The organism is Mycolicibacterium neworleansense, assembly GCF_001245615.1.
Classification (GTDB): Bacteria; Actinomycetota; Actinomycetes; order Mycobacteriales; family Mycobacteriaceae; genus Mycobacterium; species Mycobacterium neworleansense.
Genome location: NZ_CWKH01000003.1, coordinates 844,051 through 899,931, shown reverse-complemented (window position 1 = coordinate 899,931; position 55,881 = coordinate 844,051). Strand labels below are relative to the sequence as shown.

Annotated in this window: 59 protein-coding genes and 2 pseudogenes (2 of these 61 cut by a window edge); 36 read left to right on the top strand and 25 right to left on the bottom strand. The window is 66.7% G+C overall.

What is annotated here, in order from left to right; genetic code table 11:
- The 3 genes from BN2156_RS29020 to BN2156_RS29010 all read left to right on the top strand — a co-directional run.
- Positions 1-207, top strand: partial view of a glutathione peroxidase gene (locus BN2156_RS29020; protein WP_090518309.1) — the 3' portion only. The gene continues 282 nt to the left of window position 1, outside the view; 207 of the gene's 489 nt are visible here — the last part of the coding sequence; the start codon falls outside the window, past its left edge; its stop codon occupies positions 205-207.
- A gap of 80 nt (positions 208-287) precedes the next feature.
- Positions 288-992: a DUF2334 domain-containing protein gene (locus tag BN2156_RS29015; protein ID WP_090518308.1), complete on the top strand. Its 705-nt coding sequence runs from the start codon at positions 288-290 to the stop codon at positions 990-992.
- 21 nt (positions 993-1,013) lie between these two features.
- Positions 1,014-2,657: an FAD-binding dehydrogenase gene (locus BN2156_RS29010; protein ID WP_090518307.1), complete on the top strand. Its 1,644-nt coding sequence runs from the start codon at positions 1,014-1,016 to the stop codon at positions 2,655-2,657.
- Here the strand turns inward: BN2156_RS29010 and BN2156_RS29005 are convergent, their stop codons facing one another.
- Entirely contained in the window at positions 2,658-3,296 is a 639-nt protein-coding gene (locus BN2156_RS29005; protein ID WP_162490995.1) for an MBL fold metallo-hydrolase, read from the bottom strand.
- A gap of 46 nt (positions 3,297-3,342) precedes the next feature.
- Between BN2156_RS29005 and BN2156_RS29000 the strand changes: the two genes are divergently transcribed.
- Genes BN2156_RS29000 through purQ form a run of 3 tightly spaced genes read left to right on the top strand, consistent with a single transcriptional unit; the run spans position 3,343 to position 4,896 of the window.
- Positions 3,343-3,975 carry an ATPase gene (locus BN2156_RS29000; protein ID WP_090518631.1) on the top strand — a complete coding sequence of 211 codons (633 nt, stop codon included), beginning with the start codon at positions 3,343-3,345 and terminating at the stop codon, positions 3,973-3,975.
- A 10-nt stretch (positions 3,976-3,985) separates the two neighbouring features.
- On the top strand, positions 3,986-4,225 hold the full coding sequence (gene purS, locus BN2156_RS28995) for a phosphoribosylformylglycinamidine synthase subunit PurS (RefSeq protein WP_075919398.1): 240 nt from the start codon (positions 3,986-3,988) through the stop codon (positions 4,223-4,225).
- Positions 4,222-4,896 (top strand): phosphoribosylformylglycinamidine synthase subunit PurQ, encoded by a 675-nt coding sequence (gene purQ / locus BN2156_RS28990; RefSeq protein WP_065457704.1) that lies wholly within the window; start codon positions 4,222-4,224, stop codon positions 4,894-4,896. Before purS ends, purQ begins: the two co-directional genes overlap by 4 nt.
- A gap of 100 nt (positions 4,897-4,996) precedes the next feature.
- Here purQ and BN2156_RS28985 read toward each other — a convergent pair whose 3' ends face one another.
- Both BN2156_RS28985 and BN2156_RS28980 read right to left on the bottom strand, forming a co-directional pair.
- Complete coding sequence (locus tag BN2156_RS28985; protein ID WP_090518306.1) at positions 4,997-5,794, bottom strand: family 1 encapsulin nanocompartment shell protein; 798 nt, start codon at positions 5,792-5,794, stop codon at positions 4,997-4,999.
- Positions 5,791-6,822: a Dyp-type peroxidase gene (locus BN2156_RS28980; protein ID WP_090518305.1), complete on the bottom strand. Its 1,032-nt coding sequence runs from the start codon at positions 6,820-6,822 to the stop codon at positions 5,791-5,793. The genes BN2156_RS28985 and BN2156_RS28980 overlap by 4 nt, the downstream gene beginning before the upstream one ends.
- A gap of 50 nt (positions 6,823-6,872) precedes the next feature.
- Between BN2156_RS28980 and BN2156_RS28975 the strand changes: the two genes are divergently transcribed.
- Together BN2156_RS28975 and BN2156_RS28970 are read left to right on the top strand one after the other, a co-directional pair.
- On the top strand, positions 6,873-8,132 hold the full coding sequence (locus BN2156_RS28975; RefSeq protein ID WP_090518304.1) for a M18 family aminopeptidase: 1,260 nt from the start codon (positions 6,873-6,875) through the stop codon (positions 8,130-8,132).
- 15 nt (positions 8,133-8,147) lie between these two features.
- A complete protein-coding gene (locus tag BN2156_RS28970; protein ID WP_090518303.1) occupies positions 8,148-8,498 on the top strand; it encodes a VOC family protein in 351 nt (116 codons plus the stop codon).
- On the opposite strand, the gene BN2156_RS28965 is transcribed toward BN2156_RS28970, so the two are convergent.
- Both BN2156_RS28965 and BN2156_RS28960 read right to left on the bottom strand, forming a co-directional pair.
- Positions 8,495-8,725: a hypothetical protein gene (locus BN2156_RS28965; protein WP_090518302.1), complete on the bottom strand. Its 231-nt coding sequence runs from the start codon at positions 8,723-8,725 to the stop codon at positions 8,495-8,497. The two genes, BN2156_RS28970 and BN2156_RS28965, sit on opposite strands and share 4 nt — an antisense overlap.
- Positions 8,726-8,766: 41 nt before the next feature.
- Positions 8,767-10,435: pseudogene (locus BN2156_RS28960) on the bottom strand (thiamine pyrophosphate-dependent enzyme).
- Positions 10,436-10,497: 62 nt separating this feature from the next.
- Here BN2156_RS28960 and BN2156_RS28955 point away from each other — a divergent pair.
- From BN2156_RS28955 to BN2156_RS28940, 4 genes are read left to right on the top strand one after another with little or no spacing between them, the layout of a single operon-like run.
- Entirely contained in the window at positions 10,498-11,706 is a 1,209-nt protein-coding gene (locus BN2156_RS28955) for a cation:proton antiporter domain-containing protein (RefSeq protein ID WP_090518301.1), read from the top strand.
- Entirely contained in the window at positions 11,703-14,033 is a 2,331-nt protein-coding gene (purL, locus tag BN2156_RS28950; RefSeq protein WP_090518300.1) for a phosphoribosylformylglycinamidine synthase subunit PurL, read from the top strand. The genes BN2156_RS28955 and purL overlap by 4 nt, the downstream gene beginning before the upstream one ends.
- Positions 14,030-15,757, top strand: a complete 1,728-nt coding sequence (locus BN2156_RS28945; RefSeq protein WP_090518299.1) for an alpha/beta hydrolase — start codon at positions 14,030-14,032, stop codon at positions 15,755-15,757. Before purL ends, BN2156_RS28945 begins: the two co-directional genes overlap by 4 nt.
- A complete protein-coding gene (locus BN2156_RS28940) occupies positions 15,757-16,407 on the top strand; it encodes an Rv0804 family intramembrane glutamic endopeptidase (RefSeq protein WP_090518298.1) in 651 nt (216 codons plus the stop codon). The genes BN2156_RS28945 and BN2156_RS28940 overlap by 1 nt, the downstream gene beginning before the upstream one ends.
- Here the strand turns inward: BN2156_RS28940 and BN2156_RS28935 are convergent.
- Both BN2156_RS28935 and BN2156_RS28930 read right to left on the bottom strand, forming a co-directional pair.
- Complete coding sequence (locus BN2156_RS28935) at positions 16,328-17,593, bottom strand: hypothetical protein (protein WP_090518297.1); 1,266 nt, start codon at positions 17,591-17,593, stop codon at positions 16,328-16,330. The two genes, BN2156_RS28940 and BN2156_RS28935, sit on opposite strands and share 80 nt — an antisense overlap.
- 64 nt (positions 17,594-17,657) lie before the next feature.
- Positions 17,658-18,863 carry an MCE family protein gene (locus BN2156_RS28930; RefSeq protein WP_090518296.1) on the bottom strand — a complete coding sequence of 402 codons (1,206 nt, stop codon included), beginning with the start codon at positions 18,861-18,863 and terminating at the stop codon, positions 17,658-17,660.
- 18 nt (positions 18,864-18,881) lie between these two features.
- Between BN2156_RS28930 and BN2156_RS28925 the strand changes: the two genes are divergently transcribed.
- Complete coding sequence (locus BN2156_RS28925) at positions 18,882-19,268, top strand: sterol carrier family protein (protein ID WP_090518295.1); 387 nt, start codon at positions 18,882-18,884, stop codon at positions 19,266-19,268.
- A gap of 19 nt (positions 19,269-19,287) precedes the next feature.
- Here the strand turns inward: BN2156_RS28925 and BN2156_RS28920 are convergent, their stop codons facing one another.
- Positions 19,288-19,671, bottom strand: coding sequence for a DUF4259 domain-containing protein (locus BN2156_RS28920; RefSeq protein WP_090518294.1), 384 nt, complete (start codon positions 19,669-19,671; stop codon positions 19,288-19,290).
- 59 nt (positions 19,672-19,730) lie between these two features.
- Positions 19,731-21,083: a DoxX family protein gene (locus BN2156_RS28915; protein WP_090518293.1), complete on the bottom strand. Its 1,353-nt coding sequence runs from the start codon at positions 21,081-21,083 to the stop codon at positions 19,731-19,733.
- A 211-nt stretch (positions 21,084-21,294) separates the two neighbouring features.
- Between BN2156_RS28915 and purF the strand changes: the two genes are divergently transcribed.
- Both purF and purM read left to right on the top strand, forming a co-directional pair.
- Entirely contained in the window at positions 21,295-22,830 is a 1,536-nt protein-coding gene (purF, locus tag BN2156_RS28910; RefSeq protein ID WP_090518292.1) for an amidophosphoribosyltransferase, read from the top strand.
- Positions 22,831-22,880: 50 nt separating this feature from the next.
- On the top strand, positions 22,881-23,972 hold the full coding sequence (gene purM, locus BN2156_RS28905) for a phosphoribosylformylglycinamidine cyclo-ligase (RefSeq protein WP_090518291.1): 1,092 nt from the start codon (positions 22,881-22,883) through the stop codon (positions 23,970-23,972).
- Between the two features lie 82 nt (positions 23,973-24,054).
- Here purM and BN2156_RS28900 read toward each other — a convergent pair whose 3' ends face one another.
- Both BN2156_RS28900 and ygfZ read right to left on the bottom strand, forming a co-directional pair.
- Positions 24,055-24,228: a DUF3073 domain-containing protein gene (locus BN2156_RS28900; protein WP_003884645.1), complete on the bottom strand. Its 174-nt coding sequence runs from the start codon at positions 24,226-24,228 to the stop codon at positions 24,055-24,057.
- 267 nt (positions 24,229-24,495) lie between these two features.
- Positions 24,496-25,590 (bottom strand): CAF17-like 4Fe-4S cluster assembly/insertion protein YgfZ, encoded by a 1,095-nt coding sequence (ygfZ, locus tag BN2156_RS28895; protein ID WP_090518290.1) that lies wholly within the window; start codon positions 25,588-25,590, stop codon positions 24,496-24,498.
- Positions 25,591-25,673: 83 nt separating this feature from the next.
- Between ygfZ and BN2156_RS28890 the strand changes: the two genes are divergently transcribed.
- The gene (locus BN2156_RS28890; protein ID WP_090518289.1) at positions 25,674-26,552 is read left to right on the top strand and encodes an aminodeoxychorismate lyase; all 879 of its coding nucleotides are present in this window, start codon (positions 25,674-25,676) and stop codon (positions 26,550-26,552) included.
- Positions 26,553-27,210: 658 nt separating this feature from the next.
- On the opposite strand, the gene BN2156_RS28880 is transcribed toward BN2156_RS28890, so the two are convergent.
- The 8 genes from BN2156_RS28880 to lmeA form a co-directional block, all read right to left on the bottom strand.
- On the bottom strand, positions 27,211-27,459 hold the full coding sequence (locus BN2156_RS28880) for a hypothetical protein (RefSeq protein ID WP_090518288.1): 249 nt from the start codon (positions 27,457-27,459) through the stop codon (positions 27,211-27,213).
- The gene (locus tag BN2156_RS28875) at positions 27,459-28,142 is read right to left on the bottom strand and encodes a heme-binding beta-barrel domain-containing protein (protein WP_162490994.1); all 684 of its coding nucleotides are present in this window, start codon (positions 28,140-28,142) and stop codon (positions 27,459-27,461) included. The genes BN2156_RS28880 and BN2156_RS28875 overlap by 1 nt, the downstream gene beginning before the upstream one ends.
- Positions 28,143-28,369: 227 nt before the next feature.
- Positions 28,370-28,672 (bottom strand): DUF1416 domain-containing protein, encoded by a 303-nt coding sequence (locus BN2156_RS28865; RefSeq protein ID WP_044520476.1) that lies wholly within the window; start codon positions 28,670-28,672, stop codon positions 28,370-28,372.
- Between the two features lies 1 nt (position 28,673).
- A complete protein-coding gene (locus BN2156_RS28860) occupies positions 28,674-29,510 on the bottom strand; it encodes a sulfurtransferase (protein WP_090518286.1) in 837 nt (278 codons plus the stop codon).
- Positions 29,511-29,546: 36 nt separating this feature from the next.
- Positions 29,547-30,041: a DUF4395 domain-containing protein gene (locus tag BN2156_RS28855; protein WP_090518285.1), complete on the bottom strand. Its 495-nt coding sequence runs from the start codon at positions 30,039-30,041 to the stop codon at positions 29,547-29,549.
- Between the two features lie 90 nt (positions 30,042-30,131).
- Complete coding sequence (locus BN2156_RS31570) at positions 30,132-30,221, bottom strand: Ms5788A family Cys-rich leader peptide (RefSeq protein ID WP_350222965.1); 90 nt, start codon at positions 30,219-30,221, stop codon at positions 30,132-30,134.
- A gap of 29 nt (positions 30,222-30,250) precedes the next feature.
- Complete coding sequence (locus BN2156_RS28845; protein WP_090518284.1) at positions 30,251-30,673, bottom strand: thioredoxin family protein; 423 nt, start codon at positions 30,671-30,673, stop codon at positions 30,251-30,253.
- Complete coding sequence (gene lmeA / locus BN2156_RS28840) at positions 30,670-31,485, bottom strand: mannan chain length control protein LmeA (protein ID WP_090518283.1); 816 nt, start codon at positions 31,483-31,485, stop codon at positions 30,670-30,672. The genes BN2156_RS28845 and lmeA overlap by 4 nt, the downstream gene beginning before the upstream one ends.
- Positions 31,486-31,648: 163 nt before the next feature.
- Between lmeA and BN2156_RS28835 the strand changes: the two genes are divergently transcribed.
- The 9 genes and pseudogenes from BN2156_RS28835 (at position 31,649) to BN2156_RS28795 (ending at position 42,260) form a co-directional block, all read left to right on the top strand.
- Complete coding sequence (locus BN2156_RS28835) at positions 31,649-32,443, top strand: winged helix-turn-helix transcriptional regulator (protein ID WP_090518628.1); 795 nt, start codon at positions 31,649-31,651, stop codon at positions 32,441-32,443.
- Complete coding sequence (gene mshD, locus BN2156_RS28830; protein WP_090518282.1) at positions 32,440-33,318, top strand: mycothiol synthase; 879 nt, start codon at positions 32,440-32,442, stop codon at positions 33,316-33,318. The genes BN2156_RS28835 and mshD overlap by 4 nt, the downstream gene beginning before the upstream one ends.
- A gap of 121 nt (positions 33,319-33,439) precedes the next feature.
- Complete coding sequence (gene pstS, locus BN2156_RS28825; RefSeq protein ID WP_090518281.1) at positions 33,440-34,567, top strand: phosphate ABC transporter substrate-binding protein PstS; 1,128 nt, start codon at positions 33,440-33,442, stop codon at positions 34,565-34,567.
- 54 nt (positions 34,568-34,621) lie between these two features.
- Entirely contained in the window at positions 34,622-35,677 is a 1,056-nt protein-coding gene (pstC, locus tag BN2156_RS28820; protein ID WP_090518280.1) for a phosphate ABC transporter permease subunit PstC, read from the top strand.
- Positions 35,674-36,297, top strand: a pseudogene (pstA, locus tag BN2156_RS28815) (phosphate ABC transporter permease PstA); the annotation flags it as partial. The gene pstC and the pseudogene pstA, both read left to right, overlap by 4 nt.
- A 68-nt stretch (positions 36,298-36,365) precedes the next feature.
- Positions 36,366-37,817, top strand: a complete 1,452-nt coding sequence (locus BN2156_RS28810) for a site-specific integrase (RefSeq protein ID WP_227469652.1) — start codon at positions 36,366-36,368, stop codon at positions 37,815-37,817.
- A 128-nt stretch (positions 37,818-37,945) separates the two neighbouring features.
- Entirely contained in the window at positions 37,946-39,673 is a 1,728-nt protein-coding gene (locus tag BN2156_RS28805) for a hypothetical protein (RefSeq protein ID WP_210742397.1), read from the top strand.
- Entirely contained in the window at positions 39,670-41,808 is a 2,139-nt protein-coding gene (locus tag BN2156_RS28800; protein WP_005086320.1) for a hypothetical protein, read from the top strand. The genes BN2156_RS28805 and BN2156_RS28800 overlap by 4 nt, the downstream gene beginning before the upstream one ends.
- Complete coding sequence (locus BN2156_RS28795) at positions 41,805-42,260, top strand: hypothetical protein (RefSeq protein ID WP_005086319.1); 456 nt, start codon at positions 41,805-41,807, stop codon at positions 42,258-42,260. The genes BN2156_RS28800 and BN2156_RS28795 overlap by 4 nt, the downstream gene beginning before the upstream one ends.
- A 46-nt stretch (positions 42,261-42,306) precedes the next feature.
- Here BN2156_RS28795 and BN2156_RS28790 read toward each other — a convergent pair whose 3' ends face one another.
- The gene (locus tag BN2156_RS28790; protein WP_005086318.1) at positions 42,307-43,461 is read right to left on the bottom strand and encodes a hypothetical protein; all 1,155 of its coding nucleotides are present in this window, start codon (positions 43,459-43,461) and stop codon (positions 42,307-42,309) included.
- Positions 43,462-43,466: 5 nt separating this feature from the next.
- Entirely contained in the window at positions 43,467-43,634 is a 168-nt protein-coding gene (locus BN2156_RS31575) for a DUF7160 family protein (RefSeq protein WP_419186657.1), read from the bottom strand.
- Positions 43,635-43,772: 138 nt separating this feature from the next.
- On the opposite strand from BN2156_RS31575, the gene BN2156_RS28785 reads away from it, so the two are divergent.
- From BN2156_RS28785 to BN2156_RS28755, 7 genes are all read left to right on the top strand, one after another.
- Positions 43,773-44,147 carry an ArsR/SmtB family transcription factor gene (locus tag BN2156_RS28785; RefSeq protein WP_005086317.1) on the top strand — a complete coding sequence of 125 codons (375 nt, stop codon included), beginning with the start codon at positions 43,773-43,775 and terminating at the stop codon, positions 44,145-44,147.
- Positions 44,144-45,259, top strand: coding sequence for an ACR3 family arsenite efflux transporter (arsB, locus tag BN2156_RS28780; protein WP_005086316.1), 1,116 nt, complete (start codon positions 44,144-44,146; stop codon positions 45,257-45,259). Before BN2156_RS28785 ends, arsB begins: the two co-directional genes overlap by 4 nt.
- Positions 45,260-45,262: 3 nt before the next feature.
- A complete protein-coding gene (locus tag BN2156_RS28775) occupies positions 45,263-45,691 on the top strand; it encodes an arsenate-mycothiol transferase ArsC (RefSeq protein ID WP_044520463.1) in 429 nt (142 codons plus the stop codon).
- A 111-nt stretch (positions 45,692-45,802) separates the two neighbouring features.
- On the top strand, positions 45,803-47,218 hold the full coding sequence (locus BN2156_RS28770) for an FAD-dependent oxidoreductase (RefSeq protein WP_005086314.1): 1,416 nt from the start codon (positions 45,803-45,805) through the stop codon (positions 47,216-47,218).
- Between the two features lie 80 nt (positions 47,219-47,298).
- Positions 47,299-47,652 (top strand): Rv2640c family ArsR-like transcriptional regulator, encoded by a 354-nt coding sequence (locus BN2156_RS28765; protein ID WP_005086313.1) that lies wholly within the window; start codon positions 47,299-47,301, stop codon positions 47,650-47,652.
- A 49-nt stretch (positions 47,653-47,701) separates the two neighbouring features.
- Entirely contained in the window at positions 47,702-48,118 is a 417-nt protein-coding gene (locus BN2156_RS28760) for an arsenate reductase ArsC (RefSeq protein ID WP_005086311.1), read from the top strand.
- Between the two features lie 5 nt (positions 48,119-48,123).
- The gene (locus tag BN2156_RS28755; RefSeq protein WP_005086310.1) at positions 48,124-49,173 is read left to right on the top strand and encodes an ArsO family NAD(P)H-dependent flavin-containing monooxygenase; all 1,050 of its coding nucleotides are present in this window, start codon (positions 48,124-48,126) and stop codon (positions 49,171-49,173) included.
- Between the two features lie 69 nt (positions 49,174-49,242).
- Here the strand turns inward: BN2156_RS28755 and BN2156_RS28750 are convergent, their stop codons facing one another.
- Positions 49,243-49,923, bottom strand: coding sequence for an arsenate reductase/protein-tyrosine-phosphatase family protein (locus BN2156_RS28750; RefSeq protein ID WP_005086309.1), 681 nt, complete (start codon positions 49,921-49,923; stop codon positions 49,243-49,245).
- A gap of 490 nt (positions 49,924-50,413) precedes the next feature.
- On the opposite strand from BN2156_RS28750, the gene pstS (BN2156_RS28745) reads away from it, so the two are divergent.
- Both pstS (BN2156_RS28745) and BN2156_RS28740 read left to right on the top strand, forming a co-directional pair.
- A complete protein-coding gene (pstS, locus tag BN2156_RS28745) occupies positions 50,414-51,502 on the top strand; it encodes a phosphate ABC transporter substrate-binding protein PstS (RefSeq protein ID WP_005086308.1) in 1,089 nt (362 codons plus the stop codon).
- A 297-nt stretch (positions 51,503-51,799) separates the two neighbouring features.
- Positions 51,800-52,066, top strand: coding sequence for a helix-turn-helix transcriptional regulator (locus BN2156_RS28740; RefSeq protein WP_072278586.1), 267 nt, complete (start codon positions 51,800-51,802; stop codon positions 52,064-52,066).
- Between the two features lie 51 nt (positions 52,067-52,117).
- Here BN2156_RS28740 and BN2156_RS28735 read toward each other — a convergent pair whose 3' ends face one another.
- On the bottom strand, positions 52,118-53,032 hold the full coding sequence (locus tag BN2156_RS28735; protein ID WP_234792319.1) for a hypothetical protein: 915 nt from the start codon (positions 53,030-53,032) through the stop codon (positions 52,118-52,120).
- Between the two features lie 198 nt (positions 53,033-53,230).
- On the opposite strand from BN2156_RS28735, the gene BN2156_RS28730 reads away from it, so the two are divergent.
- The gene (locus BN2156_RS28730; protein ID WP_044520461.1) at positions 53,231-53,584 is read left to right on the top strand and encodes an Rv2640c family ArsR-like transcriptional regulator; all 354 of its coding nucleotides are present in this window, start codon (positions 53,231-53,233) and stop codon (positions 53,582-53,584) included.
- Positions 53,585-53,628: 44 nt separating this feature from the next.
- The gene (locus BN2156_RS28725) at positions 53,629-54,579 is read left to right on the top strand and encodes a TauD/TfdA family dioxygenase (RefSeq protein WP_044520459.1); all 951 of its coding nucleotides are present in this window, start codon (positions 53,629-53,631) and stop codon (positions 54,577-54,579) included.
- Positions 54,580-54,638: 59 nt separating this feature from the next.
- Here the strand turns inward: BN2156_RS28725 and BN2156_RS28720 are convergent, their stop codons facing one another.
- On the bottom strand, positions 54,639-55,394 hold the full coding sequence (locus tag BN2156_RS28720; RefSeq protein WP_235625532.1) for an alpha/beta fold hydrolase: 756 nt from the start codon (positions 55,392-55,394) through the stop codon (positions 54,639-54,641).
- Positions 55,331-55,881, bottom strand: partial view of a flavin-containing monooxygenase gene (locus BN2156_RS28715; protein WP_234792321.1) — the final stretch only. 625 nt of this gene lie beyond the right edge of the window; the window shows 551 of its 1,176 coding nt (coding positions 626-1,176); its start codon lies off the right edge, out of view — the gene reads right to left on this strand; the stop codon is at positions 55,331-55,333. Before BN2156_RS28715 ends, BN2156_RS28720 begins: the two co-directional genes overlap by 64 nt.

Here is a 55,881-nt window from a genome sequence, read left to right as displayed (position 1 = left end):
ACCGACGTCAACGGCGCCGACCGCCACCCGCTCTACACCGAGCTGACGAAGGCCACCGACGCGGCCGGCGAAGCCGGGGACATCCAGTGGAACTTCGAGAAGTTTCTGCTCGCCCCCGGCGGCGCGGTGGCCAACCGGTTCCGTCCCCGCACCGAGCCGGATGCACCCGAGGTGATCGAGGCCATCGAGGCCATTCTGCCGTCCTGAACGCACGCCATGGCCGAATGGACATTCCGCGTCAGAGTGTTCGACACCGTCCCGACATGTGACGTTGCCACACTGGCGGCGTGACCGGACAACTCATCGTCTCGATATCGCAGATCAGCGATCGCACGATGGCTGATGTCGAGTCGTTCTGCGCCGAGCTCGACACCCGTGGCGTACCCGTCTCGATGATGGTGGCGCCGCGGCTCAAGGGTGGCTACCGGTTGGACCGCGATGCCGACACCGTCCAGTGGCTGGCCCGTCGGCGCAGCGGCGGCGACGCCATCGTGCTCCACGGCTACGACGAGGCCGCGACCAAGAAGCGGCGCGGTGAGTTCGCCTCGTTGCCCGCCCACGAGGCCAACCTGAGGCTGATGGGCGCCGACCGGGTGCTCGAGCACCTGGGTCTGCGCACCAGGTTGTTCGCCGCGCCCGGCTGGAACGTCTCACAGGGAACCGTGACGGCGCTGCCACGCAACGGCTTTCGTTTGCTGGCCGACCTGAACGGCATCACCGACCTGGTCCGGCAGACCACGACGCGCGCCCGGGTGGTGGGCATCGGCGAAGGATTTCTGTCCGAACCGTGGTGGTGCCGCACCGTCGTGCTCGCCGCTGAACGCACCGCGCGTCGCGAGGGCACGGTGCGGGTCGCGGTCGCTGCGAGGCACCTGCGACGGCCCGGCCCCCGGCAGGCCATGCTGGATGCGATCGACCTGGCTTTGCTGCATCAGTGCGAGCCGACCGTTTACCGGTGGCGAGGATTTTCGGTACTGACCGAGGCCGCCTGACTAGGGCTAGTCTTGCGTCTCATGGCAGACGCCGATGTCATTGTCGTGGGGGCGGGTCTCGCCGGACTGGTTGCCGCATGCGAGTTGGTCGAGCGCGGGCATCGTGTGCTGGTCGTCGATCAGGAGAACGCCGCCAACCTGGGTGGGCAGGCCTTCTGGTCGTTCGGCGGCCTGTTCTTCGTCGACAGTCCCGAACAGCGCAGGCTCGGAATCCGTGACAGCCAGGAACTGGCCCTGCAGGACTGGCTGGGCTCCGCGGGCTTCGACCGGGCCGAGGATCACTGGCCGCGGGAGTGGGCGCACGCGTACGTCGACTTCGCCGCCGGGGAGAAACGCAGCTGGTTGCGGTCCCGGGGCCTACAGACCTTCCCATTGGTCGGGTGGGCCGAGCGGGGCGGTTACGGCGCGCTGGGACACGGCAATTCGGTGCCGCGTTTCCACATCACCTGGGGGACCGGGCCGGCGATCGTCGACGTGTTCGCCCGCCGGTTGCTGGGCGAGCCCGGGGTGCGGTTCGCGCATCGGCACCGCGTCGATGAGCTCATCGTCTCCGAGGGTGCCGTTGTCGGCGTCCGAGGTGCGGTGCTGGAGCCCTCTGACGCGCCACGCGGGGCACCGTCGTCACGAAACGTCGTCGGCGACTTCGAGTTCCGCGCATCCGCGGTGATCGTGGCCAGCGGCGGGATCGGTGGCAATCACGAGCTGGTGCGCAAGAACTGGCCCGCTCGCATGGGCCGGGTGCCCGAGCAGCTGCTCAGCGGGGTGCCCGCCCACGTCGACGGCCGCATGATCGGCATCTCCGAGTCCGCCGGGGCGCACGTCATCAACAGCGACCGGATGTGGCACTACACCGAAGGCATCACCAACTACGACCCGATCTGGCCCGACCACGGCATCCGCATCCTGCCCGGACCATCGTCATTGTGGTTGGACGCCAACGGAAAACGGCTGCCCGGACCGCTGTATCCGGGCTTCGACACCCTGGGCACGCTGGAACACATCTGCCGCACCGGGCAGGACTACACCTGGTTCATCCTCAACGCGCGGATCATCGCCAAGGAGTTCGCGTTGTCCGGCCAGGAGCAGAACCCCGACCTCACCTCGCGCAGTGTGCGTGACGTGCTGGCACGGGTGCGGCCCGGTGCGCCGGCCCCCGTGCAGGCGTTCGTCGATCGAGGCGTCGACTTCGTCAGCGCGCGCTCGCTGCGCGAACTGGTGGCCGCGATGAACGACGTGCCCGATGTGCTGGAACTCGATTACGCGACGGTCGCGGCCGAGGTGACCGCCCGCGACCGCGAGGTGGTCAACAAATTCACCAAGGACGGGCAGATCACCGCGATCCACGGAGCACGCAGCTATCTGGGTGACCGGTTCACCCGCGTCGTCCCCGCGCACCGGCTCACCGACCCGAAAGCGGGCCCGCTGATCGCCGTCAAGCTGCACATCCTGACCCGAAAGTCCTTGGGCGGGTTGGAAACCGACCTGGACTCCCGGGTGCTCAAGGAAGACGGCACGGCGTTCGCCGGCCTGTACGCAGCAGGCGAAGCGGCCGGATTCGGCGGCGGTGGGGTGCACGGCTACCGGTCGCTGGAGGGCACTTTCCTGGGTGGCTGCATCTTCTCCGGCCGGGCGGCCGGGCGTGGCGCCGCGGCCGACATCGCCTAGTCAGAACTCGGTGCCGTTTTCCTCGGTGAGCACCTGGAAGTCGGTATTCGTCATCTCGGCCAGCCGGCCGTAGTAGATGCCGCGCGCGTTCGGCTCGATGATGCCCTGGTGAATCGGCACCGCCTTCTCTGGAGCCACCGCGCGCAGGAAGTCCACGGCCTCAGAGATTTTCATCCACGGAGCGGCCGCCGGGGTGGCCAGCACGTCGACCGGTTCGCCGGGCACGAACAGCGCGTCGCCGGGATGCATGAGCCGGGCCGGATGCTCGTCGTCGCCCAGCAGATACGAAATGTTGTCGATCACAGGGATTTCCGGGTGGATCACCGCATGCCTGCCGCCGGTCCCACGGACGTTGAGCGAGCCGACGCGGAACTCGTCGCCGGGGTGCACTGCCTGCCACGGGTCACCCAGCTGGGCGGCGGTCTGCGGATCGGCGTACAGCGCCGCCTGCGGGTTGGCGTCGATCAGCGCGGGCAGGCGGGCGGTATCGGCGTGATCGGGGTGCTGGTGGGTGATCAGGATGGCCGACAAGCCGGTGATGCCTTCGAAACCGTGCGAGAAGTTGCCCGGGTCGAACAGCACGGTGGTGTCCGAAATGCTGGCCAGTAGGCACGAATGTCCGAAATGCGTGAGTTGCATACCTATATTGTGGCGCTCGGTGGGGCTATGGCGGGTGATCGTGGCGATGTCATTGGTGCTCTGCGGGCTGGCCGCAGCGCCGCCTTCGGCCTGGCCGGAACCCGGAGCCGACTGCCCACCGCTGTGTGACCGCATCCCGGATTCGGCCTGGGCCGCCACCTCGAAACTGCCGCTGGACCGGGAATACCGCTGGCCCGGGCTGGCCGGTTTGGCCGTGACCGCGGTTTCGCCGCGTTTCCGCTTCGAGGAGGAATGCCAGACACCGCCGGTGCTCGGGGACCCGCGCGGCTATGCCGTGGCGGCACGATCGGAGGCCGGCCGGCCCGACGGCGACTGGCAACTGCGGGTGCAGGTCATCCATTGGCGCGGGGAGACCTGGCTGGGCGGGCAGACGGCGCTGGCGGTGGTGCAGGGGGCCGCCGATGCGCTGCGCAAGTGCCCGGGGAACCCGCCGTCGATCACCACCGACCGGACCGGGCGACTGGCCGCGGTGATCAACTTCGACGACCGGGTCTTGCACCAGTATCTGCTCGCCGATCCCAACAACAGCACCGTGGTCGAGTTGGCCATGTGGTCGACCACCCCGTCCAGGGTTGAATGGTCGGCACCGTCGGATCGCCAGGTGCTCGATGCGCTGGCCGACCCACTGTGCACGGCTTACACCGGGTCGTGCCGGTAGAGTGTGCGCCGTGGCAAAGGTGGTTGTGCACGTCATGCCCAAGGCGGAGATCCTCGACCCGCAGGGTCAGGCGATCGTCGGGGCACTTGGTCGGCTCGGACATGGTGGCATCTCGGACGTCCGTCAAGGGAAGCGTTTCGAGCTCGAAGTCGACGACTCCGTAGCTGACGAAACCCTGGCCGAGATCGCCGAATCTCTGCTGGCCAATACCGTTATCGAGGACTTCTCGGTGAGCCGGGAGGACGCGTGACCACCCGTGTCGGGGTGATCACCTTCCCCGGGACGCTCGACGACGTCGACGCGGCCCGAGCGGTGCGTCTGGCCGGTGCCGAGGCGGTCAGCCTGTGGCACGCCGACGCCGACCTGAAGGGCGTCGACGCGGTCGTCGTACCCGGCGGTTTCTCCTACGGCGACTACCTGCGTTGCGGGGCGATCGCGAAGTTTGCCCCCGTGATGGGCTCGGTCGTGGAGGCTGCCGGCAAGGGCATGCCGGTGCTGGGCATCTGCAACGGCTTCCAGGTGCTGTGTGAGGCCGGCCTGCTGCCCGGTGCGCTCACCCGCAACGCCGGCCTGCATTTCATCTGCCGCGACGTGTGGCTGGAGGTCGCCTCCAACACCACGGCCTGGACGACCCGCTATGACGCCGGCGCCGATCTGCTGATCCCGCTCAAGTCGGGTGAAGGCCGGTACGTCGCGTCCGAAGCTGTGCTCGACGAACTCGAGGGCGAGGACCGCGTGGTCTTCCGGTACCGCGAGAACCTCAACGGCTCGATGCGCGGCATCGCGGGCGTGTGCTCGGAAAACCGTCGCGTCGTGGGCCTGATGCCGCATCCCGAACACGCCACCGAGGCGTTGACCGGTCCGTCCGATGACGGGCTCGGGTTGTTCTACTCCGCGCTGGACGCGGTTCTCTCGGTCTAGTTCTTCGCTGTACCGGCGCGACGAGCGTGCGCACAGTGCTGCCCGCGAGCGGCGTGCCGGGCAGCAGACACGCACGCTCGCGGGGCCAACGCGCTAGGTGCTAGGCGGTGAGGGCGACCGACGCCTCGGCGGTGTAGGCCAGGAACGTCAGCGTCTCCTGCAAATACAACTGCACGCTCTCGGCATCATGGGACAGGTAGCCGATGGACACGTCGGTGCCCAGCTGCAGATCGAAATCACCACCGCGGGTGGACAATACGAACGCCCCGTCGATCGCGGGCGCCCAGATGATCTCACCGTCGACGAGCCGGCTCAGGTGTTCGCGGATCGGGTATCCGTGCGCGGTGGTCTCGCTGACCTTGGTGTAGGTCGCCGCCGAGAGCAGCACCGAGTACGGCCCGTCCACACCGGCCAGCCGCAGCTCCGAGAGCGCCTGGGCGATCACGTCGGGAATCTCACGGGCGTCGTCGGGCAGGGCCAGCGCCGGATTGGAACTCGAGCTGCGGATCCCTTCGATCGAGGCCGCCGGGTAGCCCTCGAAGATCGCGCGATCCTCGACGAAAGCCAGCTTCTTGGCGGCGTCCTTCACCGGATCCCAGTCGGAGTCCTGGGCACCGCGCTCGACATCGTCGATCGCGGTGCGCGACACCGTGAACGGCACCCGCAGCCGCACCAGGGGCTTGGCGTCGCGCAGGTGAGCCACCACGCCGTCACCGGGAGAGCTGACATCGAGCAGATGGCCGGTACTGATCGCCGCGGTGACCGGGCCGCCCGGCTCGCTGACGTCGACCACGCGCCGTCCGGCGATGTGCCGCTTGAAGGTTCGGCTGGCCTCGAGCTCGATCTCGGCCCAGGCGGACTCGGTGATCGGAGCGAGCTCGCGGTACAGGTTGTTCATTGCGGGATTCCTTTCAGACTGCCGATGCCGAGCGAGCCGTCGCGGTGGCCCTGAGCCGGTGGAGCTTCCGCCGTTGCCGACTCCTCGTCCGAGGAGGGCAGTGGCGGTGGATCATCCAGAAAATCGATCGTGGGCGTGAAGAACAGGCCACCGGTGGTGGCGGTGGAGAAATCAAGGATCCGGTCGGTGTTCCCGGGCGGATCGCCGATGAACATGTTGGTCAGCATCCGCTCGGTGACCGCAGGGGTACGCGAATAACCGATGTAGTACGTACCGAACTCGCCCTTGCCGATCTCACCGAACGGCATGTTGTGCCGGATGATCTTGAGCTCGTTGCCCTCGTCGTCTTCGATCACGTTGAGCGCCACATGTGAATTGGCCGGTTTGACCGCATCGTCGAGCTCGATGTCGTCGAGCTTGGTGCGGCCGATCACCCGCTCCTGCTCCTCGGTGGACAGCGAATTCCACGAACTCATGTCGTGGGTGTACTTCTGCACGTGCACGTAGCAACCGCCGGCGAAATCCGGGTCCTCGTCACCGATCTGGCTGGCATTGGTGGCAACTGAACCGTTCGGGTTCTCGGTGCCGTCGACGAAGCCGAGCAGATCCCGGTTGTCGAAGAACTTGAACCCGTGCACCTCGTCGACGATCGTCACCGCGCCGGCCAGGGCGTCGGCGAACTTGGTGGCCAGCTCGAAACACACGTCCATGGACTCGGCGCGCAGATGGAACAGCAGGTCGCCCGGGGTCGCCGGGGCCCGGTGCCGCGGGCCTTCCAGCGGGATGAACGGGTGGAGTTCGGCGGGGCGGGGACCGGAGAACAACCGGTCCCAGGCATCGGAGCCGATCGACACGATCGCCGACAGATGCTTGGTGGGGTCACGGAAGCTGATGGCGCGCACCAGGCCTGAGACATCGGCCAGGGTGTCGTGGACCGTGGACTCACCACCCTCGTCGATCGTGGCAACCATGAACACGGCCGCCGGTGTCAGCGGCGCCAGGACCGGCTGGGGCTGTGGTGCGGGCACAACGACGACCCTAACGCGGCGCGCGGGGAAATCCCGGTCAAGATAGACATATGGCAGCTAGCCCACACAGCTTGTGCGAATTCATCGATGCCTCGCCATCGCCGTTCCACCTGTGCGCCACCGCAGCGCAACGACTGCGCGATGAGGGATTCACCGAGCTGGCCGAAACCGACAGCTGGCCGGGCACGGGAAAGTTCTTCACGGTGCGGGCCGGGTCGCTGGTGGCCTGGAACACCGAAGGAACCGACCCGGCGGCGCCGTTCCGGGTGGTGGGCGGGCACACCGACAGCCCCAATCTCCGGGTCAAACAGCACCCCGACCGCGTGGTCGCCGGCTGGCAGGTCCTGGCCCTGCAGCCCTACGGCGGCGCCTGGCTGAACTCGTGGCTGGACCGCGACCTCGGGATCAGCGGCAGGCTCTCGGTGCGCCGGAACTCCACGGTCGAGCACCTGCTGGTGCGCATCGACGATCCGATCCTGCGGGTGCCACAGCTGGCGATTCACTTGTCCGAGGACCGCAAGGGCGTCAGCCCCGACCCGCAGCGCCACGTCAACGCGGTGTGGGGTCTGGGCGAGCGGCCACGGTCCTTCATCGGATTCGTCGCCGAGCGGGCCGGCGCCGCCGAAGCCGACGTGCTGGGCTTCGACCTGATGACCCACGACCTGACGCCGTCGGCGATCACCGGCGCCGAGGGGGAGTTCGTCAGCGCACCCCGGCTGGACAACCAGGCCACCTGCCATGCCGGGCTGGAGGCGTTCCTGGCGGCCGGCGCCGGCACGCATGTGCCGGTGCTGGCGCTCTTCGACCACGAGGAAGTCGGCTCGACCTCTGATCACGGCGCCCAGTCCGAGCTGCTGCCGACGGTGCTGGAGCGCATCGTGCTCGCCGCGGGCGGTACCAGGGAGGACTTCCTGCGCCGGACGGCCGGATCCATGGTGGCCTCCGGGGACATGGCGCACGCGACGCATCCGAACTACCCGGACCGTCACGAGCCCGGCCACCTGATCGAGGTCAACGCCGGACCGGTGCTCAAGGTGCAGCCCAACCTGCGCTACGCCACCGACGGCCGCACCGCGGCGGCCTTCGCGCTGGCCTGCGATCAGGCCGGGGTGCCGCTGCAGCGGTATGAGCACCGCGCCGACCTGCCGTGCGGGTCGACCATCGGGCCGATGACCTCGGCGCGCACCGGGATCCCGACCGTCGACGTCGGTGCAGCCCAGCTCGCCATGCATTCGGCCAGGGAGTTCATGGGTGCCCACGACGTCGCCGCCTACTCGGCGGCATTGCGGGCGTTCTTGTCACCGGCGTGATCTAGGGTCGGCGCCATGGCACTGTCCGTGGAGATGATCACCGTCGACTGCACCGATCCCGAGGCGCTGGCCCAGTGGTGGGCCCAAGCCCTCGGCGGCGAGGTGAACGCCTTGATGCCAGGCGAATTCGTGGTGCTGGCGCGGCCCGACGGGCCGCGGCTGGGATTTCAGAAAGTGGCGGATCCGACGCCGGGTAAGAACCGCGTCCACCTCGACCTGGCGGCCGAGGACACCGAAGCCGAGGTGGCACGGCTGGTGGGCCTCGGGGCCTCCGAGACGGAACGCCACAGCTTCGGTCCGGACTTCAGCTGGGTGGTCCTGGCTGACCCCGAGGGCAACGCCTTCTGTATCGGCTCCGAGGGCTAGGAGATGCGGTTGGCCAGCAGGTGCTTGGCCATCTCGGCGCCTTTATGGCTGTCGGCCTGAGCCTTGCGGAACAGCTCGACGACCTCTTTGTCGCCGTCGCGCTCGGCGTCGGCGATGTAGGTCTCCATCCGTAGCGCGTTCTCCAGACACTGCTCGGTGTACCAGATCAGGTTGTAGTTCTTGTCCTTGGTGCCGGTGATCTGGCCGGCATCGGTGGTCGCGGTCATCGCGGTTCTCCTTCGTTGTCATTTGTCCTGAGACCGTCCGGCTACCCGTGGTCTCTGCCACGCAAACCCGAACCGGTAAGTACTTCTGCCGCCTTGTTTTTCGCGATCTCGGCCATCAAATGCCAGCCGTTCGGATCGCCCTTGGCGACCGCCTGCGCGGTGGACTTGGCCTGCTCGTAGGTGACGTGGGGCGGTATCGGCGGCACCTCGGGATCGGTTCGCACGTCGAGCACCACCGGACCGTCGGCGTCCAGTGCCGCATCCCAGGCCGGGCCGATCTGATCGGGTTCGTCGACCGTGATCGCCTGCAGACCCATCGCCTTGGCGATGTCGGCGTAGGACACCTCGGGCAGGGTCTGCGAATCCTCGAACTTCGGTGCACCGCCCATGGCGCGCAGCTCCCAGGTCACGTGGGCAAGGTCGTTGTTGTGGAACACGCACACTACGAGTCGTGGATCGGCCCAATCCTCGGCGTAACGGCGGATGGTGAGCAGCTCGGCCAGCCCGTTCATCTGCATCGCGCCGTCGCCGACCAGGGCGATCACCGGCCGGTCCGGTTGGGCGAACTTGGCGCCGATCGCGTACGGCACCGCCGAGCCCATGGTGGCCAGGGTGCCCGACAACGACCCGTTGGTGGTGGCCCGGAAACGTAGGCAGCGGGCATACCAGTTGGTCGAGGAACCGGAATCGCCGGTGACTATCGCGTAGTCGGGCAAGCGGGCCGACAATTCCCACACCACCCGCATCGGATTGATCGGATCGGCCGACAGCATCGATTGCCGCTCGACCGTCTCCCACCACCGGCTCACCCCGGCCTCCACGGCGTCGCGCCAGGACCGGTCCGTCTTGTGGGTCAGCAACGGGACCAGCTCCGCCAGAGCGGCTTTCGCATCGGCGACGATGTTGACCTCGGTGGGATAGCGCATGCCGATGTTCGCGCCGTCGATGTCGATCTCGATGGCTCGGGCCTGCCCGAACCCGGGCAGGAACTGGCTGTAGGGGAAGTTCGAGCCGACGATCAGCAACGTGTCGCACTCACGCATCAACTCGTAGCTGGGCCTGGTGCCGAGCAGACCGATCGCCCCGGTGACGTACGGCAGGTCATCGGGCAGCACATCCTTGCCGAGCAGCGCCTTGGCCACGCCCGCTCCGGTCAGCTCGGGGGCCGCTGGACGGCACCTCCTTGAACGCGTGCTCCGGTGCCGCGTACGGCTGCTCCTGCAGATCCGATGGGATCACCACCGCCGTGGGCGCCCGGCGGGCCCGGGCCGTGCGGAAGGCCCGGTCCAACGCGTTGGGTAGTTGGCTTGCCACGTTGACCTCGACCAGGAAATCACTGGCCACATTCGCGAACAGGGCCTGCAGCTCGACCTCCTGCTGATAGCTGCCGCCCATCGCGCTGCGCGCGGTCTGCCCGACGATCGCCACCACCGGTGTGTGGTCCAGCTTGGCGTCGTAGAGGCCGTTGAGCAGATGGATCGCGCCGGGGCCCGAGGTGGCCATGCATACTCCGACGTGGCCGGAGAACTTCGCATATCCCGTCGCGGCCATCTCCTCGTGGCGGGTCTGCACGAACCGGGGGCCGGCCCGGCGGTCTTTGCCGAACGCGGCCACCAGACCGTTGATGCCGTCACCTGGATAGCCGAAAACCTGCTCGACGTTCCATTGGCGGAGGCGGTCCAGGACGAATTCGGCGACTGTTTGACTCATGTGGCGGTGTTACCCGCGATGCCCGCCCAAAAACCTGCGGTGACGCTGGAAAGATCTCCGCCGTGCTGTTGGGACTGATCGCGATATCGGCCGTGCTTGCCGGATGGTCGCTGCTGTCAAAGGGGTTGGCCCGGCTGCGGTTGACCGCGCCGATGGTGTTGGTACTGGCCGGGGTGATCCTCGGCTTCACCACCCAGGACGTGCTGGCCGACACCCTGAACGCCGACAGCGCCCAGCACGTCGCCGAGATCATCCTGGCCGTGCTGTTGTTCGTCGACGCCACCGATGTGCGCGGCGGATTCCTCGGCGCCAACCCTCGTGCGGCGCTGCGGCTGTTGTTCATCGCGCTGCCCATCGGCCTGGCCTGCTCGGTATTGGTGGGGCTGTGGCTGCTGCCCGGCCTGCCCTGGGCGGTCCTGCTGGTGATCGCGTGCGTCGTGGTGCCGATCGATTTCGCGCCGACATCGACGCTGCTGCGCGACGACCGGCTGCCGGAGCGGGTCCGCGGCCTGCTCAACGTCGAGGCCGGCTACAACGACGGCATCGTCTCGCCCATCTTCATCTTCGCTCTGGTGTTGGCCGCCGACCGCACCCACGCCGAGACACCGATCGACGCGCTGGCCTCCGCCGTCCCGCACGCCTTGAAGGCGATCGTCGTCGGTGTGGTGGTCGGTGCCGCCCTGGCCGTCGCGGCCAACCACGCCCAGCGCCGCGACCTGATGACCGGCCAGGCCAAGCGGTTGATCCTGGTCGCCGCACCGCTGCTGGCCTACGGTGCGAGCGTTCTCATCGACGGCAACGGCTTCGTCTCGGCGTTCGTCTGCGGCATCGCGTTCAACTATCTGCGGTCATCGGACACGTTCTCGGCCGAGTTGGAACTCGTCGACGACGTGGGCTTCCTGCTGGCGGCCGTCATGTGGTTCGTGTTCGGACTGACCGCGGTGCTGGCACTGGGCGCCGGAGTCGCTGTGTCCACGGTGCTGTTCGGCCTGCTGGCGTTGACCGTGGTGCGGATGCTCCCGGTGCTGCTGGCGATGCTGGGCTCGCCGGTGAGCCGGCGTGAACGGCTGTTGCTGGGCTGGCTGGGGCCGCGCGGCACCACCTCGATCGTGTTCGGGCTGCTGGCGTTCAATGCCCTGGAAGGTGTGGCCGAGCACACAGTGGCGCAGGTGCTGGTGGTAGCCGTTCTGGGCAGTGTCGTGCTGCACGGGGTGGGCGCACCAGCGGCTGCCCGCGCCTATGCCCGGGCAGCTACTAAACTGGGCCCGTGACGTCTGAGCTCACCCACGGCCGTACATCGACCCAAGACACTGTGGAGCGGGCAGCCGCCACCCCTGATCAGCCGCAGCCCTACCGTGAACTCGGTCTCAAGGACGACGAGTACCAGCGGATTCGCGAGATCCTGGGCCGCCGCCCCACCGACGCCGAGCTGGCGATGTACTCGGTGATGTGGAGCGAACACTGCTCTTACAAGTCCTCGAAGGTGCACCTGCGCTACTTCGGTGAGACCACCACCGACGAGATGCGCGCCGGCATGCTGGCCGGCATCGGTGAGAACGCCGGCGTGGTCGACATCGGCGACGGCTGGGCCGTCACCTTCAAGGTCGAGTCCCACAACCACCCGTCCTACGTCGAGCCCTACCAGGGCGCGGCCACCGGTGTCGGCGGCATCGTCCGCGACATCATGGCGATGGGTGCCCGCCCGGTGGCGGTCATGGATCAGCTGCGCTTCGGCGCGGCCGATGCGCCCGACACCCGCCGCGTTCTCGACGGCGTGGTCCGCGGGGTCGGCGGCTACGGCAACTCGCTGGGCCTGCCCAACATCGGCGGCGAGACGATCTTCGACCCCTCCTATGCCGGCAACCCGTTGGTCAACGCGCTGTGCGTAGGTGCCCTGCGCAAAGAAGACCTGCATCTGGCGTTCGCCTCGGGCACCGGCAACAAGATCATCCTGTTCGGTGCGCGCACCGGCCTGGACGGCATCGGCGGTGTCTCGGTGCTGGCTTCGGACACCTTCAGCGGAGACGAATCCGGCGCGGGCCGCAAGAAGCTGCCGAGCGTTCAGGTGGGCGACCCGTTCACCGAGAAGGTGCTCATCGAGTGTTGCCTCGAGCTGTACTCGGCCGGCCTGGTGGTCGGTATCCAGGACCTCGGCGGTGCCGGACTGTCCTGCGCCACATCTGAACTCGCTTCCGCCGGCGACGGCGGCATGCGCATCGAGCTGGATCAGGTGCCGCTGCGCGCCAAGGACATGACCCCGGCCGAGGTGCTCTCCAGTGAGTCCCAGGAACGCATGTGCGCCGTGGTGACGCCGGAGAACGTCGAGGCGTTCATGGCCGTCTGCCGCAAGTGGGACGTGCTGGCCAGCGTGATCGGTGAGGTCACCGACGGGGACCGGCTGCAGATCACCTGGCACGGTGAGACCGTGGTCGACGTGCCGCCGCGCACCGTGGCCCACGAGGGCCCGGTCTACCAGCGTCCGGTGGCCCGTCCAGAGAGTCAGGACGCCCTGGTCGCCGACACCTCGGCCAAACTGCCCCGGCCCAAGACCGGCGATGAGCTCAAGGCCACCCTGCTGGCGCTGATCGGCAGCCCGCACCTGTGCAGCCGGGCCTTCATCACCGAGCAGTACGACCGCTACGTGCGGGGCAACACCGTGCTGGCCGAGCATGCCGACGGCGGTGTGCTGCGCATCGACGAGGCCACCGGCCGTGGCATCGCGGTCTCCACCGACGCCTCGGGCCGCTACACCCAGCTCGACCCGTACACCGGTGCCCAGCTCGCCCTGGCCGAGGCCTACCGCAACGTCGCGGTCACCGGGGCCACCCCGGTCGCCGTCACCAACTGCCTCAACTTCGGGTCCCCCGAGGACCCGGGTGTCATGTGGCAGTTCAGCCAGGCCGTCCGCGGCCTCGCCGACGGCTGTGCCGCCCTTGGCATCCCGGTCACCGGCGGCAACGTCAGCTTCTACAACCAGACCGGATCCACCGCGATCCTGCCCACCCCGGTGGTCGGCGTGCTCGGCGTCATCGACGACGTGAAGCGACGCATCCCCACCGGCCTGGGGACCGAGCCGGGGGAGACGTTGCTGCTGCTCGGCGACACCTACGACGAGTTCGACGGCTCGGTCTGGGCCCAGGTCACCGGCGACCATCTGGGCGGGGTTCCGCCGAAGGTGGACCTGGCCCGCGAGAAGCTGCTGGCCGAGGTGCTGACCGCGGCCTCGCGCGACGGCCTGATCTCGGCGGCGCACGACTTGAGCGAAGGCGGCCTGATGCAGGCCGTGGTGGAGGCCGCGTTGGCCGGTGAAACCGGTTGCCGCGTCATCCTTCCCGAGGATCTGCCCGAGGGCATCGATCCGTTCGTCTTCCTGTTCTCCGAGTCCGCCGGCCGGGTGCTCGTCGCCGTGCCACGTACCGAGGAGAGCCGGTTCCGGTCGATGTGTGAGGCCAGAGACCTTCCCGCGACCCGGGTCGGCGTGGTGGACCAGGGTCCCGAAGGCGGGGAACCCGTGATCGAGGTCCAGGGCCAGTTCAGCATCACCCTCGCGGAGCTACGGAGCACGTCGGAGGGCGTGCTGCCCGGGCTGTTCGGGTGACGGCGGAAACCCTCGACGAACGTCACCCTCTGCTGCGCTGGGCCTGGAGCCTGGTGCGACTGGACTTCACCGGCATCGCCGTCGGAGCCCTGTTCTTCTGTCTCTCGCTGACCCCGTCGCTGCTGCCGCGCGACTGGCTGTTCGCCGGCCTGATCGGCGGCATCAACGCCGCCATCGGCTACGGCATCGGGGTCCTGTTGGGAAAAGGGCTGTACCGCTTCGGGTTACGCAACCGCACCTGGTGGCCACCGTCGAAGCGGACGCTGTACTGGCTCAAGGTGCTCGTCGTCGCCGGTGCGGTCACCGCCTGTGTGCTGATGCTGATCCCCGCAGCGGCCTGGCAACGGCAGGTCTCGTCGTTGATGGGCATGGAAGGCCCGGCCACGCCGGGCTATCTGCGCACCCTGATCATCGCGGTGGCGGTGGGCGCCGCGCTGATCGCCACCGCACGGATGCTGCGCGACGCCGTGCGACTGCTGGCCAGGTTGTTCATCCGGCGCTGGCACCTGCACCGGGAGGTGGCCCAGTTCATCGGGACGGCCATCGTGGTGGTGCTGGTGGTCACGCTCGTCAACGGCGTGCTCTACCGCGGATTCCTGGCCGGGGCCAGCCGGGTGTTTCAGCCACAGAACACCACCACACGGGAGGGCATCAGCCAGCCGTCCGAATCCGAAAGGTCCGGCAGCCCAGCCTCCTTCGCGGCATGGGATTCGCTGGGGTTCCAGGGCCGCAACTTCGTCGCGACCGGACCGCGGGCCGCCGAACTCGAAAAGCTCAACGGTGCACCGGCCCGTGAACCCATCCGGGTGTACGCCGGCCTGCATACCGCCGATGACGACGATCAGCGGATCGCGGTGCTGCTCAGCGAACTTGAGCGCACCCACGCCTTCGAGCGCAAGCTGCTGGTCATCGTCCCCACCACCGGCACCGGCTGGGTCAACCCGGTGGCCGCCCGCGCGCTGGAGCTGATGTACAACGGCGACACCGCGATGGTGGGCATGCAGTATTCGTATCTGCCGAGCTGGATCTCGTTCATGGGCGACCGCGAGAAGTCCATGAACAACGGCCGGCTGATGATCGACGCGATCCACGCACGCTGGGAGCAGCTGCCGCCCGAGCGCCGCCCGAAGCTGGTCCTGTACGGGGAGAGCCTGGGATCGATGGCCGGCCAGGGTGCGTTCAGCTGGCTGCCCGACATCTCCCGGATGGGCTTCTCCTCGGTGCTGTGGGTCGGCCCGCCCAACGCCAGTCCGCTGTGGCGCGGCCTGACCGTGCGGCGTGACCCCGGCACCCCGCAAGTACGCCCGCGCTACGACAACGGCCGCACCGTGCGGTTCTCCGAAGCGGCGAACGCCGCCGAGATCGCCGAGGACACCGCCGCGCCGTGGGAGGGCACTCGGGTCCTGTTCCTGCAGCACCCGTCCGATCCGATCATCTGGTGGTCGACGGATCTGCTGTTCTCCGAACCGGATTGGCTGGTCGAACCGCCCGGCACGGACCGCACCGCCTCGATGCGCTGGTACCCGATCATCACGTTCTGGCAGGTGGCCGCCGACATCACCAACGCGTCGAGCGTCCCGGCGGGGCACGGCCACAATTACGGCGAATCGGTACTCGACGGCTGGGCGGCCGTGGCACCACCTGAGGGCTGGACTCCCGGGGACACCGAGCGGATCCGGGTGGCGCTGGAGAAGACCGAGGCCAACGACGGACCCGAAAACTGATGCCGGCCGGCCGGATTCGGGCCGTGGCGCTTGCCGCCGGCTTGGTCGCGTGGAACGGCCTGGTCGATCCCCGGTTGCCGGCCCGCTGGCAGCCGGTGGTGCGAGCGGCGCTCGGCGGTGGGCTGATGTTCGGAACAGGGGCCCGGTCGGGGCTGCGGCCCCCGGCATTGTGGTCGGGTCTGCGACTCGGGGCGGCCGCCGCCACCGTGGTGAGCGCGGGTGTGGCGGCGAGCTCGGCGGTCCCCATCGTGCGGACGGAGATGCGCCGCAAGGTGCTTCCCGATGCGCCGGCGCGATGGTTGGCGCTGAGAATCCCGGTGGGGACGGTCTGGCCGGAGGAGGCCATCTTTCGTGCCGCACTGGCCAAGGTCGGCGCCGAGGCGTTCGGCCCGGCCGGCGGTCAGATCTTGCAGGCCACGGCGTTCGGGCTGTCACACATCGCCGATGCCCGCGCCGCGGGCGAACCGGTGCTGCCGACCGTGTTGGTCACCGGCGTGGCCGGGTGGGTGTTCGGCCGGCTGGCGCAGCGCTCGTCGAGCCTGGCCGCGCCGATGCTGGCGCACCTGGCGATCAACGAGGCGGGGGCGCTGGCTGCACTGGCCTCCCAAGCCGTGCCAGCACCCCTGCCGACGCCAGGAGTGCAGCCGTAACGGCCAGCGGCCACAGCGTGGGCACCGAGAAATCAGTGACCCGAAGCGGGATCAACACCACACAGACCACGACCACGGTCAGGATCAGCCGCGGCGCCTGCTGCGCCGCCGCGGACCCTTCTATGCGCGAATTGGCCTCGGTAACAAGCACATAGACCACCAGGAGAAGCAGTGCCGGGACGGTCGCCTGCAACCTGCCGAGGTGATCCTGAAACCGGCAGAACGCCACGGCCAGCACACACATCACCGCGGGGACCAAGATCGCCACCTCCGGCCCGGCGCCGAACAGCCGTCCCGCAACCCGGGTGGCTGCCCACGTCAACGCCAGCAGCGCGGCCGAACCCAGACACAACGCCCCGGTGGCGAACCAATAGAACCCGGCGTCGGCGAAGAACTGCGAGATGATCAGCGAGAGGGTCACGGCGGTGCTGTGGAACCCGCCCGTCGCGCCGATGTTGGCGGCCAGCAGCAGGGCCACCGCGACCAGGGCCGTCACTCCCACCGCAGTGCCCACCGGGCGCGCCACCGACTGCAGCCGGCCGCTGACCACGGTGGACGCCTCGAACCCGACCAACCCCAGGCCCAGCGGGATGGCAGCCGCGGTGGCCAGCAGCACCGAATCGATGCGGGTCGCCCCGAATTCCATCGGGGGTGTACCCGATGCCACGCGGGCCACGATCGCCAGCGCCATGTAGACGAAGACCAGCAGTCCCACGCCGGCCAGCGCTGCGGCCGTAGCACCCACCGCCCGGGTCGGCAGGTACGCCACCACCGCGCCGGCGATCACCACCACGGCCACCGACCAGCCGGGCCACCACCAGCCGGCCAGCGCCGTCTCCAGGTCCGGCGCGCCGGTCAACGGCTGCAGCGCGAGGGTCAGCGCGGCACCCACGCCCAGCAGCACATAGGCCGCCAGCTGCACCAGACTCGTGAACCGTCCGGCGGCCGGACCCACCGTGGAGGCCACCAGATCACCAGTCGACACCGCATGCGGTGCATGCCGGTGCACCCGGGCGAACGCGAAAATCAGCACAGCTGCGATCGCCGCCGCACACAGGCCGGCCACTCCATTGAAGGCCGCACCACCGATCGGCGCGAGCGACAGCCCGACAGCGCGCCAGGTCGAAAGGGACGGAGGCCAGGCCGCGGACCGCTCGGGACTCGCCGGTACTGCACGCTTAGGCATCGGCACTACCGTTCACAGATCCCCTTTTCGCCCGAAGCTCCCCTGGGCCAAGATCGTAAAGCTGTCACGGGTTGATCGTGGGCTCACCGACCTGCCGTCCCCAGACATAGTCGGTGAAGATCGGTGAGCCGAGTTCGACATGGTTGTACGGCGCGATCGACAAGCCGGTGTCCATCACCAGATACGGCGCGGGCCACAGGTCACGGGTGATCGGCTTCCAGCAACCGGGCTTGCCCTCGGGGCCGCCCTTGGCATTCACCCGCGGCAGGTTGTCGGGATAGACGTAGGTGTTGCCGACTCCGATGCTCGAGAGGGTGCCCGTGCTGTCGAGCGAATATCCGTTGTCGCCGCCGAACGTCTCATAGAAGGCGGGCGCGACGTCGTGGTAGTTGCGGATCGTGCAGAACAGCTGACCCTGATATTTGTCGAACAGTTGCGACGTCGGGATCAGATCCTGCGCCCCGCGCCGCAGATACGGCCCGCCGCGCTCGAGGATGTCCGAACCCGTTCCGGCGAAGCCGATCGCCGCGACCAGCGCCGCGTCGAGGTGGCCGCGCTGGGAGTTGAAGGTGGCGGCACTGCGGGCAGCCTCACCCAGGCCGTCGAACAGATCGGGCCCGGCCGCCGCATAGCGTTCGCCGAGATCGGCCAGCCCGGCGATGTCGTGCCGCAGCGCGGGCAGTCGCGGGTTCACATCGTCGAGGATGGTGTTGCCGTCGGACAGTGACTGCCCGAACGCGCTGCCCAGGCCGGTCAGTGCCTGCGCAGTGGCCGACAGGGTCTGGTTCAGCTTGATCGGATCGACCTGCTCGGTGATGGCGGTGATCGTCTCGAACAACGTGTTGAACTCGGTGGTGACCGCCGTGACGTCGATCGGGTCGGAACTCGAAACCCGTTGCGCACTGGGATGTTCCGGTGAGGTGAACGCCACGTACTTGTTGCCGAACACCGTCGTCGCCTGGATGGAGGTCTGCACATTGGCCGGCAGCAGGTCCAGGTACTTCGGGTTGATGTCGAGCCGCACGAGAGCCCGGACCGGGTCAGAGCCGGCGTCCACCGCGCCCACCCGGCCGATCGGGACCCCGTTGTAGGTCACCTTCGAACCCGGATCGAGCACCAGACCCGCCCGCGAGGCCAGCAGCGTCAGTGGCGTCCTGGGTTCGAACGCGCCCCGGAACTGCGCCACGATCAACCCCAGTACCAGCGCGAGGATCGCCAGAAACACTGCACCGGCCGTGCGATACGGCGGATTACGGTGATCGGCAAACACTTTGCGAGACTCTATGGCATGGCCGCGCGAGGCAGTGTCGATCCGCAAAAGACCAGGGCGGCGGTGGCCGCCGTCGCCGATTGGCTACGCGATCCCGCCCATGCCGAACCCTCACGTGCCGAACTGGCCGACGCGGTGCGCCTCACCGCGCGCACCCTGGCCGCGGCGGCACCGGGTGCCAGCGTCGAGGTCAGGGTGCCGCCGTTCGTCGCGGTGCAGTGCATCGAAGGGCCGCGCCACACCCGCGGCAACCCGCCCAACGTCGTGGAAACCGATCCGCGCACCTGGCTGCGGTTGGCCACCGGCCTGCTCGCTCTCGACGCGGCAGGCGCAGCCGTCCAGATGTCGGGATCGCGGGCCGGTGAGGTGGCCCGGTGGCTGCCGCTGGTGCCGCTGGCGGGCTGACCGGTCTGCCGGACGTGCCCTAACCCTGTTCGCGCGTGGTGGCCAGGGAGATGGCCCGCTCGAAGGTGCTGACGAGCACCGCGCGCCGTTCGGTCTTGTACGTGTCTTCCGGTTCGAGCTCGTCGATGTACTCGTCCCACACGCGCAGGTAGCGGTCACGCCAATCGCTCAGCGTGGCCACCGAAGGAAACGTGGCACCGACCCGCGCCGGCTCGACGATGTCTATCAGGATCTCGAGCCAGGCGGGCACCATCTCCCCGCCCCACTCGTCGGGCTGCACAGCGGAATCGTCGGACGTGTCGTCGAACTGCTCCGAGATCTCACCGATGATCCGGTTCGTCAGCTCGCCGAGCCCGTCGGCCACGGTGTCGCTCTCGAAGTTCCCTGGACCCCAAACTCCCACAAATCCTCCTCGACAGGGCAGATGACGTGCTCGACGCAGGGTATCGGGATCGCCGCGACTCACCGGAAGTACGGATACTCCTGCACCCAGTGAAAGCCGCGGTTACGCAGCGTGAACGTGTCAGGATCCACGCGATCCAGCCAGATCGCGACATCACGACCGGACAACTCACCGGTCAGCTGCAATTGTCCAGGGGTCGGCCGGGCTGCGGTGAGTGTGGCCAGGGGTGAGCCGTCCGGCCCCGACACCGTCAGGTGATCACCGTCGATCTTGACCGGCGCGTCCACCAATGTGCCGTTCATCGTCTGATAGGTGAGGACCTCGGGAAGGTCGAATACGACGCGCTGCCAACGAGATTCATCAGTGGTCAATGGCGGGGCGGTTCGGCCGTCGACGTCGAACCGGCTCACCGTCCAGATGCCGTACAACTCGGGTTTGGCGCGGCCGCCACCGTATTCGCTCCAACTCTGCCAGCCGGTCAGGACGCAGCCGGCCACCATCCAGACGCCGAGCACGGCCTGGACGCGGGTCGCAATGGTGTTGGCCCGGGCATCGGCGAACAGGTCGGGTTGAACGGCGGGTTCTGTGGTGCGCTGCAGCACCAGGAAGTCGGCCATCCGGCGGTACTGCGGGGCCAACAGCACCAGGCCCATCAACAGCAGGTGCCCGGACAGAATCTTGACCGGCACGTCGAAGGTCATGTTCAGCAGGAACACCTGCACCATGCTGGCCACACCCAGCAGCGCGCCCAGTGTCGCGGTCCGCGGCAGGAACAGCAGCAGCCCGGCGAGAACCTCGACCGCCCCCAGGGCCATCTCGTAGGGGTAGGAGCTACCGACCTGCAGCCACAACACCGAGGCCGGACTGAACTCGCCGTACGGGCGCAGCAACGCCGCCAGCGGGGGAGCCGGCATCTGCGTCGGGATCAGCTTGGCGAACCCGTAGAACAACATCTGGCCGGCCACACACAACCGCACGAACGTCAGGAACCAGACCCAAAGCCGCGAGTAGTCCGGCCGCTGCCGGTCCACCCATGACCACACCGCGGTGCCGACGACCGAGAACACGAGCAGGCAGAAGATCATCACCCAGATCGCGGCCTGATCCCCGCTGCCCGAATCCTGATGCAGCACCGCCTCGACGCCGAAGACGTGACGGCCGACCCAGCTGACCACCGGGCCCAGCACCGTCATCTGCCACATCACCGCCCGATCCGGCAGCCAGTGGCCCACGATCCCCAGGAAGGCGAACGTGATCTGCGCGAACAACAGACAGAACAGGCCGAAGTACAGGAAGCAGAACCGGAATGCGATCTTCGTCACCTCCGGCCACGCTTGCGGCTGAGCCGCGGAGTCGGAATCGAGGGGCTCGGTTGCCGGCTTGTCGGAGAGTTGGCGCGTCACGAAATCCATCCTTGCCGTTGGCATGTAGTGGGTCGATGGGGTTATCCCCACGGATCCGGCTACGGCTGACCACACCCCTGCGGGGCGATCGGGGAATGGCGATGGCGGCGCCCGTTGTTGCAAAAGCCGGTGCCAGAGCGGCCATTCGATTCTTTTGTTGGCCCGCCTGGACCGTAGACTCGGTTATGTCACCAACCGCCGCCCCGGGAGCAGCCCTATCGTGACTGGTCAGCAACTCGACGACGAGAACGAGCCGCGCGAGGAATGCGGCGTATTCGGGGTCTGGGCCCCAGGCGAGGACGTCGCCAAGCTCACCTACTACGGCCTCTACGCCCTGCAGCACCGCGGACAGGAAGCGGCGGGCATCGCCGTGTCCGACGGTTCGCAGATCCTGGTGTTCAAGGATCTCGGCCTGGTCAGCCAGGTGTTCGACGAGCAGACCCTGGCGGCGATGCCGGGCCATGTCGCCGTCGGCCACTGCCGCTACTCCACGACCGGGTCCACCACGTGGGAAAACGCCCAGCCGGTGTTCCGGAACACCGCCGCCGGGACCGGCGTCGCACTCGGCCACAACGGCAACCTGGTCAACACCGCCGAGCTGGCCGCCCGCGCCCGTGAGGCCGGACTGATCGACATGAAGGGTGCGCCGACGGCCACCACCGATTCCGACATTCTCGGAGCGCTCCTGGCGCACGGTGCCGCCGACGCCACTCTGGAGCAGGCCGCCCTGGAGCTGCTGCCGACCGTGCGCGGCGCGTTCTGCCTCACCTTCATGGACGAGAACACCCTCTACGCCGCCCGTGATCCGCACGGCGTGCGTCCGCTGGCACTGGGTCGCCTCGACCGGGGCTGGGTGGTGGCCTCCGAAACCGCCGCGCTCGACATCGTCGGCGCCTCGTTCGTCCGCGACATCGAACCCGGCGAGCTGCTGGCCATCGACGCCGACGGCGTGCGCTCCACCCGGTTCGCCAACCCCGAACCCAAGGGCTGTGTCTTCGAATACGTCTACCTGGCCCGTCCCGACAGCACACTGGTGGGCCGCTCGGTGCACGCCACGCGCGTCGACATCGGCCGGCGGCTGGCCCGCGAACACCCGATCGACGCCGACCTGGTGATCGGCGTCCCCGAGTCGGGAACGCCCGCCGCGGTGGGTTACGCGCAGGAATCCGGCATCCCGTTCGGTCAGGGCCTGATGAAGAACGCCTACGTGGGCCGCACCTTCATCCAGCCCTCGCAGACCATTCGGCAGCTGGGCATCCGGCTCAAGCTCAACCCGTTGCGCGAGGTCATCCGCGGCAAGCGGCTCATCGTCGTAGACGACTCGATCGTGCGCGGCAACACCCAGCGCGCCCTGGTCCGCATGCTGCGTGAGGCCGGAGCCCTCGAAGTCCACGTCCGGATCGCCTCGCCGCCGGTGCGGTGGCCCTGCTTTTACGGAATCGACTTCGCCACCCCGGCCGAGCTCATCGCCAACGCGGCATCCGCCGAGCACGAGGGCGAGATGCTCGAAGCGGTGCGGCACGCCATCGGTGCCGACAGCTTGGGCTACATCTCCCAGCAGGGCATGATCGCGGCCACCGAGCAGCCCGCCACCCGGTTGTGCTCGGCGTGTTTCGACGGGAACTACCCGATCGAGCTCCCCGGCGAGACCGCGCTGGGCAAGAACGTCGTCGAGCACATGCTCGCCACCGCGGCCCGGACCGGCGTCCCGCTGCAGGCGGCCAACGACAACGCGTCGGCCTTGAGACGTCCTTAACGCCTCCTGCGCTGTACCCCCGTAACAGCGGGGCGGTAGCCTTGCTTGCGATGACTAAGGGCGCCGAACAGCACGGCATCGCCGAACACAACAGCATTTCGTACGCGTCAGCCGGAGTCGATATCGAAGCCGGTGACCGCGCTGTTGAACTCTTCAAACCCCTCGCCGCGAAGGCGACCCGTCCGGAGGTCAGGGGCGGTCTGGGCGGCTTTGCCGGACTGTTCGCCTTACGCGGCGGGTACCGCGAGCCGGTGCTGGCCGCCTCCACCGACGGGGTGGGCACCAAGCTCGCCGTCGCACAGGCCATGGACAAACACGACACCGTGGGTCTGGACCTGGTGGCGATGGTCGTCGACGACCTCGTGGTGTGCGGCGCCGAGCCGCTGTTCCTGCAGGACTACATCGCCGTGGGCCGCACCGTCCCGGAGCGGGTGAGCGCCATCGTGTCCGGCATCGCCGAAGGTTGCATCCAGGCCGGCTGCGCACTGCTGGGCGGTGAGACGGCCGAACACCCCGGCCTGATGGAACCCGACCACTACGACATCTCCGCGACCGGTGTCGGGATCGTCGAGGCCGACAACGTGCTCGGCCCCGACCGGGTCCGTCCCGGCGACGTGATCATCGCCATGCGCTCCAGCGGGCTGCACTCCAACGGCTACTCCCTGGCCCGCAAGGTGCTGCTGGAGATCGACCGGATGAACCTGGCCGGCCACGTCGAGGAGTTCGGCCGCACGCTCGGCGAGGAGTTGCTCGAGCCGACGCGCATCTACGCCAAGGACTGCCTGGCGCTCGCCGCCGAAACCCAGGTCCGCACCTTCTGCCACGTCACCGGTGGCGGCCTGGCCGGGAACCTGGAGCGGGTGGTGCCGCACGGGCTCACCGCAGAACTGGACCGCGGCACGTGGACGCCGGCACCGGTGTTCCAGATGATCGCCCAGCGCGGACGCATCGAGCGTGCCGAGATGGAGAAGACGTTCAACATGGGCGTCGGAATGGTCGCGGTCGTCGCCCCTGAGGACACCGATCGCGCGCTGGCCATCCTGACCGCACGGCACCTGGACTGCTGGACGCTGGGAACCGTCAAGAAGGGCGGCAAGGACAGTGTGCGCGCCCAGCTGGTCGGACAGCATCCGCGGTTCTAGACAGTAGACAAGGTCGCGCTGGTAAGCGTGATGCGCAACCAGCGCGACCTGCGTCTAGCGTGTGGAACGGAATGCAGGCGGCTCAGCGCCGCCAGTCATCCTCACCCGACCATTCATCGGTGTCGTCATTGACGTCACCGGAATCGGGAGATCCCGACAGCTCACGTTGGAGCTGACTGAAGTCGGTGTTCGGTGAGCTGTACTTCAACTCACGTGCCACCTTGGTCTGCTTTGCCTTCGCCCGGCCGCGGCCCATGGGGGGACCCCCTCGCGCAATAACGGAGCGGCCCAATTGCTAGGCGGCTCCGATCTGTGTGTCTTTATTGTCCTGCCAACACTTTACCGTGCCCGCCCGCGAAGTGCTGTCAGGCCCTGCCTCACGGTGAGCGGCTGGGGGCCCGGGCTGCCATGCGTCGTTGCACAACAGCACGACCGTCACCAGGATTGCGGGAATCCGCGCTGAGACGGCCGTCACGTCGTCGGTGACCGAGTGAGTTTACGTGCTCATGTGCAGTTCCACGGGTTAACGCCCGCGGAGCCGTTCGACCGCGGCGCGCCCGGCCCCGGCGGTGGCATCCGCCTCCGGCATGGAATCCGGGTCGATCACGGCCGGGGCCTGCGCCTCGGCCCCCGCGACCAGCTCGGTATCGACCGGCAGGCCCCGTTTGACCAGGGCCAATGCGATCGGGCCGTCGTCGGCGTGGTCGACGACCGTGCCGATGCGGCCGACGTTGCGCCCGCCCGCGGTCACCACATCGCCGGTCACTGGCCGCTCGGAGGAGCCGTCGAGCTGCAGGATCACCAGCATCCTGGGCGGTTTACCCAGGTTGTGGACCCGCGCGACGGTCTCCTGGCCCCGATAGCAGCCCTTGTCGAGATGGACGGCCCCGATGCCGGGGCCACCGATCCAGCCGACCTCGTGCGGGATGGTGCGCTCATCGGTGTCGACGCCCAGCCTGGGCCGCCCGGACGCCACCCGGTGTGCCTCGTACGCCCACACCCCGGCCGGCCGGACGCCTGCGCCGGTGAGCCGCCGCGTGTAATCGGCGACTGCCTCGCGCGGCACCACCAGATCCAATTCGATGCCGGGGCCGGGCGGCCGGCGCAGGAACCCCCCGCCGGGCAGCGCCACCGCCGTCGACTCCTGCGGCAGTTGTCCGCAGCCCAAGGCCTCGACGACCTGCTCATCGGCCAGCCCGGGTCCCAGCAGCGACAGCACCGCCATATCCACCGGTTCGATCTGCACGTCGGCCCAGAACACCATCTTGCGCAGGTAGGCCAGCAGTGGTTCGCCCCGCCACGGCTCGGTGTCCACATAGGTGGTGCCGCCGAGCTCGGTCTGAATCCAGTGATCTTCGACACGGCCCTGCAGATCCAGGCTCAGGTTCTCGGTCACCGCGCCGTCCGGCAAGGCACTGACATGCTGACTCGAGATGCTGTGCAGCCACGTCTGACGGTCCTTGCCGGTCAGCGTCAGGACCGCCCGGTGCGAGCGGTCCACCAGGATCGCGCCAGCGGCTGCGGCCCGTTGTTCACCGAGCGGATCACCGTAATGCCAGACGGCGCCGGCGTCGGGGCCGGCCTCAGGTGCCGGAACTGCTGACGGGAGTGCAGACATAGCCCAACTCTACGTTCGGCGATCTTCGCGCAAGCGGCTCATCTGTCCTGCCGGGCTCATCGACGCGGCTACGCTTTGGGCCCATGGCGAGCCATCCAGCGGTACTGGTCACCCTCGACGGGCAGGTCCACGACCCCGATGTCCCGCTGCTGCATGCCGACGACCTGGCGGCGGTCCGCGGAGACGGGGTTTTCGAGACCCTGCTGGTACGCGACGGCAGGCCCTGCCTGTTGGAGGCGCACCTGGGGCGGTTGACGCAGTCCGCCAAGATGCTCGACCTGCCGGAGCCGGACCTCGACGCCTGGCGGGCCGCGGTCGCGCAGGGAGCCGCGCGCTGGACGGCCGAAAACGACGGCGACGGGGTGCTGCGCCTGGTGTACAGCCGTGGACGGGAGAGCGGGGGACCGGCGACGGCGTTCCTTACCGTCGGTGCGCTGGCCGACCGGGTGGCGGTGGTGCGGCGGGACGGGCTGGCGGCGATCACCCTGGACCGCGGTCTGCCCCTGAACGCCGGCGACATGCCGTGGCTGGCCGCGGGTGCCAAGACCCTGTCGTATGCGGTGAACATGGCCGCACTGCGGCATGCCGAACGTCACGGCGCCGGCGACGTGATCTTCGTCAGCTCCGACGGCTACCTGCTGGAGGGACCCCGTTCCACCGTGGTGATCGCCACCGAGGGTGACGACGGCCAGCCGGTCCTGCTCACGCCGCCGCCGTGGTACCCGATCCTGCGGGGCACCACTCAACAGGCACTGTTCGAGGTGGCCCGCAACAAGGGCTATGACTGCGACTTCCGTGCTCTCAAGCCGGCGGATCTGTTGAGCGCGCAAGGGGTTTGGCTGATCTCGAGCATCACCCTCGCAGCCCGGGTGCACACCCTGGACGGGCAGCCGCTGCCCGCCGCGCCGCTCGCCGCCGACATTTCCGGCCTGGTCGACGCGGCGATCGTCAGCGATCGCTGAGCTGCGAATAAATCGCTTGTCGGGGTGCAAAGACGGGGGTACCTTCGTGGGCACACAGGGAAGGAGGTGGTCCGTCAAATTGAGTGACTTATGGACATGTGAGGTGGCTGCCCGCTAGCAGCGCCGGGGTATTGCCTGCGCGCGCTGGCGAATTCCCCGCAGCCACCCGGCCCCCGAGCCTCCCGGTCTGTCCAACCAGGTACCAAGGCTCGGGGGCTGCCCCATATCTGGGGCCGGTCACGGCGACTACTGCGGCGGCTGAGGCGCCAACGACCGGCAGGCCTGCATGGCGTTCTCCCACTGAGCCTGATCGACCCCGGGCGGCGGAGGCGGAGTGTCGCCGTCACCCGGCGGCGGGCCGTCCGGACGGTGCCCGGGCCCGCCGGGATGCTCCGGGCACCGGGCGCGCCTTCGGGCGGGGCCGGAATCCCGTGCTCCTGCATGCACTGCCCGAAGGCATCCGGCGTGACCGGCGCCGATTCCGTCGACTCAGCCGGCGAGCAGGCCGCGACGGACCCGATCAGGGCGAGCGCGGCCAGCCCGGAAAACGTCGTACGCACAAGGGTTTGTCTCATTGCGATGACCGTATGAGGCTCGGCTGAGCACCAGATATTCGCCGGCTATGCGTCAGCTATGTGGCACCCGGCGGAAGCCGGAATCAGCTCGGGCCCGGCGCCAGTGTCGAGCACGCCTTGGTGGCCTGCTGCCAGGTCTGTTCGTCGACCCCGGTCGGCGGCCCGGCGACCGGGCCGGGCGCCGCCGGAACCCCGTGCTCGGACAGGCAGTGCGCATACGTCCCGTGCTCGGGCGGGGGTGAGGTCGGTGCCGGTTGCGGCCCTTCCGACGAACACGCACCGAGGAATCCCGCTGCGGCAAGCAGACCTGCCGCGACTATCGCCCGCCGCATCAGCCGACAAACCGTGACAGCCGGGCCGACAGGTGCGGTACCAGCCCGCCGTCGGCATCCACACGTTCCTCGACGTAACCCAGATCGCCACCTTCGACGATGCCGTAGAGCCGCTTGGCGCCGCCGACCAACAACCCGGACTTGCTGCGGGCCAGTGCATCGGTGACCAGCTCCCAGGAGGCTTGGGTCAGGGGCTTGCCGTAGAACAGCTCGACGTAGCCGGCCGAATGGGCCAGCAGCAGTTCGATGGCCTGGGATTCGTCACGCCCGGCCGGATCATCGGGATCGGTCACGAATCGCCAGAAGCCGGTCTCGCGCAGGCCAGGGGAGTCGTATTCGCCCGACTCGGTCAATCGCCAGGACCGGGAATCCCAGTTCAGGTAATCGCCGCCGTCGTGGGAGACCACGATCTGCTGGCCGAACCGGTAATCGCCATGGGTGTCGCGGCCTTCGCCTTCACCGCGCCAGACGCCGACCAACGGCAGCAGCGCCAGCAGCGCATCGCTGAGTTCGACGCCGTCGCGCAGGTTGGCCGTATCGGCTGGCAGCGGGAGGTCGTCGAAGACCGGGATGTTACGGGCGGCCGTGGCCTTGGCCCGCTCGGCGGCTGCCGCTACGGCTCGGTCGCCGGAGCCCGGCTCCGGGACGGAGGCCTCGGCTGGAATGTCTCGGTCGGACGTCACGACTCGTCGGTGACGAGGCGGTACACCGCGTACAACGCGAACCACGTGATGACCACGACGGCCGCGACGAGCATTATCTCGAAGAAGAGCACCACGGGAGTAAGTCTAGTTCCTAGTCGAGGGTGTCGGCGCCCCGGGTCGGCACGCCCAATACACGCCGAACGTGGGCTTGTGTGCCAAAAACGTACGAATACGCGCACACAAGCCCACGTTCGGGCAGGTCGGTCTCAGGCGACCTTGACGTCGACCTCGTGGATCCCGGCACCGGCCGGGGCCACGCTGGCGTCGCCATTGCCCGCGGGGGACAGGGCGCGCAGCGTCCAGGTGCCCGGAGCGGCGAAGAAGCGGAAGTCACCGGTAGCCGAGGCCACAACCTCAGCGGTGAACTCGTCGCTGGAATCCAGCAGGCGCACGAATGCACCGCCGACCGCCTGGCCGGAGCCGTCCACCACACGACCGGTGATGACGGTTTCCTTCTCCAGGTCGACGCCGGCCGGCAACGTCAGTCCTTGCTTGGGTGCAGAGCACATATCAACTTCCCAACTCGATCGGGGCGCCCACCAGGGAGCCGTATTCCGTCCAACTGCCGTCGTAGTTCTTGACGTTCTGGTGTCCCAGCAGCTCCTGCAGCACGAACCAGGTGTGCGAGGAACGCTCACCGATCCGGCAGTAGGCGATGGTCTCCTTCTCGCCGTCGAGGCCGGCCGCGGCGTACAGCTTGGCCAGCTCCTCGTCGGACTTGAAGGTGCCGTCCTCGTTGGCTGCCTTGCTCCACGGAACGTTGATGGCGCCCGGGATATGTCCGGGGCGCTGACTCTGCTCCTGCGGCAGGTGCGCCGGGGCCAGGATCTTGCCGGAGAACTCGTCAGGCGAACGCACGTCGACCAGGTTCTTCTCACCGATCGCGGCGATGACCTCGTCGCGGAAGGCGCGGATGTTGTTGTCCGGTGCCTTGGCCGAGTACGACGTGGCGGGACGGCTGACGGCGTCCTTGACCAGCGGGCGCGCGTCGAGCTCCCAGCGCTTGCGGCCGCCGTCGAGCAGCTTCACGTCGGCGTGGCCGTACAGCTTGAAGTACCAGTAGGCGTAGGCCGCGAACCAGTTGTTGTTGCCGCCGTACAGGATGACGGTGTCGTCGTTGCTGATGCCCTTGTCACTCAACAGCTTCGAGAACTGCTGCTGGTCGACGAAGTCACGCTTGACGGAGTCCTGCAGGTCGGTCTTCCAGTCGAGCTTGACGGCGCCGGGGATGTGGCCTTCGTCGTCGTAGGCGCTGGTGTTCTCGTCGACCTCGACGAACACCACGCCGGGGGTATCGAGGTTGTTCCCGGCCCACTCGGTCGAGACCAGGACGTCGGAACGTGCCATGTACGAATTCCTTTCGGTTGCTTCAGATTTGAGTTGTCAGGCGGTTTGGTTCACGCGGATTGCCGGACGGCGCAACCGCGCCACCAGCGGGTAGATCTGGCAGCCCAGGCAGATGCCGAAGGCGGCGTTCAGGAAGGCCGCCACCAAGGCGAAGGCCGTGGCGGTCAGGCCGAGTGCGGTGATGCCGAAAGCGAATCCGACGGTACCGACGACAGCGAACACGAAGCCGACCAACTGTGCGAACTTCAGTGGCGGCACCGGCTCACGCTCGCTGACCGGAGCCAGCCGAGGGGCGACGAAGGTGGCGAACAGCCGGCCGTAGGGATGGGCGCGCGGGCCGCCGACCGCGCCGATGGCGAAGACCACCGCCTGGACACCCAGCAGCACCGCGGCCGCGGGTGCGCTCACCCCGGCGACCAGCAGGGTGGCGATCAGCACCGCGGTGGTCACCCAGGCCGCGAACCGCGGACCCCGAACGTCGACCTGGGCGGGCCGGCCATCCGTGATGGGCTGGGTTGATGTCGATGACATGAAAACGAACTCCTGTTGTTGTGGAAGGTCTGATGGTGTGCAGGCTCAGGCACGAGGCCTGAGCGGGCGCGCGAAAGCGCGCGGCTGCCCTCAACAGCAACAACAACAGCAGCAACCCGCGACGCGGCACAGATCCACTGCGCGGCGCTTGGTGAGCACAAGCTCAAGGCGGGCTGACACGAGCCACAGCTTACCCAATAACCGCGGAGTCAGGCCAACAGTGGTTCCAGCGCCGAGCGCAGGTCAGCGGCCTTGGGAACCCCGCTGGTGCGGTACCGGGGCCGCCCGTCCCGGTCGAAGATGATGGTGGTGGGCAGCGACAGGACCGAAAGCCGCCGGGCGGCTTCGGGATTGGTGTCCATGTCGATCTCGACGTGCGCAACATCGGGCAGCTCGGCGCAGACCTGGTCGACGACGCGTCGCACTCCGGCACACGGGCCACACCAGTCGGCCGAGAAATGCAGGACGGTCGGGCCTGTCTGCGACAACCCCAGACCGCTGGTGTCGACGTTGGCGGCCTCTTCGCCGGCCTTGAGCGTGCCGGCGCGCAGCGTGATCAGGCGGCCGATCACGTAGGCGATCCCGAGCGCGGCGATGAGCACCACGATCGCCAGCACCATCGAAGAACTCATGATCGGTTGAACCCCGCGAGGTCGATCGTTACTCCCGAGGCGATGCCCTCGATGATCACGTCGGAGCCGCGGGCCCCCGCGGTGGTCGGGCTGATCCCGAACGGGAGTTTCTGCCCTGAGATCGTGTCGCTGAACTCGGACAGCACGGCCGCGGTCTTGTCGTCGGGCACGGGCTCGTCGGCGGTTCCCGGGCCGGTCAGGATTCCGGTTGCGGTCAGTACCAGGGTGGTGTCGTCGCCGTCGGCGAAGGACAGGTCGACCGAGACACTGACCCGCTTGTCCAGACCGGACTCCTTGGGCGTGCCGGTGAACACCAGCCCCTGGCTGCTGGAGATGCCGGACTCGGTGGTGCCGCCGGTGGCGTCATTGGTCTCCCGCGAGGGAGCCTCCACCAGCAGGTCGTCGATGCCCATGAACCTGCCGATATGGGTGGAGTCCATGATGATGCGGCTCTCTGCCTTCTTGACCGGCAGTTTCGCGTCGGGCCGGATCAGCCAGGACGACTCGGTGATGTCGATGCCGTGCAACGTGGCTTCCAGTGAGGCCTTCCCGACAACCGGATGGTCGACGCCCGCAGCCCGGATCTCGATCTCCCGGTACCGGTGGTTGCGGACCTGGGTGAGGAACGGAAATCCCAGGATGGCGACCCACGGATCCCAGTTGAGCCCGGCCGCGGTGCGGACGTTGCGGGCAAGCCGGTACTCGGCATAGATCGCCGAACCGAAATCGGTGCCGACGACCCCCACGATGAGCGCGGTCACGGTCGCGGTGATCCCGATCAGCAGTTTGCGCACCGGCACATTGTCGCCCACAGCCTCAGAATCGAAGCGCTCGGCGCGGCTAATCAGCAGGTGAGGCGTTATCGTTAGATCACTAAAGGCCGGTAACGGCTACATGTCAGTCATGAATCCGACCGTGTGGACATCGGGGTCCGGGCGATCGTGGGAATTGATTGCCGGCGCGCCGGAGGACCCGTTGGATCTGCTGCTACTGACCGTCGACCCGCACCCCGAGTCGGTCCTGCCCTCCCTGACCCTGCTGGCCCACACCGTGCGCACAGCACCGACAGAGGTGTCCTCGCTGCTGGAAGCGGGCAGTGCCGATGTGGCGATCGTCGACGCGCGTACCGATCTCGCGGCCGCTCGCGGCCTGTGCCGGCTGCTCGGGACGACCGGTACCTCGGTGCCCGTCGTCGCGGTGATCAACGAGGGCGGACTGGTGGCCGTCAACCACGAGTGGGGGCTGGACGAGATCCTGCTGCCCGGCACCGGCCCGGCCGAGATCGACGCCCGGCTGCGCCTGCTGGTGGGCCGTCGCGGCGGCGGCGCCAACCAGGAGAACGTCGGCAAGATCACCCTCGGTGAGCTCGCGATCGACGAGGGAACCTACACCGCACGCCTGCGCGGACGCCCCCTCGACCTCACCTACAAGGAATTCGAACTGCTCAAATACCTCGCACAGCACGCCGGGCGGGTCTTCACCCGGGCACAGCTGCTGCAGGAGGTGTGGGGCTACGACTTCTTCGGCGGCACCCGCACGGTCGACGTGCACGTCCGCCGGCTGCGCGCCAAGCTCGGCCCCGAGTACGAGTCGCTGATCGGCACCGTCCGCAACGTCGGATACAAGGCCGTGCGCCCGTCGCGCGGCCGTACCCCAGCCGCCGAGGCCACCGGCGGAGCCGACACCGGCCGGGACGCCGCCGACGACGACTTCGACCAGGCCGACGACGACGTGGACGAGCCGTTGGCCGGGCGGTTGCCCAGCCAGTGACCGAACTCGACTGGCGTACCGGGCTGTCTGAAGCCGAGCAGACCGGAATCCGTGCGCTCATCGCCGCAGCCGCCGCGGCCGACGGCGTCGCCCCGGTCGGCGATCAGGTGCTGCGCGAGCTCGCCCACGACCGCACCCGCCACCTGCTGGCGACCGACGGTGCAGACCTCGTCGGGTACCTGAACCTGGCCCCGGCCGGCGACGACGACCCGCCGATGGCCGAATTGGTGGTGCATCCGCAGGCCAGGCGGCGCGGCATCGGAGCCGCGCTGGCCCGTGCCGGGCTCGCTGAAGGGACCGCAGGCACGCGGATCTGGGCTCACGGCAACCTCGAGGCCGCCCGGGCGCTGGCGGCCGCGCTGGACCTCAAGCCGGTCCGCGAGCTGCTGCAGATGCGCCGCCCGTTGACCGACCTGCCGCCGGTGCGCACCGCAGAGGGAGTGCGGATCGGCACGTACGCCGGGCCTGGCGACGACGCCGAGCTGCTGCGGGTCAACAACGCCGCCTTCTCCTGGCATCCGGAACAGGGCGGCTGGACCGAACAGGACATCGCCGAGCGGCGCGGTGAGCCGTGGTTCGATCCGGAAGGACTTTTCGAGGCGTTCGACGAACGCAGCGGGGCACTGCTGGGTTTCCACTGGACGAAGGTGCACAGCCCTGAACTGGGCGAGGTCTATGTCGTCGGCGTCGATCCGTCGGCGCAGGGTCGGGGACTGGGCTCGGTGCTCACCCTGGCCGGTCTGCACCACCTGGCGGGCAGGTCTCTGGCGACGGTGCTACTTTACGTCGAGGCAGATAACTCGGCGGCTGTGGCGACCTACCAGAACTTGGGTTTCGAGGTGTTCAGCGTCGACGTGGCGTACTCCGCCGGTTAACCCGTTTAGCTGTGAACACGCTGAACCTATTCACTGCCGATTCACCTGCTGTCCGCGAGCCGTCCACCAGGGCCTAATACGTTGCCGGAGAGTTCGAAGCCGTCAACTGAAAGTGGGACAAGTGAAGCTCATCAGCATTGCCAAGCCGTTCGGTGTCGCTCTTTCCGCGACGGCGATCACGGCACTCACGCTGACCGCGTGTGGCAGCGACAACAACGCCGGCACCACGACCTCGTCGGCCACGGGCGGCAACTCCGCCGCGTCGGCTGAGTGCGGCGGCAAGAGCTCTGTGACGGCCGAGGGTTCGACGGCGCAGCAGAATGCCATCGCCGAGTTCAACAAGGTGTGGGGCCAGGTCTGCTCCGGCAAGAACCTGTCCTACAACCCCACCGGTTCGGGTGCGGGCGTGGACCAGTTCATCGCCAAGCAGGTCGACTTCGCCGGCTCCGACTCCGCGCTCAAGGACGACCAGGTCGCCAAGGCGGCCGAGCGTTGTGGTGGCAACGAGGCCTGGAACCTGCCGCTGGTGTTCGGCCCCGTCGCGCTGGCCTACAACGTCGAGGGCGTCGACAAGCTCGTGGTGAACCCCGACGTGCTCGCCAAGATCTTCCAGGGCCAGATCACCAAGTGGAACGATCCGGCGATCGCCGCGCTCAACGCCGGCACCAACCTGCCTGACGCCGACATCAAGCCGATCTACCGGTCGGACTCCTCGGGCACCACCGACAACTTCCAGAAGTACCTGGCCGCCGCCGCGCCGCAGACCTGGACCAAGGGTGCGGGCAAGGAGTTCCAGGGCGGTGCCGGTGAGGGCGCGCAGAAGTCCTCCGGCGTCGTGCAGGCCGTCCAGGCCACCCCCGGCTCGATCGGCTACGTCGAGAAGAGCCCGGCCGCGGCCGCCGGCCTGCCCTACGCCCAGATCGACAGCGGTGCCGGTGCGGTCCCGCTCGACGACCAGTCGACCACCAAGGCCGTGGGCGCCGCCAAGTTCAAGGGCGAGGGCAAGGACCTCGTCATCGACCTGAACGCGCTGTACGCCTCGAAGGAAGCCGGCGTCTACCCGCTGGTGCTGGCCACCTACGAGATCGTTTGCTCGAAGGGCTACGACGCCGACACCGCGGCGGCCGTCAAGTCCTTCCTGACCGTGGCCGCCAACGAAGGGCAGGCCAGCCTGTCGCAGGCCGGATACATCGCGCTCCCCGACGAGTTCAAGCAGCGCCTGCTGTCCTCGGTCGAGGCCATCGCCTAGTAGCCGGCTGGCGTTAGAGGACGGATTTGGGCGAGGATGGATTTAACCGACCATATGACGACCATGGGCCCCGACGGGACAACAGTGACAACGCCGAATCCAGCTGATTCGGGGTCGGGGGAGACGCTCGCCTCCCCCCATCCCGAACCCGCACCCATCGCCACCGATCCGTCCAAGGGAGCCAAGGTTCGCCTCGGCGACCGCATCTTCCGTGGACTTGCCGAAGGTTCGGGCATCCTGATCGTCGCGCTCATCGCGGCGATCGGGGTGTTCCTCCTGTGGCGTGCAGTCCCGGCACTGACCCGTAACGAGGAGAACTTCTTCCTCTACGGCGGCAACTGGATCACCACCGACACCTCGGCGATGCATTTCGGCATCTTCGAGCTGCTGCAGGTAACCGTGTTCGTGTCGGTGTTCGCGCTGCTGCTGGCGATGCCGGTGGCGCTGGGCATCGCGATCTATCTGACGCAGTACTCACCGCGACGGCTGGCCGGTCCGCTGGCCTACCTGGTGGACCTGCTGGCCGCAGTGCCGTCGATCGTCTACGGCGTGTGGGGCCTGTACGTGCTGGCTCCGGCCATCAAACCCTTTGCGGTGTGGCTCAATACGCACTTGGACTGGTTGTTCCTGTTCAAGACCGGCAACGCCTCGGTGGCAGGCGGCGGCACGATCTTCACCGCGGGCATCGTGCTGGCGGTGATGATCCTGCCGATCATCACCGCGGTGACCCGCGAGGTGTTCACCCAGACCCCGCGCGGCCAGATCGAGGCCGCGTTGGCACTCGGCGCCACCCGCTGGGAAGTGGTGCGTACGACGGTGCTGCCCTTCGGCCTGTCGGGGTACATCAGCGGTGCGATGCTCGGTCTGGGCCGCGCGCTCGGTGAGACCATCGCGCTGCTGATCATCCTTCGCGGTACCCAGACCGCGTTCAGTTGGACGCTGTTCGACGGCGGCTACACGTTCGCCAGCAAGATCGCCGCCACCGCAAGCGAATTCAACGACCAGTACAAGGCAGGCGCCTACATTGCCGCCGGCCTGGTGCTGTTCATCCTCACCTTCGTGGTGAACTCGCTGGCCCGTGCCGCGGTCGCCGGAAAGGGACGCCCATGACCTCCACTCTCGAGCGTCCGGTCAAGGCGCCCGCATTCCAGGGCGTGAGCCTGCGTCGCAAGCTGACCAACAACCTCGCCACGGTGCTGGTGACCTCGTCACTGCTGGTCGCCCTGGTCCCGCTGGTGTGGGTGCTGTACTCGGTGATCGTCCGGGGGTGGGCCGCATTGAGCTCACCCACCTGGTTCACCAATTCCCAGGCCGGGATGACGACGTTCACCGCCGGCGGCGGCGCCTACCACGCGATCGTCGGCACCCTGCTGCAGGGAATCGTGTGTGCGCTGATCTCGATTCCGATCGGCGTCATGGTGGGCGTGTACCTGGTCGAGTACGGTGGCGGAACCCGGCTGGGGAAGATCACCACATTCATGGTGGACATCCTCACCGGCGTGCCCTCGATCGTCGCCGCACTGTTCATCTACGCATTGTGGGTGGCCACATTCGGGTTCGGCCGGTCCGGGTTCGCGGTGTCACTGTCGTTGGTGCTGTTGATGATTCCGGTGATCGTACGCGCGACCGAAGAGATGCTGCGCATCGTGCCGATGGATCTGCGCGAGGCGAGTTACGCGCTGGGCGTGCCCAAGTGGAAGACCATCGTCCGCATCGTGATCCCGACGGCGCCTGGCGTTCTATAGCCGACTGAACTGTTGTGATTGACTGATCGGGTCCATTGAGAATGGAGCCGATCATGAGTGATGCGCGATGGCAGGTTCATCGATACAGATTTGATCTGCCAGTCGGTGACTTGTCGTTGGTGCTGGCGGATAGATCAGAGTCGCTGTCGGAGTTGATCAAAGCCCTCGGGGGTCGTGATGGACAACGGTTCTTGTTGGGTCCGAATGGATTTCCAGATACTCGGGTGAACGACTTCCTCGGTTCAGCTCGGATGCGGAATCTGGCGGAAACAAGCAACCGCGACTATGCCGGCTGTTTGGCATTGTGGCTGAACTTCCTGGAAACCCGCGGGCAGGAGTGGTTTACAGCCTCTGTCGACGATGTCGAGGAGTTTCAGTTCTGGCGTCTGACAGACCCGACCAATCCGGAAAGAGTTGGTACGTCGACTTTTTCCAAGGACATCGCCGCCTGTAAGAAGTTCTATCGATGGGCCTCGTCCCGCTACCCGGAGGTGGCCGATATTTTCGCCGAAGTGGGTTCACCCCGGGCGAAGCGCACAGCGGGCGTCAAGTGGCTAGATCCCGCCGCGATCGCGAGGTGGCGCGACGTGGGCCTGCGTGGTCGAACCCTGGACGGCGGACCAGACAAATCGTGGCGAGGACGAAATGAACAGCGAGACAGCGCGTTTGTGGATGGTCTGTATGGGACAGGACTGCGGCTGACCGAGTGGGGCTCGGTGGTGTTGCCGGAGTTGCCGACGCTGGAGCTGGGAAGGTCGTTCTATACGTGCCGGTTGGCCGACAAATGCGCCAAGGGTGGGTACGGACATCCCTATTGGATGCCCGTTGATGTGTTGCGCGCGGTCCGTGCCTACATAGAAGGCCCTCGTGCGCGTGCTGTTCGTGACGCGCAGGCCGAGCATCGGTATGACGCCGTCGCAGCGCGCCAGATCGCACAACCGGCTAAACGTGGGGGCCACGTGATCCTCATTGCGGACGACGGCCAGGAGGTTCAGCGACCATGGAACCTCATTGATCCAGAACAGCGGCGAAGACTGTTCATGCGCACCGGTAGCGATCTGGAACCCTTGGCCCTGTGGCTAAATGAGGATGGGCTGCCCCGAGATCCCCATGGATGGCACCACACGTTTGATAACGCCAATCGGCGGATCGCCGCGCTTGGGTTGCCCAACTTCAGGTGCACACCGCATATGCACCGGCACTCATTTGCTCTGAAATGGTTCTCGATCGGCAAGCTGGTGTACGCAGCCCGGCTGAGCTCCCTCGAGGAGGACGGCACAAACGACTTCCGTACCCAATTCGGAGACACCTGGCATTTCGTTCAAACCATGCTCGGCCACGCCCGCGTCGAGACGACGAAAAACGTCTACTTGGAACCTTTCCGGAATCTTGACGTCGAGATTCTGCTGGCCCACGCCGACGGCTTTCCGGTGAAGGAGTTCCTCAGCCAGGCATTCCGCCTGCACCCCAATGTCGCCAGCGACCCGGTTGGAACCAGCTGGTGAGCCGCCGCGGTCGACGCGCAGCGCTACCCACCCAAGGACTGACATCCCATGGACTGCAGCCAGACCGACTGACGGTGAGGTGCTTTGACCATGATGGTGCCACCGTTCAGGATTTCGATTTCTCCCGGATGCCTGTGGCCCTCGATCTGCAAAAGGGATTGGCGATGACGTTTGCGAAACGGACAGCTCCTGGTGGCGCGGTGACCAGGATGGAAGGTTTCAGGTACTCTTTCCGCGCCGTTCGACTCTTCGCTGATTACCTCAGCGGACTGGCGGCCCCGCCCACAACGATGGCAGAGCTCGTCGATGACCACATTGACGGTTTCCGCGATCATCGCCGCGCCACAACAACGTCGGCACATCGCGAAGTGTCTGAGCTAAAAGTAGTGCTCCGCAATAGCAATGAACTAACTGCCATGATGGTGGCCAAAGTTTGCCAAATCACTCTGAGAAAATCGAACGCGAGTAAGAAGGCAAGTTACAGTCGCGACGAGTTCACTCAGATCGCTCGCGTTGCGCGATCAGATCTGCGCGCCGCGGCGACCAGAATCCGCAAGAACCGCGAGCTGTTGCGGCAGTACCGCGCAGGAAAGATGGCTGGCCGTGACCGGCGTTTGGAACTGCTGGAGTTCGTCGAAGAGCACACCGACGTACCCCGCTATACGCGCCCAGCTCACAAAGGGACGTACGCACCCAAGACTTGGGTACGGGACTCGGGGTTCGGCTCGGTCGCCGAGGTAGTGGGTTGGCTGCATCTGACGTGTACCGAACTCGCTGCTGCGGCAATTCTTATGGGGATCATGACCGGTCAGAATCGCAGTGTCATCCTCAACCTCACAACAGCGCATCACCGAACCGACGGACACGTCGATGGGCGGAAGTCCATCGCGATCCTCGATACTTACAAGCCCCGGCGAGGAGCCCGGGCCTACATGAATCTGGCCTTGGCCGAGATCCCGGACTGGATCACGCTTCCCTCGACGTCGTCATCTCCGACAGCCCGCGACGAATTGCACACACCGTTCGGTCTATATGCGCTGTTGCTTGACTTGACGTCTCACTCGCGTCAAATAACTGATACGGACCGCCTTCTGGTTGGCTACCACGCAAATGGGACTACCCGCGGCATTCGGGCGCTTGCCAGCAACGAGCCCTTCCGTATGTGGTCGGCGCGTCACAAGATCCAGCCTGATGCCTCGGCGGCCAACGCCCGCGGATACCTGTCGGTGACGTTGGACCTGATACGGCTCACTTATGTCTCATTGCACCAGAAACCCGTTGCTCACACCGAAACCACCCTGGTCAAGGACTATCTCAGCAGGGACCGCGGCAACCTCGGCCAGTATCGACAAGTCGTCGCGGCCGCACTGGCTGAAGAAGTCGACAAAGCGCGCAGTCGCAGCGTCATGGAGACCCTCAGTCGCGACGAGATCGCTCAATCCGACGCTTGCGCGCTCGCCGCAAAGCACGGTATTGAGCCGACCGTCGTCAAGCGCATGCTTGCGGGTGAACTGGACACAGTGATGAACTCCTGTATCGACAATGACAACAGCCCATTTGGGGCTCCGGGGCAACCATGCCGCGCGTCGTTCATGAAATGCCTGGAATGCCCGTGCGCGAGAGCGTTGCCCCACCATCTACCCGTGCAAGCTCTCGTCTTTGAGCGCCTTCAAGCCCGCAAGGCAGACATGACTCCACTGGCTTGGGCGCAACGATTCGCACGTGCTCACACCCAACTCGCCGACCTGCTCAGCCGGCATGACGCCGCTGCTGTCGCGCAGGCGCGCGCGGACGCGACTCCGCAGCAACACGCGATGGTGGACCGATTCATCAATCGGGAAATGGACATTCGGTGACCGCGCCCTGGCGTTCGGTCGAATGGGCAAGCCCGATTCCCGACGACGTCCAGTGGCCCGACGATCAAACGTTGGTCCTGACCAACCGCGAACTCGTCCCTGGGACGGACGTCGCTGCGCTGAGTCGCTTCGGTGACGACCACTGGAGCTTGACCGCTGCAGTCTTCGAAGAGCACGTTTACACGCTCACACTGAACTTCAGCTCAATACCTGAGCGGCTACGCCTCGCCTCCAAACACTATTTCTGGCAGTTGATCAACCACTCCACGCCCACCCCGTTTCACGAGAAGGCGGCGAGCAAGGCAGCGATCGCTACCGTGGTCAGTGCCTGGGCCAGCTTCAAGGCCTTCATGACGTGGTTGAACCAGCAACACATCTGGGCTTTCGGTGAGGTTGATGACAACGTCCTCGACCGCTACCTGGCATACCTCGTGGACGTGGAAGCCACACTCGACACCAAGCATCGGCGGGCCCTTGAGATACGGCGGCTATGGAGTTACCGATTGATCCTGCCCGAATCAATGAGGCTTCCCCTCGCGCCGCCGTGGAACGGCGATCCACTGCACGAAATCTTGGGAAAGTCGCAGTCGCGCAGGGAAAACCGGACACCGCGCATCGCAGAAGTCACCATGCAGCCGCTGCTGCACTGGGCACTGCGATTCGTCGAGGATTTCTCCGTCGACATCATCGCAGCGCATGACGAACACCTGCGTCTCAAAAGACTCTCCCCACAAGCGCGCCGCGCCGACAACGGCGGCCGCCTCGGGCGCACCCCGAGCCATGACCTGGAAGACAAGGTGCAGGCCTATGTGGCACGACTGCATGAAACCGGCGGGGCCCTACCCGGCAAGGTCGACGCCACGGGCAGGGTGCAGCTCGACATGCAGCATCTCGAGAGGCAGCTGGAGATGGTGTTCAACCAGAAAACACTGCGCTACCCCGCGGGCCAGTTGATTGCGCGATCAGGCCTACCGATTGCTGACGCACCCTATCTGGACACCCCGATCACCGCCCGCCTCGACGGACGTCCTTGGCGGCACCGTCCCATCGCCTACGAGGAGGCGCGGACATTGGCCAACCATCTCAGCGCTGCCGCGATGATCGTCATCGCTTACCTCTCAGGTGCGCGAGCCGGCGAAGTCCTCAATCTGCGGCGGGGATGCATCGAACGCGACGAAGCAGCCGACATGTGGCTGATGTCGGGACTGGTGTTCAAGAACGTCGTCGACGACGACGGAAACAAACTCCCCGAGGGACAACAACGCCGCGATCCGTGGGTGGTGGTCAAGCCGGTCGCCGACGCGGTCGCTGTTATGGAGCGCCTCCACGCCCACCCCCTGCTGTTCCCGTCCAGAATCCAGCCCTACAAGGAAGCAACAAACTTCGCCCGCATCGGTCAGGCTCGGACCAGCACGCGAGCCGTCGGCACCATTTCCGACTTCATCGACTGGGTCAACGACTACTGCACGCAGAACGACCGCCCGGGCATCCCTCTTGACCCTCAGCAGATCACGCTCTCACGGTTTCGGCGAACACTGGCCTGGTTCATTCGGCGTCGGCCCCGCGGCCTGGTCGCCGGAGCAATGCAGTACGGGCACGTGCACACACGACTGATCCAGGGATACGCCGGTGACTACAGCTCGGGCTTTCCCGACGAGTACGCCTACGAAGACTTCCTCGCGCGTCTGGAAGAGATGGCCATCGACCAACAAGCACTCGAAGACGGCGAACGCGTCTCTGGGCCCGCTGCAGACGAATACCGCCAGCGAGTCCGTGCCGCCGAACGCACCTTCGCCGGTCATGTACTCACCAGCCCCCGACAAGCGCGCGATCTGCTCGGCAACACGCTGCTGCAGATCTATCACGGCGACGGAATGACGTGCGTGTTCAAGGCGCAGGAGGCTGCGTGTCAGCTGCGCGGGAGCATGGACGATCCGATGCTCACCCCCGACATCGACGACTGCCGTCCCACATGCCGTTGCATCGCACACACCGACCGTGACATCGAAGCCATCCAACAACACCGCAACCAGCTCCACGAGATCGTCAGCGATCCGCTGGCCCCTCCGATAAGACACCAACGAGAGCAACGCGAACTGCAACGTCTCGACAAAATCCTGGAGCGACACCAATGACAACCGATGCCGCCCACAACGACCCTATCCGCGACCAGATCCTCGCCGCGATGGACCGGCTGCTCGCCGGTCAGCCGCTACGGTCCACCGGCCGACTGTCGGTGTCACAGCTCGCCGTGGAAGCCGACCTCCCGCGCTGGCATCTCACCCACCAACATGTCGACCTCAAAGAGCTCTTCCAGGCCAAGGTGCGCAACGCCGACGGTGCCCCGGCCGCATTCGCGCGCCGCCTCAGCGAGTATCAAAAGCTCAAGGAAGACCACGCCAAACTCCTCGCACACTGTGCAGAGCTAGAGCAGAGACTGCAGCTGTACGCCACAGTGATCAATGTTCTGACGCTCGAACGAGAAAGTGCTCAAAGCCAAAAGCCCGTCACCAACATCTCGACGCGCAGGCGACCCCGCTCGCAAGCTACATCCCGCCACCGCGGAAACGATGACGGCACCAGATAACCGCCGTGCTGGGCGCAGTCGGATGTGTCTGCGCCAGGATCGTGCCCTAGGCGTGAGGCCACCCTGCCGACAATCCGAAAACTGTTGATGCCGGGATAGTCTCGTGCGCGGTCACGACCACTTCACCGGTGTCGGGGTCAGCAGCGTGCGCCTCGAACGGGAGATCATCTTGTAGGGGGCGCTGTGCCCATGGGTTGCGCCACAGCCTCGGCAGCCCAGCCGCAACGCGTGAATGACTGACGCTTTCACCGAACAACACGGCCGAGACGACACTTCCGCGCGGCGGCGGCCCGGGGTGCCAATAGCCGTCTGTACCTTGAACCAGCTGGGTGGTGTCCCTGCCCGATTGCACGACGGCGGACCCAAACAGGGCACGGTTGACTTCGTTGAGCCGGGCGAACATCGACCAGTTGAGAATCGCGACGATCAGCGGCGCATCGACCGCCCGGCACTGTTTAGCCTTGCCCTTCAAGATGTCTCGAATCTCGCCAACGCTTTGCACCGCAAAGGCGCCATTCGCCGGGCCGAAGCCGATGCGGCCAACGTCATTGCCCCGCCTGTCGGGGTGCACGGGTATAGCAGTGAGCCTTACCCGCGAATCAGCGAAGTCGAAGTTCTTTGATGGGTAGTGTGATTCGCCTGCCCGGCTGGCCGCCGACACGGAGTCATAGTCCAGCGTTGCCAGCCAACCCTCGATGTGGCGTGTGACCTGGCTCTGTTTCGGCCGCAGTTTCCCGAAGTGCTCGAACCGAACCCCGACGACGAAGTCAGGGTTCTTGGCGGCGTCGATGCAGTCCTTGACCCAGGATTCGCTGTCTGTTGACTGCCGGCTCCCGTCCTCAAACAGCACCACACATTCGATGTACACCCGGGAACCGTCCTTGGTGAGCAGCAGGTCGGGGTGGCGGGTGGTGCCGGGAATCTCGGGGTGAACCGTCGGCGCATATCCGAGCCGGCGAAACAACGTGTAGATGTACAGCTCCCACCAGGCCGGAGCGTGCTGCCGGATGCTGACATCACGAAATCTGGCGCGCAGATCTCCGTCGGGGTCGGGGTAGTCGGCATACCACTGTTCGATCACGTCACGTACCTGCGCCCACATCGGGTCACTGGCCCGGTTCAGGAACGCGAAATGAGGTTCGGTGTAGAGCGCGGGACCGTCGTGATGCGGACCGTCATCAAAAAGGGGCTCGGGAGCCATCGCCGTCAGCGCCGAGGAAGCCAGCCGTGTTGGAGGCCGCAGCGTGCACAGTCGACCTCAACGATCCACGTCGACGGCTCATCGCCGCCATGAGACCAGATCGGATTGGCTGTGGCCACGCGGGCCGACTGGTTGCACTCACTGCACATCGCCTGCGCTGGAGGTGTCGCCATAGCCATCTACGGTAACCACGGCCACCGACTAACGCCGCTATGGAACCGCAGCCCTCAAGGCACCCGGCCGGGCCGTGCCCTCGAAGTTGGGCGACTGTTCACTTGCCAGACGGTATCGATAACTGTCAATATTGATGTATGTCGAATCAGTTTGATCAGTCGTCCGAGGTGCTGTGTTGCCCTCCCGGGGCGCTGCTGCGTGAACCGATCTCTGCGGTTGCCGCCGCGGACATGGCGGTCAAGCTCAAGGCGCTGGCCGACCCGGTCCGGCTGCAGCTGTTCTCGGCGATCGCCAGCCGCGCCGGCGGTGAGGCCTGCGTCTGCGACATCTCGGCCGGAGTCGAGGTCTCCCAACCCACGGTGAGCCATCACCTCAAAGTGCTACGCGACGCGGGTCTGCTGACCTCCGAGCGCCGCGCGTCCTGGGTGTACTACACAGTGGTGCCCGAAGCGTTGGCCAGCCTGTCGGTGCTGCTCGGCGCCACCGTCGAGACGGTGGGGGTGCTGGCATGACCGAGACCACCACTTCGTCGTCGGCAACACCGGTTGTCGGCAAGCTGTCCACCCTCGACCGGTTCCTGCCGTTGTGGATCGGTGCCGCCATGGTCGCCGGCCTGCTGCTGGGGCGCTGGATCCCGGGGTTGAACACCGCGCTGGAAAAAGTCCAGATCGACGGGATTTCACTGCCGATTGCGCTGGGCCTGCTGATCATGATGTATCCGGTGCTGGCCAAGGTGCGCTATGACCGCCTCGACACCGTCACCGGCGACCGCAAACTGCTGCTGTCCTCGCTGCTGTTGAACTGGGTGTTCGGCCCGGCCTTGATGTTCGCGTTGGCCTGGCTGATGCTGCCTGACCTGCCCGAGTACCGCACCGGGTTGATCATCGTCGGGCTCGCGCGGTGTATCGCCATGGTCATCATCTGGAACGACCTGGCCTGCGGTGACCGTGAGGCCGCCGCGGTGCTGGTCGCGCTGAACTCGGTGTTCCAGGTCGTCATGTTCGCGGTGCTGGGCTGGTTCTACCTGTCGGTGCTGCCGGGCTGGCTCGGCCTGGAACAAACCACCATCGACACCTCGCCATGGCAGATCGCGAAATCGGTGCTGATCTTCCTGGGCATCCCACTGGTGGCCGGGTATCTCTCGCGTCGCCTCGGGGAGAAAGCCAAGGGCCGTGACTGGTACGAGTCGAAGTTCCTGCCACGGATCGGGCCGTGGGCGCTCTACGGCCTGTTGTTCACCATCGTGATCCTGTTCGCGCTGCAAGGGGAGCAGATCACCAACCGGCCGTGGGACGTCGCCCGCATCGCGCTGCCCCTGCTGGCGTACTTCGCGATCATGTGGGGTGGGGGCTACCTGCTCGGCTCGGTGCTCGGATTGGGTTATGAGCGCACCACCACGCTGGCGTTCACCGCTGCCGGCAACAACTTTGAGCTCGCCATCGCTGTGGCCATCGCGACCTACGGCGCCACCTCCGGCCAAGCCCTGGCTGGCGTGGTCGGCCCGCTCATCGAGGTGCCCGTCCTGGTTGCCCTGGTCTATGTCTCGCTGGCGTTGCGCGGTCGATTCGGCGGCGGCAGTGGCACTGCCGCGGGCCCGGCACCGATCACCGCCCAGGAGCGCTGACCCATGAGCGAAACGGTCAAGCCGGCAGTGCTGTTCGTGTGCGTCAAGAACGGCGGCAAGTCACAAATGGCGGCCGGATTGATGCGCCAGGTCGCAGGCGAGGATGTCGACGTGTATTCGGCCGGCACCAAGCCCGGCGACACCATCAACGCGTTGTCAGCCGAAGCGCTCGGCGAGGTCGGTGTCGACATCACTGGCGAGACACCCAAACTGATCGATCCCGACCTCGTCAAAACCGTCGATCTCGTGGTCACTTTGGGGCGCGAAGCCAAAGTCGATCCGGTGCCGGGAACGCGTTTCGAGAACTGGGACACCGACGAACCTTCCGAACGCGGCATCGAGGGCATCGAGCGGATGCGGTTGGTCCGCGACGATATCGCCTCGCGGGTAACCGATCTCGTGTCTCGGTTGAAGAGCCCGAGCTTGCTCTAGAAGCGCACGTGCAGCGCGGCCGCGGCCGCCCAGCTACACCGCACCCAACGGCGGGTGTCGTCTGCAGTACTCGTCCACCGAGCACATCCCGTCCCCCAGGAGCGATGAGCCATGCCCCAACACATTGTTGCCGTCGGCGGCAGCGACGCCGGAATCTCAGCGGCACTGCGGATCCGCGAACTCGACCCCACCGCCGAGGTCACAGTGGTGGTCGCCGACGCCTATCCCAACTTCTCCATCTGCGGCATCCCCTATTACGTGTCCGGCGAGGTCGCCCATTGGACTCATCTCGCCCACCGCACCGCAGAAGACCTTGCAGCCACCGGAATGCGGGTCGTCACCGACACCACCGCCACCAAGATCAACGTCACCGAGCACACCCTGGATGTCCTCGATCCCACCGGCAACCCCCAGCAACTCGGCTATGACGCCCTGATCGTGGGCACTGGAGCTGTATCGGTACATCCACCCATCGCCGGCCTCACCGGTCCACACGCCCTCGGGCCTGCCGACGGGGTCCACCTGCTGCATTCCATGGGCGACACCTTCGCCGTGATGGACTCCCTGCAGCAGCGGGATCCGAAAACCGCGATCATCATCGGTGCCGGCTACATCGGCCTGGAAATGGCCGAAGCCCTGACCTTGCGCGGCATCGCCGTCACCCAGGTCGAGGCCTTGCCCGAAGTGCTGCCTACCGTCGACCCTGAGCTTGGCGCCCTGGTCCATACCGAACTGCAGCGCCACGGTGTGGAGGTCCTCACCGCGACCACCGTCAACGCCATCTCCAACACCGACACTGGGGCATTGACGGTAAACGCTGCACGCGACGGGGAAACCATCACCCGCACGGTCGATTTCGTGCTGGTCGTGGTCGGCGTGCGACCCGATACCGAGCTCGCGGCCGACGCCGGCGCCGAGCTCGGGGTCAAAGGCGCGATCGTCGTCGACGACGCGATGCGCACCAACCTGCCCGACATCTACGCCGCCGGTGACTGCGTACACACCCACCACCGGCTGCTCGGCTCAACGTGGCTACCGCTGGGCACCACCGCCCACAAGCAGGGCCGTGTCGCCGGGGAGAACGCCATCGGTGGTGACGCGCGGTTCGCCGGCAGCCTCGGCACCCAAGTCGTCAAGGTGTTTGACCTCGTCGCAGCCCGCACCGGGCTGCGCGAGCACGAAGCCATCGCGGCACAGCGCGGCTGGGCGCCGGTCACCACCGCATCGGCCCCCGATGATCACAAGGCCTACTACCCGGGCGCCACCCCGATCCATACCCGTATCACTGGCGACCAATCCAGCGGGCTGCTGCTCGGCGCTCAGCTTGTCGGGCATCGTGGCGCCGAAATCGCCAAACGCGTCGACACCTACGCCACTGCCCTCTACCACCACATGACTATCCCGGAGTTCAGCAGCCTCGACCTGTCCTACACTCCGCCGCTGGGATCACCTTGGGACGCAACACAAATAGCCACCCAAACGTGGAGCCGTGACCATCAGCGTGGACTGCGGCCCTTGCCAGGATGATGGGTCATCGCTGCGGCTCTCGGTTCAGGTCGAACCGACCTTTTCGGCATAAGTCGATATCCGGGGTTAGGGTGAAACCCATGCCCAAGTCGTTGCCGGTAATCGATCTGACCGAACCGATCTGCTGCGCACCCGTCTCGGCGGCACCCCTCGACGACGACGCGGCGCTGCAGATCGCTTTGCGGCTCAAAGCATTAGCCGATCCGGTGCGGATCAAACTGATGTCGATTCTGTTGACCGACGTGCAGGGCCAGGTGTGCACATGCGATCTGGCCACCGCGGTCGGGCTCGCCGAATCGACTACCAGCCACCACCTCGGCCAGCTGCGTAAAGCGGGGATGGTCACCGCGCAGCGGCGAGGAATGAATGTGTTCTACGAAGCGAACACGAAATCGTTGGATGCGTTGAGGTCAACGCTAACGACCTGCTGCTAGGGCCCTGGCAGCCACCACCTTTCGTCCCTTGACCTGAACAGGAATGCCCATGCCAACCACCCCCAGCGTGCTGTTCGTCTGCGTCCACAACGCCGGCCGATCCCAGATGGCCGCCGGTTTCCTCGCAGCGATGGCCGGAGACCGCATCGAGGTCCGCTCCGCAGGCTCTGCCCCCGCCGACCAGGTCAACCCCGCCGCGGTGGAGGCAATGGCCGAGGTCGGCATCGACATTTCCGCACAGAGCCCAAAGATCCTCACCGTGGACGCCGTGCAGGCCTCCGACGTCGTGATCTCCATGGGCTGCGGCGATGCCTGCCCGGTCTTTCCCGGCAAGAGCTACCGCGACTGGGTGTTGGAAGACCCCGCCGGTCAGGGGCTGGACTCAGTTCGCCTGATCCGCGACGAGATCAAGTCCCATGTCGAGGCATTGATCGCCGAACTGACCTCGAAGCACAGCGCCCCCTGATCCCAATGGCAACGGGTGTGGATGTCGTTGTGGTCGGCGGCGGGCAGGCAGGGCTGGCCGCTGGGTACTACCTGCGCCGCGCCGGCCACCACTTCGTGATCCTCGACGACCAACCCGCACCCGGAGGCGCATGGCCCCACACCTGGCCATCACTGCGGCTGTTTTCCCCGGCCCAATACGCCTCGTTGCCCGGGTGGCCGATGCCGCCGTGGAAGAACGGGTTTCCGCCGGCAAGCCATGTCGTGGACTACCTCACCGCCTACGAGGCCCGCTATGACCTGCCCATCGAGCGACCGGTGCGGGTGAGCGCGATACGCCGCGACGGCGCCGAACTGCGGGTCGAAGCGGAGACGCGCACCTGGCGGGCACGCCGAGTCATCAGCGCCACCGGAACCTGGCAACAGCCGTTCTGGCCCGTGTACCCCGGCATGCGGACCTTCAAGGGACGACAACTACACACCGTCGACTACCGCACGCCGGCGGAGTTCGCGGGCGCCGATGTCGTCGTGGTCGGGGGTGGCAATTCCGCGGCCCAGCTGGTCGCTGAGATCTCCCCGGTGGCCTCCAGCACGATGTGGGCCACGCTGCGACCACCGAGATTCCTGCCCGACGGTGTGGACGGCCGAGCCCTGTTCGAGGCCGCGTCCCGTCGGGCAATCGCGCTGGCCGCGGGCAAGCCCGATCCCGGTGGGGTCGCCGCACTCGGTGACATCGTGATGGTCCCCGAAGTCCTGGCCGCACGCGATCGCGGCGATCTCACACCGGTGTCCATGTTCGACCGCCTGACACCTGACGGTGTGGCCTGGGGTGAGCGAGTCCACCACGCTGATGTGGTGTTGTGGGCGACAGGATTTCGCCCGGCCCTGTCCCACCTTCGGCCGCTACGGCTGCGCGGCCAGGACGGTACCGTGCCGACCGCGGGCACTCGCGCCCTGGCAGAACCGCGCTTGCACTTGCTCGGCTATGGCGATTGGACCGGACCGGGATCGGCAACAATCCTCGGTGTCGGCCGCACCGCCAAGTCTGCGGTTGCCGAACTCGACCTCGACGACTGACATTCAAGCCCAGCCCGGCGATTGAGCTGCACTGACCGCTCGGAGATCAGAAGGCTTGGCCGCCGGCTGTCAGCTTGCCTGCACGTAGGGCGCAAGGTGATCGATCCGGCCGGTGAGGATGTCCACGGTGTTCTCGAAGGCATCCGGGTTGGTGCTGTGCACCGGGTCAGGAATCGACCAGTGGATCCGTTCGGGGTCCGGTGTGAGTTCCTCATGGGCGCTGTCGCACACCGCGATCACCAGATCGCCAGAAGCCAACACCTCGTTGAGATGACGCGGTGGCCGCGTCGACATCGGCACCCGCCGTTGCCGCGCGGCGGCGACCGCCGCCGGATGAATACGGTCCACCGGATGCGTGCCCGCCGAGGTGGCCAACACCGGACTGCGCCGATTCCAGATAGCGGCCGCCAGCTGGCTTCGAGCCGAATTCTGCGTACACACAAACACCACCCGGCGCGCATGACGGACCGCCGCGGGCACCAACTGCTCGAGCGCCTCACGCTGCAGATGCAAATAGGTGCGGCGTCGGTCGGCTTCGGATCGAGTCCGCCCGATCAGACCGGCCTCGGTCAAAACGCGCAGGTGATGGGCCATCAGGTTCGACGGCACCGACAGCTGAGCCTGCAACTCCGAGGGAGATGCGTCGGCGATCAACAACTGATCAACAATTGCCACCCGATATGGATCGGCCAGGGCGGCGTGAATCTCGGCGCGCCGCGACGCGTCGACGAGATCAGGCTGACCATCCATTGGCTCAATGGTCATTGAGTGATGGCAGGCCGTCAAGCCGGAGCTCGACCTACCGGCGGCCCCATTACTGCTCGACCGACTCGTGTTGTCCTCTGGGCTTCCTCGGGACTGCGACCCGCGGTGCGCGCCGCAGTCGGACGGACACGAACGTGCACGCATCGCACCGCTCGCCCTCGGGGCGTCGATGCATGAACTCCCACCACCCGGGAGATGAATGCTCGGTGACATCACCCGGCGAATCCCGTTACGGCACTTGCCCATCACGAGATCACTCAATCATCATTGAGGCAATCATGGCTGAGCGATATGCGGACGGGCCGCAGGCGAATGGTGCGGCCCGAATCGACGCCGCGGCACGGCACCGTGGCCACGCCGTTGTCGGCGCACACCGTGTCCCACCTGCTTGGTCAACCCGCAGCGATGTGCGGCTGACTGCCCAGGCCAACACGTATCCACCCCTATCCAGACGAACGCAAAGGACACAGTCGACATGACACTTCGCCGATCCCGCACGGCGGCAGCTCTGGCCGTTGGCGGGGCACTGCTTCTGGCTGGGTGCGCCACCACCGGACCCGTGCAGCCCTACGCCAAGAACGCCACGGTGGACTGCGGGGGCACGCCGACCCTCACCGCGAGCGGATCCACCGCGCAGGCCAACGCGATGACCCGATTCATCAAGACCTACGAGGATGCCTGTCCGGGCAAAACGGTCACTTACACCGCCAACGGCTCAGGAGCCGGCGTCGAAGAATTCCTCAACGGCAAAACTGACTTCGGCGGATCAGACACTGCGCTACAAGGTCAGGAATACGCGGCTGCCAAGCAACGCTGCGGCGGCTCGGACGCCTGGAACCTGCCTGCCGCTTTCGGCCCCCTGGCCATCACGTTCAACCTCAGCGAGGTCGACGTGCTGACCCTCGACGCACCCACCATCGCCAAGATCTTCACCGGCGCCATCACCCGATGGGACGACCCGGCGCTCGTGGCACTCAACGGAAAAATGCCCGCCCTCGACATCCATGTCGTCTATCGCAGCGACTCATCTGGCACCACCGACAACTTCCAGCAGTATCTGCAGGCTGCCTCCGAAGGTGCGTGGACCCACGGCGCCGGAAAGACATTCCAGGGCGGCACGGGGCAGGGCGCACCTGGCAATCAGGGCACCTCGGAGGTCGTGAAAAACACCGAGGGTGCCATCAGCTACAACGAATGGTCCTATGCCATCGAAAAGGAACTGGCCGCCGCCGACATCCGGACCTCTGCCGGCATCGTGCACATCGGCTCGGACTGGGTCGGCAAAACCATCTCCTCGGTCGGAATTACCGGCCAGGGCAACGACATCGTCTTGGACCTGAAACCGATCTATCTCCCCACCGAAAAAGGCGCCTACCCAATCGTGCTGGCCAGCTATGAAATCGTCTGCTCGAAATACCCCGACCCCGAGGTAGGCAAGGCAGTCAAGGCATTCCTGCACTCCACCATCACCGCCGGCCAGACCGGGCTCAACAAGAGCGGCTACATCCCGCTGCCGCCCGACTTTCAATCCAAGGTCTCGACAGCAGTCGACAGCATCACCTAGCCGCGGCCCCGCAGTGAGGCCGACCATCTTCGGCAACAACCGGTCTCGCGCCGTTGCGCTCACGCGCCTGCGCTCCGGGCGAGGGCGCCAGCGTCTGACGCACGGATCTGAGTAAGCGGGGCGGAGTCTCAGGAGGGCACTGGAGGGCGTCTGGTTGGCGGTCACCCGCCTCCTGCGCGGCCGGGCCTAGGTCCTCCTCGCACCGGCGCTTCGGAAAAGCCACTCCTGAGACCCCGCCAGTCCAATGTACTACTAGTAGGGCAGACTCTTGTGTTGCTGAACTGACTACTGGGTGGCGTGCCGACCCGACCCAGTCAGACAGACCCCGAACGAGCCGCCCAGTGGGCCCAGCGCCGCCGCGCTGTGGGACGTCGTATCCGCAGCTTGCGGCTCGAACGAGGATTAACCCAGGAAGCGCTCGCCCTGGAGTCGGGCGTCACGCGCAATGTGCTCATCCACGTCGAGCACGGCAAGCGCGGGCTGTTGTTTGAGCGGCTCTATGACATCGCCGAGGTGCTCGGAGTGCCGGCCAGTGACCTGCTCGACGACTCGATGGACACCTGACACAGTCCGTGGGTGTCCGTCCGGGGGTGAGGGTGGTCGCCCGGTGGCGATTCACTGACCGGGTAAGAACGCGACATACGCGCGGCGGGTGAGGGTCAATTCGGTGAGCTCTGCGGGATTCTGATCGGCCAGCGCAAACGCCCACGGCGTCAAGCCATGATCACGTGCCGCACCCGACACCGAGGCGAACTCATCGCGAAAATGGTTGCGCTGCCCCGAGGTCCAGTCTCGATGGTCGACTACCAGCGTCCACGGCCGCGTGAATCGGCGCGAGTCGGGGTCGTAACCTTCTCCGGCATATAGTTCAACCCGGTAGATGCCGTCGACGTCGGAGATCTGCCCCGTCCAGCGCAGCTGGGCATGAAGCACCCGCCGATGCGGCAGCCGGACGATGTCGCGGCGCGGGAGTCCTTTGAACGCGAATTGGTACCGGTCGGCGTTGACGCCCGGAAGCTCGATCGGCGACCCTCGGCGCTCCTCGGCGCTCATCTCCAGAAACGCCGCTGCGAATGGCCTGATCGATCGGGCGATCGCGCTGCCCGACGTTCTCCGGCGTACGTCACCTGTCGCCGATACCGGCACTAGCGAGGTGCGGCGGCGATCTGCACTCGGCGACAAGCTGGCGGCGGGTTCCCCGCTGATCTTGCGGTCCTCGGATTCGACCAGCCGGGTCGGACGCAGCACCGGCAGTCGGCCAGGGGAACCGCCGGCGATCACGCCACCGGCAGCGGCGGTCTCATCAACCAGGGTGCAATTCACATGCTGGCGAAGCGGTTTGGTGGCAAAGTGCGCCTGCACTCGTCGGTCGGGGCGGTGGGCTTTCGGGTACATCTCGACGCTGCAGCCGCAGCACCGAAACGTCGCGGCCTCGACCTCGGCATCGGTCCAGGCCCGCAACTCCTGCGCCGACACCACGACTGCCGGATCGGTCCCATCGATCACCGCACTGTCCACGACCGCCCCCATGTCGACCGCCCCTGCAGATGGCCGACCCCCGGCGCATCCGAGCAACCCGCCCAGCACACCGGCGCGGCCGCTGCCCCCAGTGTCGCAGCCACCGCCGACACGCACGTCAACGCGAGCACCGCCGCCACCGTGCTCGACGTCGGGAATCCGGCACTGAGCTATTTGATATATATCAAATAGATGGTTATGGTTGGCGGCATGCCCAAGGCGTTGCCTGTTATCGATGTCAGTGCCCCGATCTGTTGCGCCCCGATCTCCGCGGCGCCGATGGATGAGGACGTCGCCGTCGCGCTCGCGCTGCGTCTCAAGGCATTGGCCGACCCCGCTCGGCTGCGGCTGATATCGATCCTGCTGACCGCCCGCGACGGTGAGCTGTGCACTCAAGACCTGGCCACCGCCGTCGGTCTGTCCGACGGCACCGTCAGCCACCATCTCGGCCAGTTGAAGAAGGCGGGATTGGCGCTGTCGCAGCGACGCGGGATGAACGTCTACTACCGGGCCCATGTCGCTGCCCTCGACGCCTTGCGCGGCGTGTTGGCTACCTGCTGCTAACCCAATCAATCCCATCGTTCGCCCTCTCGAGAAGGAGTTCTCCCGTGACCGCTTCAGTGCCAGTGGATTTGCCGTCGGTGTGGACGCCCGCCGATTTTCCCGATGAGCACGCATGGTCGATCGACCTCTCGCCCGCGGACCGCCGGGCTCTCATCGACTACGGGCGCGGCGGAGCGCAGCAGGACCTGGCACGTCACTTCGCCCCGGCAGCCGCGCGGTGGGCGGCCATGCTGCAGCGGGGAGCGGGGTTTGTGCGGCTGCGCGACTTCCCGATCGAAGACCTCACCGAGGCTCAGATTGAGCACGCCTACCTGGGGCTGGGCAGCCTGCTGGGCCAGCCCGTCGGTCAGGATCGCCACGCCAACCTGCTCACCCATATCCGCGATGAGCGCGGCCAGCACGGCCCAGGTGTGCGCAAGTACCGGACAAATCTGCGCCAGGACTTCCACAGCGACGGTTCAGATCTGGTCGGCCTGCTGTGTCTACATCCGGCCAAAACCGGTGGCGAATCAAAGATTGTCAGCGCCCACGCGGTCTACAACGAGATGTTGCGCCAAGACCCGCACCTGGTGGAGGTGATGTATCAACCCATGCCGTGGAGCCGCAACGGGGAACAGCCTGCCGGTGAACCCGAATTCTTCGAACTGGCACCGATCACCGAGATCGACGGCGTCCCACGGCTGTTTTTCATCGCCTGGTACATCCGCGACTCCCAACAGCACGCGGGCGCACCTCGACTGTCCGATGACCAGTTGGCCGCGCTGCGCCTGGTCGAGAACATCGCCAACGATCCGGGCTTTCACATCGAAATGGACTTTCGGCCCGGCGACGTGCAAATCCTCAACAACACCACGGTGCTGCATTCACGCGAGCAATACACCGACCACGACGAACTGAGCCGGCGGCGCCATCTGTTGCGTCTGTGGCTGACGACCGACACCCCGACCACCCACGAGCTGCTCCGCGGCGGGATCCCCAACCAGACCGCGCGCTGACACCTCCAGGCACCGGTGGGATGCGAACGCTGGTCTGCTCGCATCCCGCCGGTGGACCATCACTGCGTTTTCAGCACCTCGGCCAAGGGCTCGGGCGCGACGTGGTGGCCTTGGCCGGTCAGCTGCACCAGAGTGGCGTGGGGAAGCTCGTGCGTGAGCAGGTCGATGGCCTGGTGTAGAAACGCCGCGCTGGCGGTGCCCGACACCAGGGTGGTGGGTGTGTGCAGGGTGGCGTAGCGGCGCAGATCAGCGGGCAGTCCCGACAGCACCTCCATGGTGGGCAGCAGCGTGGGGGCATGGGCCACGTTGGCCAGCCACAACGGGTTGTCCCGTGCGGCAGCAACTTCGGCCGGTGAGAGTCCGCCGCCCCCGCGGCCCAGCGCATCCAGGACCAACTCCTCGTAGCGTCCTGCGTCGAGCATGCCGCGGATCCACTCCGGATCCGGGATGGGGTAGGTGATCGGCAGCGGTGGTTCATACAGCGCCAGGCGCGGCACCAAATCTGGTGCGGACAGCGCGGTTTCCAGTGCGACAACAGCACCGAACGAGTAGCCGAACAGGGCATCGATCGGGCCAAGCGTGTCGATGACTGCGCCGACATCCTCGGTGTAGCGGTCGATGTGTGGCGGTGACAGGCCACGCTGGCTGGTTCCGTGGCCGCGCAGATTGATCAGGGCGACCGTGAACCGGTCGGTGAGATGGTCGGCCAGCGGCATCAGACTTAGTGCGGTACCCAGGCCGCCATGCACCGCTACCAGGACCGGGCCCTCACCACGCACCAGGTACGTGATCTCCGTGCCGTCAGCTGAGCGCACCGATCCGCCGCGCAGCCACCCGTGGCTGCTCGTCGTTGCCACGCGCCTTGGCGGGAAGGGTTGCGGGCCAGCAGTTTATCCACGACATAGGTGGCGTCCCGGCCGACGCCGCGTAGCGACGCCGAAGATAGGGACCGCTGCCACTCCAAACCTACGAAGCCCAGCCCCAGGTGAGTGCGCGACAACCCGCGCCGCTGTCGGGGCAGCGCGCGGTCATCGAGTGCCCCCAGGTCGGCGAGATAGTCCAGCGCGGGCCGATACCCGGTCGCGCACAGCACGGTGTCGACTTGTTCGCGGGTGCCGTCGGCCCACACCGCCGAGTCGCCGTCGAGACGACGGAACATCGGTCGCCGGTCGGGACGACCGGCGGTGAGCGCGTCCCGATAGGTGCCGTGGTCGAACACCGGAACGGTAGGCGGTTGGTTCAGCCACGGGCCGATCGGTGCGGCATCCAGGCCGGTGACGGTGAACCAGAAGTGCATGTCGC

Bases quoted from the DNA above. Each gene is read 5' to 3' on its own strand.
- BN2156_RS29010 (WP_090518307.1), top strand. From the start codon at position 1,014: ATGGCAGACGCCGATGTCATTGTCGTGGGGGCGGGTCTCGCCGGACTG.
- BN2156_RS29005 (WP_162490995.1), bottom strand. From the start codon at position 3,296: ATGCAACTCACGCATTTCGGACATTCGTGCCTACTGGCCAGCATTTCG.
- BN2156_RS29000 (WP_090518631.1), top strand. From the start codon at position 3,343: ATGTCATTGGTGCTCTGCGGGCTGGCCGCAGCGCCGCCTTCGGCCTGG.
- BN2156_RS28985 (WP_090518306.1), bottom strand. From the start codon at position 5,794: ATGAACAACCTGTACCGCGAGCTCGCTCCGATCACCGAGTCCGCCTGG.
- BN2156_RS28975 (WP_090518304.1), top strand. From the start codon at position 6,873: ATGGCAGCTAGCCCACACAGCTTGTGCGAATTCATCGATGCCTCGCCA.
- BN2156_RS28970 (WP_090518303.1), top strand. From the start codon at position 8,148: ATGGCACTGTCCGTGGAGATGATCACCGTCGACTGCACCGATCCCGAG.
- BN2156_RS28965 (WP_090518302.1), bottom strand. From the start codon at position 8,725: ATGACCGCGACCACCGATGCCGGCCAGATCACCGGCACCAAGGACAAG.
- BN2156_RS28940 (WP_090518298.1), top strand. From the start codon at position 15,757: ATGCCGGCCGGCCGGATTCGGGCCGTGGCGCTTGCCGCCGGCTTGGTC.
- BN2156_RS28935 (WP_090518297.1), bottom strand. From the start codon at position 17,593: ATGCCTAAGCGTGCAGTACCGGCGAGTCCCGAGCGGTCCGCGGCCTGG.
- BN2156_RS28925 (WP_090518295.1), top strand. From the start codon at position 18,882: ATGGCCGCGCGAGGCAGTGTCGATCCGCAAAAGACCAGGGCGGCGGTG.
- BN2156_RS28915 (WP_090518293.1), bottom strand. From the start codon at position 21,083: ATGGATTTCGTGACGCGCCAACTCTCCGACAAGCCGGCAACCGAGCCC.
- purM (WP_090518291.1), top strand. From the start codon at position 22,881: ATGACTAAGGGCGCCGAACAGCACGGCATCGCCGAACACAACAGCATT.
- BN2156_RS28900 (WP_003884645.1), bottom strand. From the start codon at position 24,228: ATGGGCCGCGGCCGGGCGAAGGCAAAGCAGACCAAGGTGGCACGTGAG.
- ygfZ (WP_090518290.1), bottom strand. From the start codon at position 25,590: ATGTCTGCACTCCCGTCAGCAGTTCCGGCACCTGAGGCCGGCCCCGAC.
- BN2156_RS28890 (WP_090518289.1), top strand. From the start codon at position 25,674: ATGGCGAGCCATCCAGCGGTACTGGTCACCCTCGACGGGCAGGTCCAC.
- BN2156_RS28880 (WP_090518288.1), bottom strand. From the start codon at position 27,459: ATGCGGCGGGCGATAGTCGCGGCAGGTCTGCTTGCCGCAGCGGGATTC.
- BN2156_RS28865 (WP_044520476.1), bottom strand. From the start codon at position 28,672: ATGTGCTCTGCACCCAAGCAAGGACTGACGTTGCCGGCCGGCGTCGAC.
- BN2156_RS28860 (WP_090518286.1), bottom strand. From the start codon at position 29,510: ATGGCACGTTCCGACGTCCTGGTCTCGACCGAGTGGGCCGGGAACAAC.
- BN2156_RS28855 (WP_090518285.1), bottom strand. From the start codon at position 30,041: ATGTCATCGACATCAACCCAGCCCATCACGGATGGCCGGCCCGCCCAG.
- BN2156_RS28845 (WP_090518284.1), bottom strand. From the start codon at position 30,673: ATGAGTTCTTCGATGGTGCTGGCGATCGTGGTGCTCATCGCCGCGCTC.
- pstC (WP_090518280.1), top strand. From the start codon at position 34,622: ATGACGACCATGGGCCCCGACGGGACAACAGTGACAACGCCGAATCCA.
- BN2156_RS28810 (WP_227469652.1), top strand. From the start codon at position 36,366: ATGAGTGATGCGCGATGGCAGGTTCATCGATACAGATTTGATCTGCCA.
- BN2156_RS28805 (WP_210742397.1), top strand. From the start codon at position 37,946: ATGCCTGTGGCCCTCGATCTGCAAAAGGGATTGGCGATGACGTTTGCG.
- BN2156_RS28795 (WP_005086319.1), top strand. From the start codon at position 41,805: ATGACAACCGATGCCGCCCACAACGACCCTATCCGCGACCAGATCCTC.
- BN2156_RS28790 (WP_005086318.1), bottom strand. From the start codon at position 43,461: ATGGCTCCCGAGCCCCTTTTTGATGACGGTCCGCATCACGACGGTCCC.
- BN2156_RS31575 (WP_419186657.1), bottom strand. From the start codon at position 43,634: ATGGCGACACCTCCAGCGCAGGCGATGTGCAGTGAGTGCAACCAGTCG.
- BN2156_RS28785 (WP_005086317.1), top strand. From the start codon at position 43,773: ATGTCGAATCAGTTTGATCAGTCGTCCGAGGTGCTGTGTTGCCCTCCC.
- arsB (WP_005086316.1), top strand. From the start codon at position 44,144: ATGACCGAGACCACCACTTCGTCGTCGGCAACACCGGTTGTCGGCAAG.
- BN2156_RS28775 (WP_044520463.1), top strand. From the start codon at position 45,263: ATGAGCGAAACGGTCAAGCCGGCAGTGCTGTTCGTGTGCGTCAAGAAC.
- BN2156_RS28770 (WP_005086314.1), top strand. From the start codon at position 45,803: ATGCCCCAACACATTGTTGCCGTCGGCGGCAGCGACGCCGGAATCTCA.
- BN2156_RS28765 (WP_005086313.1), top strand. From the start codon at position 47,299: ATGCCCAAGTCGTTGCCGGTAATCGATCTGACCGAACCGATCTGCTGC.
- BN2156_RS28760 (WP_005086311.1), top strand. From the start codon at position 47,702: ATGCCAACCACCCCCAGCGTGCTGTTCGTCTGCGTCCACAACGCCGGC.
- BN2156_RS28755 (WP_005086310.1), top strand. From the start codon at position 48,124: ATGGCAACGGGTGTGGATGTCGTTGTGGTCGGCGGCGGGCAGGCAGGG.
- BN2156_RS28750 (WP_005086309.1), bottom strand. From the start codon at position 49,923: ATGGATGGTCAGCCTGATCTCGTCGACGCGTCGCGGCGCGCCGAGATT.
- pstS (WP_005086308.1), top strand. From the start codon at position 50,414: ATGACACTTCGCCGATCCCGCACGGCGGCAGCTCTGGCCGTTGGCGGG.
- BN2156_RS28735 (WP_234792319.1), bottom strand. From the start codon at position 53,032: ATGGGGGCGGTCGTGGACAGTGCGGTGATCGATGGGACCGATCCGGCA.
- BN2156_RS28730 (WP_044520461.1), top strand. From the start codon at position 53,231: ATGCCCAAGGCGTTGCCTGTTATCGATGTCAGTGCCCCGATCTGTTGC.